The 56,467-nt window shown below is 49.9% G+C and carries 62 protein-coding genes and 1 pseudogene (2 of these 63 only partly in view); 49 read left to right on the forward strand and 14 right to left on the reverse strand.

Annotated features, from left to right (window positions below; translation table 11 throughout):
• On the reverse strand, positions 1–348 hold the start of the coding sequence (locus ACR9FF_RS15660) for an AraC family transcriptional regulator (RefSeq protein ID WP_127496315.1). It extends 543 nt beyond the left edge of the window; only the first 348 of its 891 coding nucleotides appear in the window; the start codon lies at positions 346–348; its stop codon lies off the left edge, out of view.
• A gap of 125 nt (positions 349–473) precedes the next feature.
• Here ACR9FF_RS15660 and ACR9FF_RS15665 point away from each other — a divergent pair, with 125 nt between their 5' ends.
• From ACR9FF_RS15665 to ACR9FF_RS15755, 19 genes and pseudogenes are all read left to right on the forward strand, one after another.
• Positions 474–1,304, forward strand: coding sequence for a phytanoyl-CoA dioxygenase family protein (locus ACR9FF_RS15665; RefSeq protein ID WP_435162827.1), 831 nt, complete (start codon positions 474–476; stop codon positions 1,302–1,304).
• Between the two features lie 308 nt (positions 1,305–1,612).
• Positions 1,613–1,882, forward strand: coding sequence for a CD3324 family protein (locus ACR9FF_RS15670; RefSeq protein WP_435162829.1), 270 nt, complete (start codon positions 1,613–1,615; stop codon positions 1,880–1,882).
• 165 nt (positions 1,883–2,047) lie between these two features.
• Positions 2,048–2,614: an adenylyl-sulfate kinase gene (gene cysC / locus ACR9FF_RS15675; protein ID WP_435162831.1), complete on the forward strand. Its 567-nt coding sequence runs from the start codon at positions 2,048–2,050 to the stop codon at positions 2,612–2,614.
• Between the two features lie 18 nt (positions 2,615–2,632).
• Positions 2,633–3,364 carry a Stf0 family sulfotransferase gene (locus ACR9FF_RS15680; protein ID WP_435162833.1) on the forward strand — a complete coding sequence of 244 codons (732 nt, stop codon included), beginning with the start codon at positions 2,633–2,635 and terminating at the stop codon, positions 3,362–3,364.
• A gap of 126 nt (positions 3,365–3,490) precedes the next feature.
• Entirely contained in the window at positions 3,491–4,156 is a 666-nt protein-coding gene (locus ACR9FF_RS15685) for a GntR family transcriptional regulator (RefSeq protein WP_435162835.1), read from the forward strand.
• A 49-nt stretch (positions 4,157–4,205) separates the two neighbouring features.
• Positions 4,206–4,967 (forward strand): SDR family NAD(P)-dependent oxidoreductase, encoded by a 762-nt coding sequence (locus ACR9FF_RS15690; protein WP_435162837.1) that lies wholly within the window; start codon positions 4,206–4,208, stop codon positions 4,965–4,967.
• Between the two features lie 38 nt (positions 4,968–5,005).
• Positions 5,006–6,103, forward strand: a complete 1,098-nt coding sequence (locus ACR9FF_RS15695) for a mandelate racemase/muconate lactonizing enzyme family protein (RefSeq protein WP_435162839.1) — start codon at positions 5,006–5,008, stop codon at positions 6,101–6,103.
• A gap of 21 nt (positions 6,104–6,124) precedes the next feature.
• Positions 6,125–6,898 carry an SDR family NAD(P)-dependent oxidoreductase gene (locus ACR9FF_RS15700; protein ID WP_435162841.1) on the forward strand — a complete coding sequence of 258 codons (774 nt, stop codon included), beginning with the start codon at positions 6,125–6,127 and terminating at the stop codon, positions 6,896–6,898.
• A 9-nt stretch (positions 6,899–6,907) separates the two neighbouring features.
• Entirely contained in the window at positions 6,908–7,807 is a 900-nt protein-coding gene (locus tag ACR9FF_RS15705) for a fumarylacetoacetate hydrolase family protein (RefSeq protein ID WP_127496323.1), read from the forward strand.
• 107 nt (positions 7,808–7,914) lie between these two features.
• Entirely contained in the window at positions 7,915–8,247 is a 333-nt protein-coding gene (locus tag ACR9FF_RS15710; protein ID WP_127496324.1) for a winged helix-turn-helix transcriptional regulator, read from the forward strand.
• Positions 8,248–8,430: 183 nt separating this feature from the next.
• The gene (locus ACR9FF_RS15715; protein ID WP_435162844.1) at positions 8,431–9,159 is read left to right on the forward strand and encodes an NAD(P)-dependent oxidoreductase; all 729 of its coding nucleotides are present in this window, start codon (positions 8,431–8,433) and stop codon (positions 9,157–9,159) included.
• A 19-nt stretch (positions 9,160–9,178) separates the two neighbouring features.
• A complete protein-coding gene (locus ACR9FF_RS15720) occupies positions 9,179–9,631 on the forward strand; it encodes a DUF2269 family protein (protein WP_317979610.1) in 453 nt (150 codons plus the stop codon).
• Between the two features lie 125 nt (positions 9,632–9,756).
• Positions 9,757–10,422 carry a response regulator transcription factor gene (locus ACR9FF_RS15725; RefSeq protein ID WP_435162847.1) on the forward strand — a complete coding sequence of 222 codons (666 nt, stop codon included), beginning with the start codon at positions 9,757–9,759 and terminating at the stop codon, positions 10,420–10,422.
• A complete protein-coding gene (locus ACR9FF_RS15730) occupies positions 10,419–11,777 on the forward strand; it encodes a HAMP domain-containing sensor histidine kinase (RefSeq protein ID WP_435162849.1) in 1,359 nt (452 codons plus the stop codon). Before ACR9FF_RS15725 ends, ACR9FF_RS15730 begins: the two co-directional genes overlap by 4 nt.
• Positions 11,778–11,788: 11 nt before the next feature.
• On the forward strand, positions 11,789–12,334 hold the full coding sequence (locus tag ACR9FF_RS15735; protein WP_435172130.1) for a VanZ family protein: 546 nt from the start codon (positions 11,789–11,791) through the stop codon (positions 12,332–12,334).
• Between the two features lie 107 nt (positions 12,335–12,441).
• The gene (locus ACR9FF_RS15740; protein WP_435162851.1) at positions 12,442–12,984 is read left to right on the forward strand and encodes an NAD(P)H-dependent oxidoreductase; all 543 of its coding nucleotides are present in this window, start codon (positions 12,442–12,444) and stop codon (positions 12,982–12,984) included.
• A gap of 128 nt (positions 12,985–13,112) precedes the next feature.
• Positions 13,113–13,991: an amino acid ABC transporter substrate-binding protein gene (locus tag ACR9FF_RS15745; RefSeq protein ID WP_201005738.1), complete on the forward strand. Its 879-nt coding sequence runs from the start codon at positions 13,113–13,115 to the stop codon at positions 13,989–13,991.
• Between the two features lie 18 nt (positions 13,992–14,009).
• Positions 14,010–14,681 (forward strand): ABC transporter permease subunit, encoded by a 672-nt coding sequence (locus ACR9FF_RS15750; RefSeq protein WP_127496332.1) that lies wholly within the window; start codon positions 14,010–14,012, stop codon positions 14,679–14,681.
• A gap of 34 nt (positions 14,682–14,715) precedes the next feature.
• A pseudogene (locus ACR9FF_RS15755) lies at positions 14,716–15,471 on the forward strand (amino acid ABC transporter ATP-binding protein).
• A gap of 60 nt (positions 15,472–15,531) precedes the next feature.
• Here the strand turns inward: ACR9FF_RS15755 and ACR9FF_RS15760 are convergent.
• Entirely contained in the window at positions 15,532–16,404 is an 873-nt protein-coding gene (locus tag ACR9FF_RS15760) for an AraC family transcriptional regulator (protein WP_435162854.1), read from the reverse strand.
• Between the two features lie 146 nt (positions 16,405–16,550).
• Here ACR9FF_RS15760 and ACR9FF_RS15765 point away from each other — a divergent pair, with 146 nt between their 5' ends.
• The 11 genes from ACR9FF_RS15765 to ACR9FF_RS15815 all read left to right on the forward strand — a co-directional run bounded on the left by ACR9FF_RS15765 (position 16,551) and on the right by ACR9FF_RS15815 (position 26,505).
• Complete coding sequence (locus ACR9FF_RS15765; RefSeq protein ID WP_435162857.1) at positions 16,551–18,107, forward strand: HEAT repeat domain-containing protein; 1,557 nt, start codon at positions 16,551–16,553, stop codon at positions 18,105–18,107.
• Between the two features lie 165 nt (positions 18,108–18,272).
• Positions 18,273–18,656, forward strand: a complete 384-nt coding sequence (locus ACR9FF_RS15770; protein WP_317979619.1) for a FixH family protein — start codon at positions 18,273–18,275, stop codon at positions 18,654–18,656.
• A 73-nt stretch (positions 18,657–18,729) separates the two neighbouring features.
• Positions 18,730–19,029, forward strand: coding sequence for an ArsR/SmtB family transcription factor (locus tag ACR9FF_RS15775; protein WP_127496337.1), 300 nt, complete (start codon positions 18,730–18,732; stop codon positions 19,027–19,029).
• 232 nt (positions 19,030–19,261) lie between these two features.
• The gene (locus ACR9FF_RS15780; protein ID WP_435162860.1) at positions 19,262–20,428 is read left to right on the forward strand and encodes an iron-containing alcohol dehydrogenase; all 1,167 of its coding nucleotides are present in this window, start codon (positions 19,262–19,264) and stop codon (positions 20,426–20,428) included.
• A 206-nt stretch (positions 20,429–20,634) separates the two neighbouring features.
• Positions 20,635–21,633: a type I glyceraldehyde-3-phosphate dehydrogenase gene (locus ACR9FF_RS15785; protein ID WP_127496339.1), complete on the forward strand. Its 999-nt coding sequence runs from the start codon at positions 20,635–20,637 to the stop codon at positions 21,631–21,633.
• Positions 21,634–21,674: 41 nt separating this feature from the next.
• The gene (locus tag ACR9FF_RS15790; RefSeq protein WP_435162863.1) at positions 21,675–22,502 is read left to right on the forward strand and encodes a GDSL-type esterase/lipase family protein; all 828 of its coding nucleotides are present in this window, start codon (positions 21,675–21,677) and stop codon (positions 22,500–22,502) included.
• 12 nt (positions 22,503–22,514) lie between these two features.
• Complete coding sequence (locus tag ACR9FF_RS15795) at positions 22,515–23,504, forward strand: ABC transporter ATP-binding protein (RefSeq protein ID WP_435162866.1); 990 nt, start codon at positions 22,515–22,517, stop codon at positions 23,502–23,504.
• Entirely contained in the window at positions 23,497–24,483 is a 987-nt protein-coding gene (locus ACR9FF_RS15800; protein WP_435172132.1) for an ABC transporter permease, read from the forward strand. Before ACR9FF_RS15795 ends, ACR9FF_RS15800 begins: the two co-directional genes overlap by 8 nt.
• 61 nt (positions 24,484–24,544) lie before the next feature.
• Complete coding sequence (locus ACR9FF_RS15805) at positions 24,545–25,000, forward strand: hypothetical protein (protein ID WP_201005748.1); 456 nt, start codon at positions 24,545–24,547, stop codon at positions 24,998–25,000.
• 160 nt (positions 25,001–25,160) lie between these two features.
• Positions 25,161–25,988, forward strand: coding sequence for a PPK2 family polyphosphate kinase (locus tag ACR9FF_RS15810; protein WP_435162868.1), 828 nt, complete (start codon positions 25,161–25,163; stop codon positions 25,986–25,988).
• 319 nt (positions 25,989–26,307) lie between these two features.
• Positions 26,308–26,505: a hypothetical protein gene (locus tag ACR9FF_RS15815; protein ID WP_435162870.1), complete on the forward strand. Its 198-nt coding sequence runs from the start codon at positions 26,308–26,310 to the stop codon at positions 26,503–26,505.
• Between the two features lie 82 nt (positions 26,506–26,587).
• On the opposite strand, the gene ACR9FF_RS15820 is transcribed toward ACR9FF_RS15815, so the two are convergent.
• Positions 26,588–26,743 carry a hypothetical protein gene (locus ACR9FF_RS15820; protein ID WP_435162872.1) on the reverse strand — a complete coding sequence of 52 codons (156 nt, stop codon included), beginning with the start codon at positions 26,741–26,743 and terminating at the stop codon, positions 26,588–26,590.
• Positions 26,744–26,983: 240 nt separating this feature from the next.
• Here ACR9FF_RS15820 and ACR9FF_RS15825 point away from each other — a divergent pair, with 240 nt between their 5' ends.
• From ACR9FF_RS15825 to msrA, 7 genes are all read left to right on the forward strand, one after another.
• Positions 26,984–28,636 carry an SWIM zinc finger family protein gene (locus ACR9FF_RS15825; RefSeq protein WP_435162874.1) on the forward strand — a complete coding sequence of 551 codons (1,653 nt, stop codon included), beginning with the start codon at positions 26,984–26,986 and terminating at the stop codon, positions 28,634–28,636.
• A complete protein-coding gene (locus ACR9FF_RS15830; RefSeq protein WP_435162876.1) occupies positions 28,633–31,713 on the forward strand; it encodes a DEAD/DEAH box helicase in 3,081 nt (1,026 codons plus the stop codon). Before ACR9FF_RS15825 ends, ACR9FF_RS15830 begins: the two co-directional genes overlap by 4 nt.
• Before the next feature lie 88 nt (positions 31,714–31,801).
• The gene (locus ACR9FF_RS15835) at positions 31,802–32,254 is read left to right on the forward strand and encodes a VOC family protein (RefSeq protein WP_127495049.1); all 453 of its coding nucleotides are present in this window, start codon (positions 31,802–31,804) and stop codon (positions 32,252–32,254) included.
• A gap of 107 nt (positions 32,255–32,361) precedes the next feature.
• On the forward strand, positions 32,362–32,664 hold the full coding sequence (locus tag ACR9FF_RS15840; protein ID WP_435162878.1) for a Dabb family protein: 303 nt from the start codon (positions 32,362–32,364) through the stop codon (positions 32,662–32,664).
• A gap of 623 nt (positions 32,665–33,287) precedes the next feature.
• Entirely contained in the window at positions 33,288–34,286 is a 999-nt protein-coding gene (locus ACR9FF_RS15845; RefSeq protein WP_435162880.1) for a Gfo/Idh/MocA family protein, read from the forward strand.
• A gap of 3 nt (positions 34,287–34,289) precedes the next feature.
• Positions 34,290–35,363 carry a Gfo/Idh/MocA family protein gene (locus ACR9FF_RS15850; protein ID WP_435162882.1) on the forward strand — a complete coding sequence of 358 codons (1,074 nt, stop codon included), beginning with the start codon at positions 34,290–34,292 and terminating at the stop codon, positions 35,361–35,363.
• 172 nt (positions 35,364–35,535) lie between these two features.
• Complete coding sequence (gene msrA, locus ACR9FF_RS15855; RefSeq protein WP_317979631.1) at positions 35,536–36,492, forward strand: peptide-methionine (S)-S-oxide reductase MsrA; 957 nt, start codon at positions 35,536–35,538, stop codon at positions 36,490–36,492.
• 64 nt (positions 36,493–36,556) lie between these two features.
• Here msrA and ACR9FF_RS15860 read toward each other — a convergent pair whose 3' ends face one another.
• Both ACR9FF_RS15860 and ACR9FF_RS15865 read right to left on the reverse strand, forming a co-directional pair.
• Positions 36,557–37,582: a tRNA dihydrouridine synthase gene (locus ACR9FF_RS15860; RefSeq protein ID WP_435162885.1), complete on the reverse strand. Its 1,026-nt coding sequence runs from the start codon at positions 37,580–37,582 to the stop codon at positions 36,557–36,559.
• Between the two features lie 149 nt (positions 37,583–37,731).
• Positions 37,732–38,640, reverse strand: coding sequence for a LysR family transcriptional regulator (locus tag ACR9FF_RS15865; RefSeq protein ID WP_435162887.1), 909 nt, complete (start codon positions 38,638–38,640; stop codon positions 37,732–37,734).
• 150 nt (positions 38,641–38,790) lie between these two features.
• Here ACR9FF_RS15865 and ACR9FF_RS15870 point away from each other — a divergent pair, with 150 nt between their 5' ends.
• Positions 38,791–40,053: an amidohydrolase gene (locus tag ACR9FF_RS15870; protein WP_435162889.1), complete on the forward strand. Its 1,263-nt coding sequence runs from the start codon at positions 38,791–38,793 to the stop codon at positions 40,051–40,053.
• Between the two features lie 4 nt (positions 40,054–40,057).
• On the forward strand, positions 40,058–41,296 hold the full coding sequence (locus ACR9FF_RS15875) for an amidohydrolase family protein (protein WP_435162891.1): 1,239 nt from the start codon (positions 40,058–40,060) through the stop codon (positions 41,294–41,296).
• A 110-nt stretch (positions 41,297–41,406) separates the two neighbouring features.
• Here the strand turns inward: ACR9FF_RS15875 and ACR9FF_RS15880 are convergent, their stop codons facing one another.
• Positions 41,407–42,606, reverse strand: a complete 1,200-nt coding sequence (locus tag ACR9FF_RS15880; protein ID WP_435162893.1) for an MFS transporter — start codon at positions 42,604–42,606, stop codon at positions 41,407–41,409.
• A 226-nt stretch (positions 42,607–42,832) separates the two neighbouring features.
• Between ACR9FF_RS15880 and ACR9FF_RS15885 the strand changes: the two genes are divergently transcribed.
• Positions 42,833–43,411, forward strand: a complete 579-nt coding sequence (locus ACR9FF_RS15885; protein ID WP_435162895.1) for a TetR/AcrR family transcriptional regulator — start codon at positions 42,833–42,835, stop codon at positions 43,409–43,411.
• 61 nt (positions 43,412–43,472) lie between these two features.
• Here the strand turns inward: ACR9FF_RS15885 and ACR9FF_RS15890 are convergent, their stop codons facing one another.
• Genes ACR9FF_RS15890 through ACR9FF_RS15910 form a run of 5 tightly spaced genes read right to left on the reverse strand, consistent with a single transcriptional unit; the run spans position 43,473 to position 45,792 of the window.
• Complete coding sequence (locus tag ACR9FF_RS15890) at positions 43,473–43,769, reverse strand: spore coat protein (protein WP_435162897.1); 297 nt, start codon at positions 43,767–43,769, stop codon at positions 43,473–43,475.
• Between the two features lie 13 nt (positions 43,770–43,782).
• Positions 43,783–43,986 (reverse strand): hypothetical protein, encoded by a 204-nt coding sequence (locus ACR9FF_RS15895; RefSeq protein WP_127495062.1) that lies wholly within the window; start codon positions 43,984–43,986, stop codon positions 43,783–43,785.
• 31 nt (positions 43,987–44,017) lie between these two features.
• Complete coding sequence (locus ACR9FF_RS15900; RefSeq protein ID WP_435162899.1) at positions 44,018–45,154, reverse strand: zinc-dependent alcohol dehydrogenase; 1,137 nt, start codon at positions 45,152–45,154, stop codon at positions 44,018–44,020.
• Positions 45,151–45,537 carry a spore coat protein gene (locus tag ACR9FF_RS15905; RefSeq protein ID WP_435162901.1) on the reverse strand — a complete coding sequence of 129 codons (387 nt, stop codon included), beginning with the start codon at positions 45,535–45,537 and terminating at the stop codon, positions 45,151–45,153. Before ACR9FF_RS15905 ends, ACR9FF_RS15900 begins: the two co-directional genes overlap by 4 nt.
• 12 nt (positions 45,538–45,549) lie before the next feature.
• The gene (locus ACR9FF_RS15910) at positions 45,550–45,792 is read right to left on the reverse strand and encodes a spore gernimation protein GerQ (RefSeq protein WP_127495065.1); all 243 of its coding nucleotides are present in this window, start codon (positions 45,790–45,792) and stop codon (positions 45,550–45,552) included.
• 157 nt (positions 45,793–45,949) lie between these two features.
• Between ACR9FF_RS15910 and ACR9FF_RS15915 the strand changes: the two genes are divergently transcribed.
• Positions 45,950–46,231, forward strand: coding sequence for a hypothetical protein (locus tag ACR9FF_RS15915; protein ID WP_435162903.1), 282 nt, complete (start codon positions 45,950–45,952; stop codon positions 46,229–46,231).
• Between the two features lie 55 nt (positions 46,232–46,286).
• Here the strand turns inward: ACR9FF_RS15915 and ACR9FF_RS15920 are convergent, their stop codons facing one another.
• A complete protein-coding gene (locus ACR9FF_RS15920; RefSeq protein ID WP_127495067.1) occupies positions 46,287–46,772 on the reverse strand; it encodes a CBO0543 family protein in 486 nt (161 codons plus the stop codon).
• Complete coding sequence (locus ACR9FF_RS15925) at positions 46,769–47,260, reverse strand: CBO0543 family protein (protein ID WP_244935578.1); 492 nt, start codon at positions 47,258–47,260, stop codon at positions 46,769–46,771. The genes ACR9FF_RS15920 and ACR9FF_RS15925 overlap by 4 nt, the downstream gene beginning before the upstream one ends.
• A gap of 142 nt (positions 47,261–47,402) precedes the next feature.
• On the opposite strand from ACR9FF_RS15925, the gene ACR9FF_RS15930 reads away from it, so the two are divergent.
• From ACR9FF_RS15930 to ACR9FF_RS15940, 3 genes are all read left to right on the forward strand, one after another.
• A complete protein-coding gene (locus tag ACR9FF_RS15930) occupies positions 47,403–48,488 on the forward strand; it encodes an L-dopachrome tautomerase-related protein (RefSeq protein WP_174806563.1) in 1,086 nt (361 codons plus the stop codon).
• 238 nt (positions 48,489–48,726) lie between these two features.
• Positions 48,727–49,449, forward strand: a complete 723-nt coding sequence (locus tag ACR9FF_RS15935) for an aspartate/glutamate racemase family protein (protein ID WP_435162906.1) — start codon at positions 48,727–48,729, stop codon at positions 49,447–49,449.
• Between the two features lie 74 nt (positions 49,450–49,523).
• On the forward strand, positions 49,524–50,225 hold the full coding sequence (locus ACR9FF_RS15940; RefSeq protein WP_435162908.1) for a response regulator transcription factor: 702 nt from the start codon (positions 49,524–49,526) through the stop codon (positions 50,223–50,225).
• Position 50,226: 1 nt separating this feature from the next.
• Here ACR9FF_RS15940 and ACR9FF_RS15945 read toward each other — a convergent pair whose 3' ends face one another.
• Positions 50,227–50,973 (reverse strand): aspartate/glutamate racemase family protein, encoded by a 747-nt coding sequence (locus tag ACR9FF_RS15945; RefSeq protein WP_435162910.1) that lies wholly within the window; start codon positions 50,971–50,973, stop codon positions 50,227–50,229.
• 175 nt (positions 50,974–51,148) lie between these two features.
• On the opposite strand from ACR9FF_RS15945, the gene ACR9FF_RS15950 reads away from it, so the two are divergent.
• The 5 genes in view from ACR9FF_RS15950 to ACR9FF_RS15970 are tightly spaced (at most 24 nt apart) and all read left to right on the forward strand, a layout consistent with a single transcriptional unit that may run on beyond the window.
• Positions 51,149–52,072, forward strand: a complete 924-nt coding sequence (locus tag ACR9FF_RS15950; protein WP_435162912.1) for a transglutaminase domain-containing protein — start codon at positions 51,149–51,151, stop codon at positions 52,070–52,072.
• A gap of 18 nt (positions 52,073–52,090) precedes the next feature.
• Positions 52,091–53,608, forward strand: coding sequence for an amino acid adenylation domain-containing protein (locus ACR9FF_RS15955; RefSeq protein ID WP_435162914.1), 1,518 nt, complete (start codon positions 52,091–52,093; stop codon positions 53,606–53,608).
• A gap of 4 nt (positions 53,609–53,612) precedes the next feature.
• Positions 53,613–53,843 carry a phosphopantetheine-binding protein gene (locus ACR9FF_RS15960; RefSeq protein ID WP_127495071.1) on the forward strand — a complete coding sequence of 77 codons (231 nt, stop codon included), beginning with the start codon at positions 53,613–53,615 and terminating at the stop codon, positions 53,841–53,843.
• Positions 53,844–53,852: 9 nt separating this feature from the next.
• Positions 53,853–55,445 (forward strand): MBOAT family O-acyltransferase, encoded by a 1,593-nt coding sequence (locus tag ACR9FF_RS15965; protein WP_435162916.1) that lies wholly within the window; start codon positions 53,853–53,855, stop codon positions 55,443–55,445.
• A 24-nt stretch (positions 55,446–55,469) separates the two neighbouring features.
• Positions 55,470–56,467, forward strand: partial view of an SGNH/GDSL hydrolase family protein gene (locus ACR9FF_RS15970; protein ID WP_435162918.1) — the 5' portion only. 73 nt of this gene lie beyond the right edge of the window; the window shows 998 of its 1,071 coding nt (coding positions 1–998); it begins with the start codon at positions 55,470–55,472; the stop codon falls past the right edge of the window.

Raw genomic sequence — 56,467 nt, forward strand, 5'->3', positions numbered from 1 at the left:
TAAACCAAGCCATGAGGAATCCGCTGAAGGCCGTTTTACAATCATCCACCAGATCGAGCAGGGCTCCATGTAGTCCATACGCGCCCGGTGAGGCTCATTCGGCCGCGTATGAAACATCTCGCCGGCCCTTGTCTCATAATCCTGTCCATTGACCTCCCAAGTTACTTTCCCGCTCTCTACGAACACAAATTCAAAGGCTCCATCATGCTCATGATGAGACAATCTTAGCGCTTCGGTGAAATGATCATAGCCAAGCATAAGAAGCTCCGGAACCTGTACGGCACCGGAATTGCCTTTTTCCTCCCCATCATATACCCAACGTCCCGAACGGTCTTTCCCGGCTGTCATTGGCAAGTCTCCTTGTGTCAAATCATATCTATGTACAAAATCCTATTCGATAGTTTCCGGGAAGTCAAAGTCTAAAAAAGTTGATATCTTAAGGGAGAATCAACAATTATAGACGAAGAGGTGGAATGATGGGTTTTATTCCTTATGAAGTAACTGCGCAAGATAAACGGGATTTCGAACGCGATGGTTATTGGATCAGCCCTAAGCTTATTGATGACGAGATGATTGAAAAGCTTCGACTGGCTCATGAACGGATATGGGCATCCGATTTCGATGGCGACGGTTACCCCATGCATGATGTTCGCATTCCCGAGAATAAGATAGCGTTGCGAAAACACGATAACGGCTGGTGGATTAATGACGAGGTTAAACATGTTGTTACCCATCCGGATTTAGGACGCATGTCCGCTGATTTGATCGGTGAATCCTCGATTAGACTTTGGCATGATCAAGTCATCTACAAGCCTAGTGCAGCAGGTCAGGAAACGATGGCGGGCAATGTTGGATGGCATCAGGACTATGGCTTTTGGAAATGCAGCAGTACATCGAATATGGTAACCGTCTGGATTGCCTTGCAGGATACCGATCTAAGCAATGGGGGAATGAGAACGATATTGGGTTCCCACAAATGGGGAGTCGTTGAAGGGAGCGCTGCTTTTTTCGACCAGGATCTGGACGGACTTAAACAGAAGTTTTCCGGGTTGGGGGAATGGAAGGATGAGCCGTGCATATTGAAAGCCGGCCAGGCTAGCTTCCACCATGGATTAACATTCCACGGTTCCGGACCAAATCTGTCAGAGCAACCGCGGCTTTCCATTGTTGCGCATCTGATGCCCGGAGATACAGTATACAAATCGGGCAGGGGCAGACATGACAATGTTCGATTAATAGGTCCTCGGCCCTATGACGGGCAGCCTTTCAATAATGAATATTTCCCATTGCTTTACAGCAGATAAGCATCGAAGGGGGATAATGGTCAGAGAGCCTCTCGAAAAATAGAGTATCCCTTTACAATATAAGGAATTAACTTTAATATCTCAATCATAAGGAACACGATAAATGGATGCGAATGAGGAGGTACTGCCGATGATCGAAGAAACGCTGCTCTGTGCAAAGTCTACACTATAAACAACGGCGGTTGTTTGTATAGAGCGTAATATCAGTTTTAATTAACCGCCTGTGTGTTAGGCAGCTTGAACGTTTATAGTGATAGGCTTTGCCCCTAGTGTAATGGAATCTATTACGTAGGAGTGGAGCAACTATCATGAAATATGTTAAAGCGGACATGGTCTTGCCGGAGCAGCTGCTGCGGGAAGTTCAGAAATATATGAATGGCGTCATGATGTACGTGCCGAAGGCTGAGGGAGACCGTATAGGCTGGGGCGTCAAATCTGGCGGAAGACAGAGGCTTGAACAGCGTATTGGCGAAATGCGGGAGTTATTCTCGCAAGGAGCGACAATCGAGCAGCTTACGGAACGCTTCTATCTATCATGCGACACGATTAAAAAAATAGTATATGCCAAAACAAAATAGAAGAAGTTTATAACCTTAAGCCGCATAGGACCTGCTCCGATGCGGCTTTCGTATAGGTCAAGAATGGATTGAACGGTTTGTTGCCTATTCTTGAATGAGGAGCGGTTGCTAAAATAGAAAACGTTCCCCATTAATAATCAAGTTATTACCCAGAAAGGAGAGAGTATGATCAAGCAGGATGAATGTAAGCTTGCCGCTAACCACCGTGTCGGGGTTGTATGGTTTACCGGTTTATCCGGCTCTGGCAAAACGACAATCAGTCAGCGGGTGGAGCGGTTATTGCTCGATCGCGGTTATCATTGCGCCGTGCTTGATGGCGATAAGCTGCGGGCAGGGCTAAATTCTGATCTCGGATATACAGAGGCGGATCGAACGGAAAACTTGCGGCGTACAGCTGAGGTAACTGCCATGTTCTTGGATGTTGGCTTTATCGTCCTCGTTCCGATGATTACGCCCACGGAGGCAATGCGAGCGCAGATTCGAAGGCGTTTCGATGCGCATTCGTACACGGAAGTGTATGTGCGATGCTCGCTTGACACATGCGAACAACGAGATCCCAAAGGGCTGTACCGTAAAGCACGAGAAGGTATAATCCGAGAATTTACCGGCATCGATTCACGTTATGAACCGCCTTCGCAGCCGGAACTAATCCTGGATACGGAGCACCTGTCGATCGCTCAATGCGCGCAGCAGCTCGTTGAATTTATTAATCGTAAATATTCAATCCATTAAAAAGGAGCAGGAAATTCAATGAAAAAACCATTGCAAAGCTATACGTTATGGTTCTCCCAACGCACGGGCAGCACGCTTCTCAATAAAGCGCTCGCTTCGACAGGCGTAGCAGGCGACCCATCAGAATGGCTGCATTACGGGTGGAACGATCCTGAAACGTTTCGTTTAGAAAATCTGGAGAATATATGGCAGCATGGTACAACCCCGAATGGAATCTTTGGCATTAAAATCGGTTACGAGCAGCGATGGATCGATGCGTTCCGAGAAATGTTCAATCTGTCATCCGAAATATCGAGCGCGGAGGTGTGGAGTACGGCCTTCCCGAATTGCAGCAAACATATCTTCATGACCCGCCGCAACAAAGTAAGACTAGCCGTATCGTGGTGGAGAGCCATCGTATCGGAAGAATGGCATCGAAGCGCAGGCACACAGCCGAAGGAATGTAACCTTGAAGATCAATACAATTACGATGCGATACATCAGCTCATTCAAGAAAGTGTCATGTTTGAGGCTGCGCTTGAAGATTTCTTCTCGAAAAACGGTATCTCCCCAATGACTGTTGTCTACGAAGACTTCATTGAGGACTATGAAGGTACGGTCCTGAGAGTGCTTCAGTATCTCGGTATTCAGACAGAAGGCGTGAAGATAGCTCCGCCGGCATTCGATAAGCTCGCTGATGAGTATGCGGAGCAGTGGGTTCAACGTTATCGCACCGAAAGCCAGAATAGATGGACAAATGTGAGATGGTAGCGTGACTCGGAATCTTGTTGCAGCTTGGGACATAGAAAAGGGGGGAGAAATACAGTGTTGCAATAAAAGGAAACATTAGCTAGAATGAATCGTGTATGATATATGAAACGGCAAGGCGATGATGTGATGAAAAAAAATTTAAATCGTTACGTACTAACGGAAGAAATCTATACGCTGCTTAAAAGCCATATTCTAAACCACGAGATTGCGCCAGGCGAGAAAATCAATATCGATCAGTTGGCCCGCAATCTCGAGGTCAGCAACATCCCGATTCGCGAAGCGCTGTCCCGATTAGCAGCCGAAGGCTTGGTGGACACGGTGCCATTCAAAGGCATGTTCGTAGCCAAGCTGTCGCTGCAAGAGCTGGACGAAATGTTCGAAATCCGAATGGAGCTGGAGTGTCTCTCTATCCGCAAAGCTGTTCATTCGATTCCGGCTTCCCAATTGGAACAATTGCAAAGAGAGATGGAAGAGTTCCCGCGTTCCAATCTATCGTCGGGCGAGCAGCGCATTCAGGTTATTGCTCAGATGAATGAGAGCTTGCATGGCTTGATTCTGAATCACTGCGGCAACCAATCGTTGAAAAGCTTAATCGAGTCTTATATTGAGAAAATTCAAAGATATTTGGCCTTGTACCAAAAGGATTTGAACGCTCAGCTCATTCAAGACGAGTGGGAAGAACATATGCGGATCGTTGAATTCCTCACGGTAAGGGATCAGCAGTCAGCGGAACAAGCACTCAAGCAGCATCTGGAAAACTCGTACAAACGGACGCGTGCGTTCTTTGTATAAGTTTTTTTATCTCGAATCATGTACGATACATGATAAAGGAGGATTAAAGATGAAGTTATCGGGTAAAACGGCTATTGTCACCGGAGGTTCATCCGGCATCGGGGAAGCCATCGTCCGCTTATTCGCATCGGAAGGAGCAAACGTGGTTATAGCTGACCGAAAAGCGAACGATGCAGCACGCTTAATTGAACAAATCCAGATCAATGGCGGAAGTGTCATCGCCGTTCAGACCGACGTGTCCAAGGACGAAGAGGTTCGGCGGCTTATGCAAGAGACGGTGCTTCAATTCGGACGCATCGATATTGTGGTCAACAACGCAGCAGCCATCATGCCTAAATATCTGGAAGAGGTTGAAGAGGAGGAATGGGATCGAATCTTCAACGTGAATCTGAAAAGCGTCTTTCTGATGATCAAGCATTCCATCGCGGAACTCAAAAAAACGCGGGGATCCATCGTCAATATGTCTTCGCTGAATGGTCTGATCGGGCAAAAAATGAATCCGGTCTATGCCGCAACCAAAGGCGGGATGAACGCCCTGACCAAGGCTTTGGCACTGGATTACGCCCCCTACGGCATTCGCGTTAACTGCATTTGTCCCGCTGGCGTTACGACGCCATTGCTGGAGCAATGGATCAGCCAACAGGCTGATCCGGTTCAAACCGTCCGGAATTTGAACGCCATGCATCCTTTGGGCAGACCTGCGACTTCGGAAGAAGTAGCTCAGACCGCACTTTTTTTGGCCAGCGATGCATCCGGTTTCGTGACGGGCGTTGCTCTTCCCGTCGACGGCGGCGCTTCGCTTGGTTATTAATAGATAACCATAATATACATACGAGGGAGCTTGTGAAGATGAAAATCACAAAAGTAGAAAGCTTTGTTCTGCATGTCCCGATTACACCCCCGATTACCGATGCCATTAACGTAGCCACGCACTGGGGATTATCCGGCGTTCGGATTCATACGGATGAAGGATTTATTGGATACGGTTACACGGGTACCTGCGCGCACGGCGACGATATGATCGTCGATACGATCGACAAATACTATGCTCCGCTTCTCGTCGGTAAAGATCCGTTTATGGTGAAAGAGTTGTGGAATGAGATGCGCTTCGGGAAAATGCATTGGATCGGACGGTCGGGCGTGACTCACATGGCTTTGGCAGCGGTGGATATCGCGCTCTGGGACATCATGTCGAAGGCATCAAACAAGCCATTATGGCAGTATCTCGGCGGGGCGAAATCCAAACCTATCAAAGCCTATAACACCAACGGCGGCTGGCTTAATTGGTCAAAGGAACGTTTGCTTAAAGACGTAACGGAGATTGTCGAATCGGGCTTTACGGGCGTTAAAATCAAAGTCGGCAAGCCGGATCCCCGCGAAGATTATGACCGCTGCAAGGCAGTGCGCAAAGCGATCGGCGACGATGTGATCTTCATGATCGACGTCAACCAGCAATGGAACATCAATACGGCGATGACTTGGGGCAAAAAGCTGGAGGAATTCGATCTGTTCTGGCTGGAGGAACCGCTCAATCCGGACGATATTATAGGACATAAAAAGCTTGCTGACGAACTTAACGTACCGATTGCTTTAGGCGAGCACGTGTACAACAAGTATGCCTTCCGGGATTATATCCACAATGGCGCGTTAGAGTATTGCCAAGTGGACGTAACCCGCGTCGCGGGTATTACCGAATGGCTTCAGGTAGCCGGTTTGGCTGCAGCCTATGACGTGCCGATTTGTCCTCACGTAGGCGATATGGGCCAAATTCACCAGCACCTCGTCGCCTCGACGCCAAGCGCCATCATGCTCGAATATATACCGTGGATCCGGCATATTTTCGAAGAGCCCGCAACGGTGAAGGACGGACGTTACGTGCTGCCGCAAATGCCGGGTGCTTCAACGACCATCTTACCTCGATACTTCGACGAATATCGCATTCGTTAACAATAAGATCGGAGGCACCCCATGAGATTAATCGATAAAGTCACTTTGATAACCGGGTCGGGATCGGGAATTGGCAGAAGTACGGCGCTTCGTTTCGGCGAGGAAGGCGCCTTCGTTATCGTGAACGACCTTGATGCCGTTAACGGAGAGGAAACCGCGCAGCAGATCCGCGACAAAGGAGGAAAGGCGACATTCATTCAAGCGAACGTCGCCGATCCGCAGTCCGTGCAAGAGCTTGTAAAACAATCGCATGAGAAATACGGCCGTATCGACGTGCTCTTCAATAATGCGGGAATCAGCGGTGTCGGCGCCATCCACGAGACCGAGCCGGAGCAATGGGACAAGGTAATTGAAGTAAACGTACGCGGCGTTTTTCTAATGAGCAAATACGTCCTTCCCGGCATGATGGAGCGTAAATCCGGTAACATCATCAATATGTCGTCTTGCATTGCGGAGATTGGACTTGCTCGCCGCGCCTCTTATTCGGCGTCAAAGGGTGCCGTACTGGCCCTTACTAAATCGATGCAAGTTGATTACGCCCCCTACAACATTCGCGTAAACGCCTTGCTGCCAGGAACGATACTAACGCCGTTTGTTGAAGATTTTCTAGCAAGATCGTATGACGATCCCCATATAGCCTACGAATCTCTGCGCAAACGCCAGCTGAGCGGTGACTTGGGCAGGCCGGAAGACGTTGCGCAAGCCGCCGTATTCCTCGCGTCGGATGAGTCTAAATTCATGATGGGATCCCCGTTATATATCGACGGGGGCGTCGTATTCGGAAAAAATGCATAGGAGGAACTTATGAAACTATTAACCTTTATAGAGAACGGCGAATATAAACTTGGAATTAAAACGGACTTAGGAGTACTCGACGTAGCCTCCTCCGCACGGGAGCTCGGTATGGCCGGCAAGGTGCCAACGGATGTTCATTCCGTCATTGCCGAAGGAAAGCCGGCTGTAGAAGCGCTCAGCAGGCTTGCGGAAAAAGCCTCTTCCGCCGCTCGCGCGAGCTCCTATTGGCTCGAAGAGGATTCGCTGAACTACGGACCTTGCGTCACGAACCCGCAAAAAATCATCTGTATCGGCCTCAATTACCGCCGCCACGCGGAGGAGACAAATGCGGCGATTCCGGAATATCCGATTTTGTTTAACAAGTTCAACAACACGCTGACGGGGCACGGACACGATGTACCGCTCCCGCGAGTATCGAGCAAAGTGGATTACGAGGCCGAGCTCGCTATCGTCATCGGTAAGCAAGCAAAGTATCTTTCCGAAGAAAATGCGCTGGACCATGTATTCGGTTATTGCTGCGTCAACGATATTTCCGCGCGCGACCTGCAGATGAGGAGCCAACAATGGCTGCTCGGCAAATCATGCGATGGCTTCTCTCCGCTTGGTCCTTACTTGGTCACGGCGGATGAAGTAGGCGACCCAAACAACCTGGCGATCCAAACGACCGTAAACGGAGAAATTCGCCAAAACTCCAACACGTCCGATATGATTTTCCATTGCAGAGAGATTGTAAACTACGTTTCCCAGCATATGACGCTATTGCCGGGAGACATCATTCTTACAGGAACGCCGGAAGGCGTCGTGCTTGGTTACCCGCCGGAGAAGCAAGTTTATTTGCAGGACGGGGACATGGTCACGATCTCGATTGAGAAACTCGGCAGCATTACGAACCGAATGGTGAAGGAATAAGGTCATTAGGTCTTTCAATGATTGACTTGATTGCCGTGCTAGCATAAAATTTTATTATGTTAATTTCAGGCAATACAGTCCTTCATATGTAAGGGGATGATTCGTCAATGATTCATCAGCGTGAATGTCCGGTCGAGACGCTCCTTCATGTTTTAAGCGGCAAATGGAAGCCTCTTATTTTATGGCATCTGATGGAATCCAAGAAGAGATTCAACGACCTGGAAAAGCTAATACCCGATGTATCCCAAAAAATGCTCTCGCAGCATCTCCGTGATTTGGAACGGGAAGGCATCGTCGACAGAACGGTCTATCCCGACGTCCCTCCAAGGGTAGAATATTCGCTAAGCGAGTATGGCAAAACCTTGATTCCCGTAGCGGAAGCGATGTGTGCTTGGGGAGAAAATCATAATAAGCGGAAATATGAAGAGTCAGCGTCATAGAGCTGGTTCAAACAACAGGCTGCCACATCCCGGGCAGCTTTTTTTTGTCTTCCTGCGGCTTCAATCCTGATACTTACTTTTAAGTTAGTACCCTACTTTAAAGTGGGTTCTTAACAACATTTTGCAGCGGTGCTAAGCTTGAATTAACCAATATTAGGGTTTATTCAAGAGGAGGAACGAGCAATGAAATTGATTGTTTTTGGAGCGACGGGCAATACGGGAAAAAGAGTGTTGGTTCAGGGGATAAAAAGGGGGCATGAAATGACCGCATTCGTGCGAAATGCCGAAAAGCTTTACGAACAGCTAGGCGAGCATTACGCAAAGCTTGTGAAGGTGATCGAAGACGATATTTTGGACCCGGCGAGTGTCGGTGAGGCGCTCGCGCATCAAGACGCCGCTATTCTTGCAGCCGGCCATGCGGGTCAGGGAGAAGAGTTTATTCGTATGGTCGATAACATGATCAGCCAATGCGAATGGCAATCCAGCTTCTCCGGACGGGTATGGATGATGGGAGGAGCCGGCCTGCTGGATATTCCGAATACGGACCTCATCGGCAACCATTTACCCGGCTTTCCGCCCGAGTATAAGAATCACAACCGGAATCTCGAAAGGCTGCAGCAGACGAAGCTTGACTGGTCCATCATGTGTCCGGGTACTATGATCGATTCAAACGAGCTGCCGGCACATGCTCATCTGCATGTTACAACGGATGCTTTGCCCATTCCGATGCCGGAGACGATCAAGGAATATTCCGAGGCTGATATAGCCGGTCACTTGTTCAGCCGGCTTCAAGAGCTCGATGTAACCTATGATGATGTCGTAACCTGCATGTTGGACCATCTTGAGCTCGGAGGAGCTTTTTATAGAAAAAGAGTTGGTTTAGCTTATCAAAGCCCTATCACGGTGCGCTAAGGGGAAAGGAGATAATAATTTGTTTGGATTACTGCTGGTCGTTCATATATTCGCTTCGATCGCCGTCATTGGCCCCGCATTCGTAATGCCTATCATTAGAAGATCCGCTAGAACCGTCGGTCAATTGAACTTTGCTTTAGGTGTGACGGCTAAACTTACCATTATTCTCAAGATCGGCGGAACCGTACTCATTTTAACCGGTATTGGTCTTATGATCATAACCAAGTTGGGGTTATCTCAATTATGGCTGAATACGGCCATTCTGTTATCACTTTCCATGATCGTCATGATTGATGGATGGATTGAGCCGCGTATGAAGAAGATCTTTAAGCTTACTGCCGAAAGCCAGGACCACAGTAAGGAAATACCGGCCGAGTTCAGATTAGGGATAAAAAAGATCGTACCCATTGAGATTGCGGCACAGCTGCTGATGGTTGTTATACTGGTGCTTATGGTCGTTAAGCCATTCTAATCATGCTCATTCGGAAAAAGCCCTTGCATAAGGGCTTATCGTATTTTTGACAGGGGAAGAGAAAAATCTTATAACTACAGTTAAACTACAGATGACCATGCTATCTTGTTTCAGGAGGAATATTTATGGACATACGAATTCTGCTTGTCGAGGATGACGAACATATAGGCAATACCGTCAAAACCTTTTTAATCGAAGCCGGCTATCAAGTAGACGTCTGCCTAGACGGCAACGAAGCGTACAAAAAATTTTATAATCAGATTTACCAGCTTGTCATTCTCGACATCATGCTGCCCGGTATGAATGGCCATGAACTATTACGGGAGTTTCGCAAGCTGAATAATACGCCCATACTGATGTTGACCGCTCTATCGGACGATGAAAACCAGATCAAGGCGTTCGACGCGGAAGCGGACGATTACGTAACAAAGCCATTCAAGATTCAGCTTTTGCTAAAACGCGTGGGAGCGCTGCTCAGGCGAAGCGGCGCGTTGGCAAAAGAAATACGCTGCAGCAACCTGACGCTTCTGCCGGATGATTTCAGAGCGCATTACCGTGGCGTAGAGCTGCCCCTGACGCTCAAAGAATTTGAGATCCTTATGCTATTGGTTCAGAATAGTGGCCGGACGTTATCCCATGAAATCATCTTATCGCGAGTGTGGGGATACGATTATGACGGTGACGGCAGCACCGTGCATACGCATATCAAAAATCTGCGGGCCAAGCTGCCTGAAAATATCATCAAGACGGCACGCGGCGTAGGCTACCGATTGGAGGAAGACACGCTTTGAGAAGAAGCGGAATATTCATCAAAGTATTCATTTACACCATCATTTTCTCGGGGTTGCTGGTCGGCGCGACGGCAGCTCTATTTTCGACGCAAATCATGTCTTATTATTCCGGCCTCCAACTCCAGAAAATCAGCGGGACATACAAGCAGTTAATTGAACGGTCGCAAGGGAATGCCGATATTACGGAGATCGCGGATCAATTCCATGATCGGAACCAATCGTTTCGTTTCTATATTACGGACGAAGGCGGCAGCATTGTTTACGTAACGCCCGCCGCTAATCCAGCCAGCAGTTTGACCAGCATGAAGGCCGAGAGGGAAAGAACTTCGTTCCTCGTTTATCTTGGAAACGGCTATGCGCTCCACGTATTCAACGACGATGTGTTTTCGCTAAAATACGGTCCTTTGATTGCGCGCGTCATGGTAATATTGTCCGGAATGCTTGTCGTCTGCGTACTAGCATCGTTTATCTTTGCCCGCCAGATGACGAAACCGATCAAAGCTTTGGCGGATAATACAACCAAGATGGCGAATCTCGAAGAGGTCCCGCCTCTCCCGGAGCGCAAGGATGAGCTTGGGGTATTGGCACGCGACGTTCATTCCATGTACGACAGGCTGAAGAGAACCATCTCCCAGTTAGAGGACGAAATCTTGAGAGAACGCGAGCTGGAGGAAACGCAGCGTTACTTCTTCTCCGCGGCTTCCCATGAGCTAAAAACGCCTGTCGCGGCTACAAGCGTTTTGCTGGAAGGAATGCTTGAAAATATAGGCGATTACAAAAACCATCCCAAATACCTGCGAGAATGCTTAAAGATGATGGACGCGCAAGGCAAAATGATTTCCGATATCTTGGAGATTGTCAGTCTGAACGACGGGAAAATCGTACCCGCTCCCGAAAAACTGGACATCAGGCGTATCGTTGCCGAGATGCTGCTTCATTTTCATCCCTTGTATGAGGCAAAAGGGCAACGTATCGTTACGGATATTCCTGAAGGACAGACCTGCCTGGCGGATCCTAAAATGTTAAATAAGGTGCTTTCAAACATCGTATTAAACGCGGTGCAAAATACGCCGCACGGCGGGGAGATCCGTGTATGGAGCGCTACCGCCGCCGGTGAATGCCGCCTGTGCGTGTTGAACAAGGGGGTGAGAATTGACGATGCGGCACTGCCGAAGCTGTTCGATCCGTTCTATCGGGTAGATAAAGCGAGGAGCCGGAATAAGGAACGAAGCGGCTTGGGACTTGCCATTGTCCGGAAAACGTTAGAATCCATGCGCGTTGATTTTGCTTTGGAAAACACGACGGAGGGCGTTCTGTTTTGGATGCTCTTGCCCGTAATAACGAAGGATGCATAGAAGGAGATTTTATGAATACGCGACAACGAATAGAAACCGTCATTTTATATGGCGTTTGCATCTGCTACATAATAGTGTTACTAAAAATATTGTTCCTATCGAGAGTTTCGATAGCGGAGATCTTTAATACGGAAAGGACCATAACGAGGTCTATCAATCTCGTACCCTTTCATAGCATAACGGAATTCATTGCCGGCAGCACGGCTAATGCAAAGCGATTTGCTTTTGCGAATGTGATGGGCAATATCCTTATTTTTATCCCCCTTGGCGTCTATCTGCCCTTATCTAAGAACAATTACATAACCAATGTTATGTCTATTATAGCTTTGAGTTTGTTCGTTGAAATCATCCAGGGTCTTTTAGGAATTGGAATCGCGGATATCGACGATATCATTCTGAATTCAATAGGGGGTTGTATTGGCCTTATCGTTTACCGATTTTTACTCATAATGTTGCGAAATAAGAACAGGGTCATGACTGCGATCACCGTCATCTCGGCTATCGTTGGATTTCCGATTACTTACTATTTAATGTTCATGATAAAAATGAGATTTTGAAGATCTGTTAATGCTTGCCTGACTCAAGTCTTCTCGATAATAAGCTGAATTCCGGGGTACTCTAAACAACGGAATGCTTACGCTTTTTATTGAATGGAGGATAAACAATGAAAACGTTGGTCATCATCACTCATCCTAATATGACGGCCTCAAGAGTAAATAAGGCATGGCGCGAAGAATTGCAAAACCATAAAGACATCACGATTCACGAATTATACGCGACGTACCCCGACGAAAAGATCGATATTGCTCGCGAGCAAAAACTTATCGAATCCCACGACCGTATCATTTTCCAATATCCGTTGTATTGGTACAGCACGCCGCCTTTGTTAAAGAAATGGTTTGATGAGGTTCTGCAATACGGATGGGCGTATGGAGCCGATGGCAGTAAAATAGCCGGCAAAGAAATTGGCGTTGCCGTTTCAACCTACGGTACAAATGAGTCGTATCAGCATTCCGGGTTTAATCGATTTACGCTTGAAGAAATTCTGCGCCCAGTCGAAGCATTAGCACATTTCATCAGCTGCAAGTACCTGCCGCATTTCGCCTTAAACGATGTTTCTAATCTGACTGACGAGCGGCTTGCTCAGAGCAAAGCCGATTACATCAACCATATTCGCAGCGTTAAGCCAACCTTGGTTCACAGCTAAGCTTGTTTTTCCTGCGAGGAAACCGTCCCTTAGGGGCGGTTTTTTAATGCGGCAAGCAGAAGCGAATGAAGGGGATAACCAAAGGGAGAGGCTGGAATACTATCCTCAAAGAAAGGGAGGACTCACCTATGAAGACTTGGCGTAAAAACATCTGCTTCATGCTGTTATTCGCGGTCATTCTGCTTGGCGGATCGGCATGCGGCAATAAAAACAACGATAACGGCGCAAATACCGGCACTAATAACGGGAACAACGGGACAGCCGGTACGGGAAACACGACGAATAGCGGTAACGCGGCATCCGATAATTCACTGAAGGCGATTAAGTCAAGCGGCGAGATCACAATCGGCACGGAAGGTACATACGCACCGTTTACGTTCCATGACGCAAGCGGCAAGTTGACGGGGTTTGATGTCGAAATCGCCGAGGAGATCGCTAAGCGTATTGGGGTTAAGGCGAAGTTCGTTGAAACGAAGTGGGACGGTATGCTTGCCGGATTGGATGCGAAGCGCTTCGATATGGTGGCAAACGAAGTCACCATTCGAGACGACAGGAAGGCGAAATACGATTTCTCCGACCCGTATATCCTGTCTAAGGCGGTTCTGATTGTGAAGGAAAGCAATACGAACATCAAGAGCCTGACCGATCTCAAAGGGAAGAAGTCCGGCCAGTCGCTTACCAGCGATCTTGGCGACATTGCCAAAGCGAACGGGGCGCAGCTTGTCGCGGTGGATGGATTCAATCAGGCTATCGATTTGCTCACGTCGGGGCGGATCGATGCGACGATCAATGATAAATTATCCTATCTGGATTTGAAGAAAGCGCGTCCTGACGTTCCAATAAAGGTGGTTGCGGAGACGGACCAGGTGTCGCAGAGCGGCATGCTTTTCCGTAAAGGAAGCAACGAGCTTGTTGCTGCCGTAAATAACGCGATTAAAGAAATGAAGGCGGACGGCCGGTATTTGGAAATTTCCAAAACCTATTTCGGCGAGGACGTTTCGAAATAAAAGGGCGGGTAGGGTATCATGAATGAACGAACTAACCTGGATATTTTCACCGATTCCTTCCTGCCCCTGCTGCATGCAGGAATCGCATTCACGGTTCCTCTTACGTTGATTTCATTCGCGCTGGGACTTGTGCTGGCGCTCTTAACGGCACTCGCGCGGCTGTCGGATTTTTATCCGATTGTTTGGATCGCGAGATTCTACGTCTGGATTATACGCGGGACTCCGCTCTTGGTCCAATTGTTCATTATTTTCTACGGGCTTCCCAGCGTAGGCATTCTAATCGACGCGTTTCCGGCAGCGGTCATTGGGTTTACGCTTAGCGTAGGCGCCTATGGATCGGAGATCATCCGTGCGGCAATCGTATCCATTCCGAAGGGACAATGGGAAGCGGCGTTCTCGCTTGGGGAAACGAGATTGCAGGCGCTGCGCCGCATAATCCTGCCCCAGGCGGCAAGGGTCTCGGTGCCGCCGCTATCCAATTCGTTCATTTCCTTGGTAAAAGACACATCGCTGGCGGCAACGGTGACGGTTACGGAGCTATTCCAAAAAGGGCAGCAAATCACTGCGGCTGTCTATGAGCCGCTGTTGATCTACTGCGAGGTCGCTTTGATCTATTTGATTTTCTGCTCGATACTGGCATTGCTGCAACGGCAGCTGGAAATCTTCTTTAATCGATATTACACGGCTTAACCGGTGCGGTTCATTCTTAGGAGGATTATCCCCAATGATCGAAGTACGCGAATTAACCAAATCATTCGGCGACACTCCTGTGCTTCGCGGTATAAATTTGACGCTGGAGTAGGGGCAGGTGCTTGTGTTGATCGGACCTTCGGGTTCCGGAAAGTCAACCTTGCTGCGCTGTTTAAATGTGCTCGAGATGCCTACATCGGGGACTGTCGCAATCGGGAAGGTTCGGCTCGAATTCCGGCCGAATTCGAAGCCGCGAAAGGCGGATGTGCTGGCGTTGCGCCGCCAGTCAGGCATGGTGTTCCAAGCCTATCACTTATTTCCTCATTTCACTGCGCTTCAGAACGTGATGGAAGGCCAAATAACGGTTCGTCGCAAACCAAAGAACGAAGCACGGACAAAGGCGTTGCAATTGCTTGCGAAGGTCGGGTTGGCTGAGCGTGCCGATTCTTACCCGCATCAACTGTCCGGAGGGCAGCAACAGCGCGTAGGTATTGCCCGGGCGATGTCTACTGACCCGGAGCTGCTGCTGTTCGACGAGCCGACTTCCGCGCTGGACCCGGAGCTCGTCCGCGAGGTGTTGAGGGTCATTCGGGAATTGGCGGAAGAGGGGAGAACGATGATTATCGTTACCCACGAGATGAAGTTCGCCCGCGAAGTGGCGGACCGTATTGTGCTGCTTGATGAAGGCGTCATTGTGGAGGAGGGGCTGCCGGAGCAAATTTTCAGCCAGCCCCGCGAAGCCCGTACCCGGCAGTTTCTTTCTTTGTTGATGGATCAAAGCACCGTGTAAGAGAGGGGAAGTATAGGCAATCTCATAAATATCCGCGTAGATCGCGGTTTTTTTGTTTCGTTAAGATTCCGATTCGCGGAACATTTGAGGCGATTTGCCGGTGTACTTGCGAAACGTTCTGGAGAAGTAATGCACGGAGCTAAAATGATATTTGTCCGCAATTTGCATAATGCTGAGGTTGGACGAGCGCAGATCCTCTTTTGCCCGGCTAACGCGGAACTGATTGATGTACTGGACCGGCGACAGACCGGTTGTTCGCTTGAATAATTCGAAGAAGTAGCCTCTGCTGACGCCAATTTCATTATAGTACCGCTCCAGTTCGATTTCGGCGCCGCCGAGCAGCTCGGCTTCTATTCGCTCCAGCAGCTTGCTGATACGAGGATCAGGGATATGAGAATCTTGCAGCGAGAACGCGAGAAATTGATGGATGAATTCAGCAAAATGGCTCTGCGCCGACATACTGCGCAAAAAAGTCCGTTCATTCGTATGCTCGTTAGAGATAAAGCTCCTCTGCAGCAGATCGGTCCAGTTTAACAGCGATGCTCCTACATTTGAGACTTCAGGCAGCGGATATGGAAATGTCTCGCCAAGAAGATCCGTTCTCAGCATATTCCGGTCATAGCAGATAGGGGCTGCCTCATCCTTAAACGATTCCGTGCGGTCGACGTAATGCCAATCGAAATAGCAGCATACATGCGTCATAGGCTCGTCCGCATCCGCAATCCAGTCATGGGCTTGACCGGGTTCCATATAGACCATCATGCCGGGTGAAGCTTCATATTCGGTGCCCCCCTGACGAAAAATGCCTTTTCCCTCCGTAACGAAATAAATAGAGCTCGCGTAAACGTATCGGTTAAGGCTTGTCTGTCCCCGGTAGAACGGATACTTCGTAGCGTAATAAACATACGGGTGGAATTTGGAAAAATCCATCATGCGATGCTCCTTTCCGTATCAATCCATAATCATTCAAATTCACCTGACTATTGTGCAACAAGCTGACTGTAAGCTAAATACAAATCGGGCGGCCCCAGGTACATTAAATATATCACAAATACTTGTTAATGAAGGGGCTGCCAACCATGTCGAATGCGTTAACTTTGTTGAATGACGAGCAAATGATTCAGTTTATTACGAACGGATATCTTGTCCTTCAGAACGATTTACCGGAAGAGCTGCATCGAAGCGTGATGAATCAAATTGACTTTGTGCTGCAAAATGAAGGAAATCCCGGCAATAATATTTTGCCTCGCGTACCGGACATCCAGAAGTTCTTTGAGACGCCGGTAACGAAAGGCGCGTTGACTAGCGTCCTGGGACCTGACTATTATATGCACCCGCATCGCCATATGCATTTCAATCAGCCGGGTAACGGAAAGCCGGGAGGCGGAGAGTGGCATAAAGACGGCTTTTGGTCCTCCATGCGCAGTCATCGTCCATGGTGGGTCATGATGTTCTACTACACGCAGGATATTACGGAAGAAATGGGCCCGACGGCGATTATGCCCGGCTCCCAATACAATGAGAAATTCCCGAACCAAACTACGCTGCTGCCGACAGGAAAGGCCGGTACGATCGCTCTCGTGCACTTTGATCTATGGCATAAGGCATCCCTGAACACGTCCCATTTAGACCGTTATATGCTTAAGTTCCAATTTGTCCGTTTATCCGAGCCCAAGTCGCCAAGCTGGAATCATACCAACGCTGAACCTGTTTTTCCTTCTAACGCGGCGGATGCGCACTTGAATTTATGGAACGATGTTTGGCATTGGCTTAAGGGAGAAGGGAACAAGGCGAAGGCCGCTGCCCGCGACGATAAAGAGGTGCCGACTTTAATCGAAGCCTTGTCCAGCGGGGATGAAGTCGTTCGCAGCCGGGCAGCCGACAAGCTTGGCATCGCTGGCAAAGCCGCGGCGGCTGCCGTTCCGAGGTTGAAGCAGCTTATAAGCGATTCTTCGGAAAATGCGGCACTAAATGCCGTCTATGCGCTTGGTCATATAGGGGAATCAGGCACAGCGGCGTTATTGAAGGAAGTTGGGGAAGGATCTAAGTTAACGGCACAGCGGGCAGCTTATGGGCTTCAAGCTTCCGGCGAGGAGGCCATTCCCGGTCTGGTTCAACTGCTTGCTCATCAAGACGAGAATAAAAGGGCTCTGGCCGCATTCGTGCTGGGGATGCTGGGATCTACAGCTGCCTCCGCGGTTCCCTCTTTAATTATCGCGTTGAATGACGCAAGCGAATGGGTGAGACGCAATGCCGTCGAAGCGCTCGGAATGATCGCCGAGCCGGCAGAAGAGACGGTACCCGCATTGGTTCGGACCCTCGAGGACGCGGTTGCCCGGGAATCTGCCGGTAAGGGGGACATCAGCACAAGCGCTTACGTGCACAATCAAGAATATATAACGAACAAAATAGCCTATACAGCGGCATTATCCTTACTGCGAATCGGAAAATACGGGGACGCGGATCTCGTTATCAATGGGCTTGAATCCGGCCTGCAAAGCCATGACCGGTATACGAGAGCTTACTCTTTCGAAGCGCTGACGGCTATACGCACCGATAGGGCGGTAGACGTATTGATTAAGCAATACCGTGCCGCGCGCTGGTGCCCGGACACGCATAAAGAAAGCACGTTTTAATTCAGGCATCCGTTCAAATTATCGACATGGCTTTCATTCCTAATGCCCTTTATTGAAGAGGGTCACCGTGCTAGACTAATGTCATCACGAGAAGTAAGGGGTTAACTTAAATGATTCATGCTGACATGATTAGCCAACGGTACAATGACGATGAAGAATAAACGAATGAAATGGACGACAACGGCAATCATCGCTATGATGATGATCCTGCTGGCAGGTTGCAGTCTTGGATCAAAGCCATCTTCAAGCCCATTCCTGGATGATCTGACTATTTCGATGGAGGACACTCCAAACACCGGCGACACCACAGCCCATGCATACAAGTTGACGATTAAAGATTCAACCGGCAGCCTGGTAGATGTCGACCTTGTTCGAATAAATATGTCCATGTCGATGCAAGGAATGAATCATAAAATGAAAGCGCAAATGGAGAGAAGCGCATTGGGAGAATATAAAACCAAGGTTTATCTTCCAATGAACGGTGACTGGAGAGCGATTGTTTCGCTGAAGAAAGACAAGCATGAGAGAAAAATCAGTTTACGTCTCTAGGTATGAATTGCCATGAAAGCTCACGCGACAAACAGTTTGACATATTGCAAAACTGTAATATATAATAGGCGACATGACCAACCCAATTGAAATTTTCAAGGCACTTTCCAATGAAGCGCGGATTCAAATTTTAGAATGGCTGAAAGATCCAACAACCCATTTTCACCCCCAGGAAGGGATTGATCTTGTTAAGGTTGGGGTATGCGTTAGTCAAATTACCGAAAAATTAAACATGAATCAATCCACTGCTTCGCAATATCTCTCCATGCTTCAGCGAGCAGGACTGGTCCATGCTACACGTTCAGGAAAGTGGACCTACTACAGAAGGAATGAAGATGCGATTAATGATATCGGCCGGTTCCTTCAAAAATAATCATAGTAACCTTACGGAAAACTGAATTCACTTCCGAATTCAGTTTTTCTAAAAGTCATCATATTGACAGTTTGCAAACTGTTAATTTTTTTGGTTTATCGAATCGATAATTTGCAATATGTAGATATCATTTTGAGGAGGTGGTTTATTCACAACCGTTATCTATGAAAAAAACTGCTGAAAAACGAATTAGTACGAAACAAAAAATATAAATCGAGAGAGGTAAAATAAAATGGACAACTTTGAATTTCATAATCAGACGAAGATTTTGTTTGGAAAAGGTCAGGTAAGCAGCTTAAAAAATGAACTTCCGGCATACGGCAACCGCGTATTGCTGGTTTACGGCGGCGGCAGCATTAAAAAAAGCGGTTTATACGATAAAGTGATCCGTGAATTGAAAGAAATCGATTCTACTGTCATTGAGCTAGCCGGCGTTGAACCAAATCCACGGCTCACGACGGTCAATAAAGGGATTAATCTCATTAGAGAAAATCAACTTGATTTTATTCTTGCGGTCGGCGGCGGCAGCGTTATCGATAGTGCGAAAGCCATCGCGGCAGGCGTGCCTTACGATGGGGACGTATGGGATATCATAACCAGCAAAGCAAAAGCACCGTCTAACTCAGTACCGATCGGTACGGTTCTAACTATTGCGGGAACGGGATCGGAGATGAACGGAAATTCCGTTATTACGGATTGGGATACGAATACGAAAGCCTTTTTCAATTCCAATCACGTGCTTCCAAGATTCAGTATCCTGGATCCGGAGCTTACGTTCTCCGTGCCTCGGGACCAAACGGTATACGGCAGCGTTGATATTATGGCCCATGTCTTCGAACAGTATTTCCATGCTTCGAGCAATGCGCCTCTTCAGGAAAGAATCGGCGAAGCGATTCTTAGCACGGTCATCGAGACGGCGCCTAAGCTCGTGAACGACTTGAACAACTACGAGTATCGCGAAGTCATGTTATTAAACGGAACATTGGCCTTAAACGGACTAACTGGCATGGGCGTCAATCCGGACTGGGCGACGCATCTTATCGAACATGCCGTATCTGCTGTCCATGACATTCCTCACGGCGGCGGAATCGCGATCATTGCTCCGCATTGGATGGAACATGTCGCATCGGTACGACCGGAGAAAGTCGCGCAGCTGGGTGTTCGCGTATTCGGTTTGGACCGGGCAGGAAAAACAGATGCCGAGCTCGCGGCTGAAACGATCCAATCTCTCCGGGAATTCTGGAAATCGATTGGAGCGCCGACAAAGCTGTCGGACTATGGAATTGATGACAAGGAGATTGAGCTGATGACGGAAAGAGCTATGCTCGCCGAGCAAATTGGCAATTATGTTCCTCTCACAAAAGAGGATGTAAGAAAGATTCTGAGAAATTCTTTATAACGCATGAATAAGGACAGGGCTGCCTCAAATAGAGGCAGCCCTGTTTGTGTCCTGTCGAGCAAATGAACAAAAGACTTTTACATGAGCTGTTTTACAAAATGGCATTTAGTTAAATAATACAAAAGAGATATTTCTTATAGTGGACAAACTGCGTACACTATGCCCGTTAAACAAACAATAGATGAGGTAAATGGAGGCTGTGAAAAATGGGTAAGATTGCGATTTTCGGATTTGGCCGCATCGGTAGACAATTGCTGCGCGTCGCGCTTGGGGACAAGCTCTTCGTTCCGGTCTCGATATCCGATATCAAGGACGAAGGCACGCTAGCCGCTCTGTTTGAAGTGGATTCCAACTATAAGCGATGGCACGAGGACGTGTCCGCAAAAGAAGGCGCGATGGTTATTGGCGGGCGGGAAATTCTATATATTAATTCCTCTAAGGAAGTGCCGGACTGGAAGTCGCTCGGCGTGGATCTTGTCGTGGATTGCACGGGCCGCGCAGTCGTTCGATCCGTAGCGCAAGTACATCTGGACCGCGGTGCGAAGCGCGTTCTGATTAGCGGTCCGAGCAAATCACTCGACGATTGCGACGCGGTGCTGCTCAAAGGTATAAACCTCGACAGCTTCGATCCCGACAAACACCGGATTATCAGCATGGCCAGCTGCACGACTAACGCCTTGGCTGCCGTCGTCAAGCTGGTCAAAGAAAACTACGGGATCAAATTCGGTCTGTTCTCTACGGTGCATTCCTATACCAACACGCAATCGCTGACCGATCAGCCGATGCGAGACCGCCGTGACTCCTGGGCGGCGGCCGAGAACATCATCCCTTCTTCGTCCGGCGCGGCAAAGGCGCTCAAGTTCATCTGGCCCGACTTGCAGATCACGGGGAAAGCGTACCGCGTTCCGACCCGCACGGGAAGCATCGCCGAGCTCAATTTGATCACGGAGAAGCCTTGTTCGGTGCAGGAAGTGAATGACATGTTCCGCCGGGCCTCGCGAGAAGGTGCCTTGAAGGGCGTTATGGACGTCCTCGAAGGAGAATGGGCATCGTCGCGCATCGTTGGAGATCCGCATACGTCAATCATCGATCTGCCGCTCACGCATGTGGAAGGAGAGCTATTGTCCGTCGCAGCATGGTACGACAACGAATGGGGCTTCGCTACGCGTCTGGCCGAGGTTGCTGAGTTCTTGTCGAATAAATAGCTAGTGTTCTATGAGCAAAAAAGCGAGGGGAGACTACCGAGATGAGACCGTTATCCTCCGGAAACTTATGGAAAATTATCGGCATTTCCGCGATTTTGTCGACCCTGCTGTTAGTCGCGGGGTTTGGATTCGCCGTCAAGGACATGCTTTATCCGAAGGGTGAGTCGTTCGAAGGAAGAGCAAACGAACCGGCGCTGCCGGCAGGAGGAAAGCTGAGCGAAGGCAAGGGCATTGCCATTACGGCCATCGGTGACTCGTTGACGAAAGGAACCGGCGACGCCTCTGGCGAAGGCTACGTCAAGCAGCTCGTCGAGCTGATGAAGCAGAAATACCCGGACACGTCCGTCCGCCTCAACAACAATTTGGCTGTCAACGGACTGAAGACCAATCGGCTCGCACAACTGCTTGAAACCGATAAAGGCTACAGCTTTGCGCTTAAGCAAGCAAATATTATCGTCTTCACGATCGGCGGGAACGATCTGTTCCAGATCGCCTCGGGCACGAGTAGGGGGAAGACGGTGGGCGAATTAAACCTGGATAAACTGAAGGCCGAGCTGCCACAGGGCTTAAACCGGCTGGCGCGGATCGTGAAACGGCTCCATGCGATCAATCCCAATGCGCAGGTTGTCTACGTCGGCTTGTACAACCCGTTTTACGATATACCGGAATATCGAGGCGGCTCGCTCCAGATCCAGCAGTGGAACGACCGGGCGTACGCGCTGCTTCACCAATACCCCAATATGACGATGGTCCCGACATTTGATCTGTTCGAGAATGCAATCGGCCGGTACCTGTCGTCGGATCATTTTCATCCCAATCACGACGGGTACGCGCAAATCGCAGCCCGCATCTCGCAGTCTATGGAATAGGAGGTAACGCGCATGCAACTAGCAAAACAGGAGGCCGGACAGTCCGCTCCTCAAGACGCCGTGCTGCTTGTCCGCAACGTCAAGAAGCAAATCGGCCGCAAGCCGATTATCAAGGACGTCACGTTCGAAGTCCGCGCCGGGGAAATCTTCGGGTTTCTCGGGCCTAACGGCGCCGGGAAAACGACGATGATCCGCATGCTCGTCGATTTGATCAAGCCGTCTTCCGGCGAGATACGGATCTGCGGCGAAGACATCAGCCGCCATCCCGAAGCCGCGCTGCGCCAAGTCGGCTGCATTGTCGAAAATCCCGAAGCCTATTCCTACCTGACCGGCTGGGAAAATCTCGAGCATTTCGCGCGCATGCAGCGCGGCATTGATAACGAACGCATTCGTGAGGTCGCTGAAATCGTCGGCCTCGACGATCGAATTCATGATAAAGTAAAAACCTACTCGCTGGGAATGCGCCAACGGCTTGGCATCGCGCAGGCGCTCCTCGGCCGGCCGAAGCTGCTCATCCTGGACGAACCGACTAACGGGCTTGATCCGAAAGGCATCAAGGAGCTGCGTGAATTCGTCCGCATGCTGGCCAATCAAGGCTTGAGCCTGTTTATATCGAGCCATCTGCTGAGCGAGATTCAGCTGATGTGCGACCGCGTGGCAATCATCAGCCACGGCAAGGTGCTTGCCGTTGGAACGGTAGAGGAGTTAATCCACGACGCTGACAATTACGTCGTCTGGCAATTCGAACAGCCGGAGGAAGGGCGGCGCCTGCTCGCGGGCGAGGGCGGCGTCGAGCTCGTGCAAGAGCACGAGCACCGGATTGACGAAAGCTTGCTCGCGGGGATGAAGGAAGCACTCATCACGGCGATGAGCCCGGACCGGATCTCGTCTCTGGTCGAGAAGGCGGTAAGAGCCGGCATCGGCATCGTGTCGGTACATAGCATCGCGCCAACGCTGGAGCAATTATTTTTACGGATGACGGAAGGTGAAAGCATTGGATAGACTGCTCCCGCTCATTCAAAACGAGACGCTCAAGATCTGGAAGAAAAAGCGGTTTTTCGTCATCGTGCTCGTACTGCTGATTCTCATTCCGATCTTTACTTACGCCCAGTTTCGCATCAACGAAACGAATAAGAAGAATTTCAAAGATTGGCGCAATCAACTCGTGCAGCAAATCAGCGAATACCAAAACATACTTTCCAGCGACAGGATACCTGAAGAATGGAAACGCTCGCGGCGGATCGCCGTGCAGCAGCTTCAGTATTACCTGGATCACGACGTCAATCCGAACTCGCCGGACGGCGTCACGTTCACTCGAAGCTTTCTGTCGAACGCGGTTACGCTCTTCTTCCCGCTGCTCGTGCTTGCCCTCGCTTCCGACCTCGTATCGGGCGAACGTACGGCTGGAACGATCAAGATGCTGCTGACACGGCCCGTGCGCAGATGGAAGATCCTGCTTAGCAAACTCGTGGCGCTCAGCCTCTACGTATCCTTAATCATTGTGGTCAGCGCCGTCCTTTGTTATCTTATTTCTGGCGCGGTCTTCGGCTACACAGGATGGGATATGCCTGTATTTACGGGATTCGTCATCAAAGGTTCTTCGGTCGAGAGCAACTTCGTGCACGCGATTCCGCAATGGCTTTATCTGCTGATGGAAGCCGGGCTGATCTGGGTGTCGGCCATGTCGGTGGCCTTGCTCTCGCTGATGGTGTCCGTGCTCGTGCGCAGCACGGCCGCGAGCATCGTAACGATGATGGCGGCCGTTATTTCCGGAACTCTCTTATCCAATATGACTTCTTCCTGGCACAGCGCGAAGTTTATTTTCTCCGTCAATCTGCGGCTGACCGATTATTTGGAGGGTTCTCCACCGCCGATCACGGGCATGACGCTTGGCTTCTCGCTTGTCATTTTAGCCTGCTGGGGAATTGCTTCCCTGGCCGTTTCGTTCTTCGTCTTTACGAAACAGGATATCTTGAATTAAAATAGCTGGAAGTTCGTCATTCATCGGTTTGCGGAATAGATTAAGATAAGGAGGTGTTCTTATGGATTTGCTGAAAGGCATCGGAAAGCTGGCGGGCGATTTCACGGGCAGAGTTCTTGGTGGTACCGTGCGCGTTGCCGGGGAACTTGTTCATAGCGATTACGTGAAAGAAATCGGCAATGACGTGGAAAGAGTGACGGCGAAAACAGGCGAACTGGCCGGTCAAGCGGCAAGCGGCGTATGGGATGTTGGCGCTGGCCTGATAACGTCGGATAAGCAGCAGGCGAAGAGCGGACTCCATGATCTTGGAGATGCGGTTGCGACTACTGTCAGAGGAGCTGGCCAAGGGATCGAATACGTCGTCGAAAGCGGAAAAGAAGTTGTGACAGGCATTAAGGAAAATGATAAGCAGCTGATTAAAGAGGGCGCCAAGAAACTGGGTAAAGCGGCAGCAGTCTCCGTAATCGCTGTCGGTGTAATCGACATCGTTGACGGTCCGGATGGAATGGACACATAAGAGACAGTCTAATAACCATAAAAGCATCAAAACGACAGCTGATGGCTGCCGTTTTTTTATTATTAGCGTTATGGGGAAAGTTTGTCGAATTGAAGGGTTTTGATACGGCCGTCTCGAATAGTTGACGAGACTTAAAGAAATGCCTGAGGAGGGGTTTCCCATGTTGAAAAACTATCGGCTGACTAAAGCAGACAAGCGTGGTCTGAGCCGTTTCGATCCGAACGATACGGGCGGCTTTGCAAGTAAAGAAGACATTCAAGATGAGTTTGAACATATGGAACGGAAGCTCCGCAATCTGCAGGACAAGTTGTTTGCCTCCAAGACCAATGGCGTGCTCGTTTTGTTCCAGGGGATGGATTGCAGCGGGAAGGACGGCGTCATCAAGAAAGTACTTTCCAACCTGAATCCTCAAGGTTTCCGAGCGGAAAGCTTTAAGAAGCCGACTACAGAAGAGTCTGCTCATGACTTCTTATGGAGAACGCATAAGGTTGTCCCTGCCAAAGGCTATATTACCGCATTTAACCGTTCTTATTACGAGGATGTGCTCATAACCCGGGTGCATGGCATGATACAGGATGAGGAAGCAGCAACCCGGATGAAGCATATCCGGCATTTCGAGAAGCTTCTAACAAACAATGGCGTGCTGCTGATCAAAATTTTCTTGCATATTTCCCCTGAATTTCAACTGGAGAAAATCCGCGAACGACTGAGCAACCCGGAGAAGCTATGGAAATTCGATGCAAGTGATCTGAGCGAGCGGCATTACTGGGATTCCTACATTGACGCGTACGAGGATGCCTTCCGGCATACGGCAACCAGTCACGCTCCATGGCATATCGTTCCGGCCAATGAACGATGGTTCCGCGACTACTTGGTGCTCCGGATTATTTTGAACGCCATGGAGAAGTTGGACCTTTCTTATCCCGAACCGGACATTGATACGCAGAAGCTTCTGGAGCAGCTTCAATCAGGCGAACCTAAGGAATAAAAATAATAGCGTTCAGCCGCCGCCGCAATCCATCCTTTAGCCATTACCGGCAGCAAGAACGCCGTCATGAGGGTTATTGGTGATTCAAACTTCGTAATAGAGGGTATATCTTGAAAAAGAAGCAGCCTTCAACGCAGCACTAGCTATTCATTTTGCATTTTGAGAAGAAGAGAACCAATCTGAACTGTCAGAATCGTTTCATTCTTTTGATGCCAGCCTGAATCCAGGTCTTGTTGAACACTTGCTCCTTTTTGGTAGTCCATGGAGCAAGTGTTTATTTTGTTTGGGATATTCTATTAAATAAACGGGGGGATTTTCGATGAACAAACAATCGTTGGATTTCATTAAGCAAACGCTTGAAGGGTTAAAGCAAAGGACGGCTTCTGTACTGGAGGAGGGATTGATTGAGCATGTTATTCTGATGCTGGATAGGAAATACCCTTCGTACCTGTTAGAGGAAGCCACCATGAATGAACACTCTGCTCGAACACTGACTCGTCATGGAGGTAAACGATAAATTTTCGATTTTTGAAGAATACCATAACAAGCATAAAAGACCTCCGAAAAGGAGGTCTTTTATGCTTGTTGTATATTTACGATTAGTAGTACCCTTTACCTGTGCTTACGCCGCCAACTTGTGGGCCGTAACCGCCGCCCCAGCCGCCAACAAAGCCACATCCGCAGACGATAATCACCAGCAAGATGAACAGTACAAGAATTCCACCAACATGATTGCCATGGCCAAATCCTGACATGATTCACAACACCTCCTTACGTCTGGAGTATACATTACAATATGTGCGGGGAGAGATGATGCTTGGGTATTTGCCTCAGAGGCATTCATCCAATTCCATTTGCCTATATAGGCATAGACCAGGGGTGCAGACATTTGAAGTAATGTCGGAGTTGTTAGAGCCCCGCGGGCGGAATAGCTGATATAATAGAAAACGAAGTTTTTTAAAATACATGACGGCGTAACCGGGAGTCAACGGATTATGGATATGGACTACATGCTGGATGACGGCGCGTGGAGGCAGCTGCTGGATGGCGTTGCCGCGCGCTTCGACGAATTAACGATTATACGGGGATTTCAATATTATAAACAAGGACGTGTCGAGGAGCTGGCGCTCCGCGATGACGGCGTGCACGTGGATGCGCGCGTCAAGGATAACCGGATGTACGACGTTGCCATGGATCTGGACGATCTTGCGGCAAGCGAATGCGCCTGCTCCGCGAACGGCGCATGCACGCACATGGCCGCAACGCTGATGCGCTACGCGGAGTTGTGCGGCCGGCCGATCCAGGCGCTCGCCAACGCGCGCAGCGCCTTGAAAAACTTAGCGGCTAGCGGCAAGCAAGACGGCGGAAGCGGCGGACCTCGAGCAGGTTCCGAAAAGGCTTCACCTCAGCCTGACAGGCCGACCGTGACGGAAAAGGAGCTGACCGAGCTCCCCGTTAATAAGTGGCACGAACGGTTCCAGGAACGCCGCGGAGCGGTGCACTTGCACGTACGTACAGCACAGGAAGCCAGCGATCTGCTCGCTGACCTGCAGGCCATGCGGCCGATGCTGCCCTTGGCGCTGGAGCAGTTGTTCACGCTTCATGCTCTGCTGTTCGTGCTGGAACGGATGGTCAAGCCGGCTCAGACGGACTCGCGTCCATCGGGCCTATTTATCGGCTACCATACGAAGCTCGCGCTGGAGGGACTGTGCAGCCAGGCGCGAACCCTGCTCGGGGACAAGCTAGCGCTTGCTGACGACAGCTCCGCATACTGGGACCGGTTGATGGAGACGGCGGATTTTCTCCGGGAGCGAATGCTGACCGAGGATAAGAAGCTCGGCTGCTTCGCGCCGCTTTACACTTCACTATGGCTGCACTGGCTGGGCCCGGGCTCTGCCGGAAGCGCGGCGCTCTATGAGAAGGAGCTATTGCAGCTTCGGTCGGCGGAAGCTGAGCTGGGTTTGACCTTGTCTCGGCTGCCTTGGACAATTGGGCAGTGCCTGCTTCTGCTTTACCTGGCGCGCGACGCGGAGGCACTTGCGATGCTCACCAGGGAAGGAATCAAGCTGATGCTGAAGCCTGAACATCTCGCGCCGCTGTTCGGTGTCCTTGAGGGCGCCGAGCAATGGACTCGGCTGCGCGACTGGCTCGCGGAGACCGGAACACTGCTCGTCGGCTCCCGTAGTGAGGACCTGGCGTCTTATGGCGACTATTGGGCAAATGTCGTAGCGCGGCTTCCCGAAGCGGAGCCGTTGATGTGGCGAACGCTTCAGGAGATGATGCCGTTCTCGCGAACCATCTATGAGGAAGCTCTGACGGCGCATGGGAGATGGGAACGGTGGATCGACCTTCAGATGTGCATGGGCGAGGAGCCGCTGTCGTTCCGCGTGACCGCACTGAAACCGATCGAGAAGGAAGCGCCGGAACTGCTGCTGCCCTTCTACCATCAGGCGGTGGAACGATACGTGCTGCAGAAGAACCGCGACGGCTACAAAGCGGCGGCGAAGCTGCTGAAGCGGCTAGCCAAGCTGTACTTGCGGCTGAAGAAGGACGAGAGGTGGGAACAGTTCATCTCTTCGTTCGCAAGCCGGAATAGTCGGCTTCGGGCGCTGCAGGAAGAACTACGCAAAGGAGGTCTGCTATCATGAACGCGTATGCCGATACGTTAACGATTCAAGCGAGTCTGACCGAACAGGGCGATGCGCTGATCTACGGCGCGGACTCGTCCGGCTACGCGCCGGGTTTACTCGTCAAGCAGAGGCTGTTTGCGTGGCACGAGCCGTCTTTCTACGGCACGGAGCTTGAGATCGAGAAGCTGCGGGACGAGCTGGAGCTCGTCGTGCTGCCGGCGGAAATGGTCATACCGTTTTTCGCTAATTCCGAATTACTGCCGAAGCATGTGGCCTGGCGGCTCGAAGGAGATGCCGCGCTGCTTGCCTCGCTCGCGCCGGCGCTGGAGCGAGGCGTCGCAGAGCGGAAATTCATCCCGAGCTTCGAGGCTTATAAGGCCGGCAAGCTGCGGTGGACATGGGACGCGGCGGAGCTCGACGCAAAGTCGCGCCGGGCGCTGCGCGCCCTCGAGATCGGCGGCCAGTATGGCGGACCGGACGATGAAGGAGATAGGGACTTGCCCGACGGCCGAAGTGATGAATACCCAAGCGCGGAACGTGCAGACGCCGCCTTTTTAGCCGGCCTTGGCGCCGCGTTCTCCGCGTCGGTATTTCATCGCCATTACGGCACGGAGGAAGCCGCCGGCGACCTGCGCCGCGACTTCCCGCTGCTATTCTCCCGAGACCGCGATGCGGCGGTCGCGGGCCTCGACGAGCGAGGATGGCTTGTCGCTACAGGCTGGAAGGCGGACACGTTGCCGTTCCGGCCGCTCCTGCAGCTGCTGGAGCCGGAGGAAGCTGAAGCCGCCAGCTGGCGCCTCGCGCTTCTGCTGCAGGACAAGCTCGAACCGGCGAAGCTTGTGCCGGTTCGGCTGACGACGGACGGGGAAGCCTTAGGGACGTGGCCTTTCGGGTGGACGCCTCACGTGCACGAGCGCTCCGCGACTTGGCTCTCGCATCTGCGTGCGAGCCTGCCGGCGGACCGACTGGCCGGCAGCCCCTCTGATGTATTGAGCGCACCGCTGTCGGGCGATGACGCTTGGCGGTTCCTAACAGCGGATAGCCAGCGACTTCTGGCCGCAGGCTGGCAGGTGCTGCTGCCCGCCTGGTGGGAGGAGGCGAGCCGCAAGAAGCCGCGTCTGCGCGCGAAGGTGCGCCCAGGCGAAGGACAAGCCGAGCGCGCTGGCGGCAGCCGGTCCTTCTTCGGTCTCGACGCGCTGATCGAATTCGATTGGCGCGTGTCCATTGGCGATACGGACCTCAGCGAAGCGGAGTTTCGGGAGCTGGTCGCCCGCGGCGAGCGGCTCGTGCAGTTTCGCGGCCAATGGGTGCCGCTCGATCCGGCCCTGCTGGCGCAGATCCGTAAAGCGATGGCGGGCGTCGATCCAAGGCGGGGGCTGTCCTTCCAAGACGTTCTGCAGCTGCATCTACGCCGCAATCGCGGCTTATTCATGCAGGCGGCAACGGGCAAAGACAGTGAGAGTGTCGCCGAGGAAGACGACAAGAACGCAGGCGAACTGGAGATGGACCTTGAGCTTAACGAGCACCTGACGAATGTTATCGGTCAGCTGACGCAACAGGCCGACTGGCCGTCAGTCCCGGTGCCGACGACGCTGCATGCGGAGCTGCGCAGCTACCAGCAGGGCGGCTTCTCTTGGCTCGCTTTCCTGCGGAAGTATGGGATCGGCGCCGTTCTTGCCGATGACATGGGCCTTGGAAAGACCATACAGTTCATCACGTACCTGCTGCACGTCGCCGAGGAGGAATCCGCGAACGAAAGACGCCGTCCCGCCCTGCTGATCTGTCCAACCTCGGTACTTGGCAACTGGCAGAAGGAAGTGCGTCGATTCGCGCCATCGCTGCGAATCCTGCTTCATTATGGCAGCAAACGGCTGGGCGGCGAAGCATTCTACGAGGAAGCGGCTGAGGCGGACCTTGTGCTGACCTCATACGCGACATCGACATTGGATCAGGAGCTGCTCGGCGGCTATACCTGGTCGGCGATCTGCCTCGATGAAGCGCAGAACATCAAGAACGCCAACACGAAGCAGGCCATGGCGGTGAAGAGCTTCCCCGCGAGGCATCGCATTGCGCTGACGGGCACGCCGATCGAGAACCGGCTCGCGGAGCTGTGGTCGATCTACGATTTTACTAATCCGGGCTATCTTGGCACTGCCCGAGTCTTCGCAGAGCGGTTCGGCCAAGCGATCGAGCGCGAGCGCGACGAGAAGCGGACGCAGGAGCTGCAGCGGCTTGTGAAGCCGTTTATGCTCAGGCGCAAGAAGAAGGATCCGAACATTATGCTGGACCTGCCGGAGAAGAACGAAATGAAGACCTATATCCATCTCACGGGAGAGCAAACCGCGCTCTATGAGCAGACCGTCAAGGAGCTGATGGACGAGGTCAAAAAGCTGGAAGGTATTCAGCGCAAGGGAGCGATCCTCTCCGCGCTGACCCGGCTGAAGCAGCTGTGCAACCACCCCGTACTCTTTACGAAGGAAGTCGTGCCTGTGCCGGAGGACGAGCAGGAGGAAGCCGCCGAATCGGCTATGCTCATCAGCCGCTCCGCCAAGCTCGAACGGCTGCTCGACCTCGTGAAGGAGCTGCGAGAAGAGGGCGAGCGATGCCTGATTTTTACGCAGTACATCGGCATGGGCGAAATGCTGCAGCGAGTGCTCGCGCGGGAGCTTGGCGAGCCCGTCCTATACTTGCACGGCGGCTCGTCCAAAACGGCCCGCGACAGGATGATCGAGCAGTTCCAGTCCCGTGAGCTGCCAGCCGCGGAGCAGCCGAACGTGTTCATCTTGTCGATCAAAGCCGGCGGCGTAGGGCTCAATCTGACCGCGGCGAACCACGTATTCCATTTCGACCGCTGGTGGAACCCCGCCGTGGAGAACCAGGCTACGGATCGCGCCTACCGGATGGGCCAGACGCGCGAGGTGCAGGTGCACAAGTTTATATCGCTCGGCACGCTGGAGGAGCGGATCGACGAGATGCTCGAGAGCAAGCAGCAGCTAAGCGACGATGTCATCACAAGCTCGGAAAACTGGATCACGGAGCTGTCGACGGACGCGCTGCGCGACCTGTTCACATTGCGGAGCGACTGGTCGGAATAGCGCGACCGGCTCTGGTATTCGCGTCTATGGATAGAATAAATATGAAGATGATCAGCTCATAAATTTGCGCGCATAAGGAGATAAAACGATGGCAAAAAGCAAATTGCTAAGAATGGACAATGTTGGCATTGTTGTAGAATCCCTCGATGACGCCATCTCCTTCTTCGAGGAGATTGGCTTGAAGCTCGAAGGGAGAGCCACTGTCGAAGGCGAATGGGCTGGCCGCGTAACCGGGCTCGGTTCTCAGTGCGTAGAGATTGCAATGATGGTTACCCCGGATGGACACAGCCGGCTTGAGCTTTCGCGATTTCTCGCCCCGGCCACAATATCGGATCACCGGACTGCTCCTGTAAATGCCCTCGGTTATCTTCGCGTCATGTTCACCGTTGAAGACATTGACGAATTGTTGTCTAGACTCGTTAAGCATGGTGCTCAGCTCGTTGGCGAGGTTGTTCAGTACGAAAACTCGTATCGGCTCTGCTACATTCGCGGAAAAGAAGGACATCTAATCGGTTTGGCGGAACAACTCGGTAATAAATAAGCAACGTTTAATAGACAACATAACCGAATGGCGGACGGTCTGAAGGTGCTGACAAAATATACCCATTAGAAAATCCGCCAATTCATAATATACGGAGGTAATAAGTTATGTACGAACATCTCGTTATTTTCAAGTTCAATATGAATATCACACCTGCCAAGCACCAGGAACTGCTGGGTCAATTGCTCGGGTTTAAGGAACGTATCCCGGGAATTGTCGATATAAGTGCTGGCCTCAACGTAACCGAAGAAACGGAAAATGTACACGGCTACACGCTTGGATTACGGGTTACATTTGATAGCCTTGAATCCCTTCGTTCCTATGGACCTCATCCCGTCCATCAGGAATTTGTAAAATCACTAGATGGTGTCCTAGAAAATGTTGTAGTTGTTGATTATCCAAAGGTCTAGTTCATGCCTACAAGTGTTCGGAAAAGATGGCCGGCGATTATTCGACGAACAGATTGCCATTCATATATATAGCCAAAATGAGGAAGGGGAATTTAGTGTGGGACTGAAGCTTCGTTCCACGAACGAATCTGTCATAACCCTCACCGATAGCTATTTCTAAGCCGCGTTTCACGCGGTTTTTTTTATTTGTATAAAATAGGTTCCAATTATTCGTCGCAATCTCGTTGTTTTTCTGTCCTTATGTAATATTGTTTCATATTTAATATATATGATATATTTTAGTTACGCTTGACAGGTTGGAGGTGATTCCGCCGCACAAAGAGAGGTGCTTCATTTCGAGTACTTAGTGCCGTTTCCGAGCGAGCCTTACCGAGCTTGATTTTCATAGTTGAAAGCACCGCACCTAACCGCATGATGGCGATTGCGACCGTTATACCATGCATAATATATAGTCCGCCTTTAGGTACATTTCTTCAACCTCGGACGGCCGTCCGCCACTACTCCCATTCATTTACCACTCCACTGTAACTGCTCGCATAACTCACCTATGCAAGACGCATGCACCTAAAATCGAATAAGCAACGAGCCGCCTTTTTATTATATGAACTTGGAGGGATTCTCGAATGCTAAATGTTGCCATGCTCAGCAAGTGGCATGTTCATGCCGACGGGTACGCCAAACACCTGCAATCGCTTGAGAACGCTACCATTACGGCCGTATGGGATGAGAACAAGGAACGGGGTAGCGCCTGGGCAAAAGAGCTCGGAGCCGGGTTCGAATCCGACCTTGATGCACTCCTCCGCAGGGAGGACGTGGACGCCGTAGTCGTCGATGCTCCGACAAGCATGCATGCCGATGTGATGATCGCCGCAGCGAACGCGGGCAAGCATATTTTCACCGAGAAAGCGATGGCGCTTACCGTCGCGGAATGCGACCTTATCTCGGCTGCTGTCCAGCAGGCGGGCGTCAAGTTCTGCATTTCGTTCCCCGCCCGGACCAGACCGCATCATCTGTTCGCCAAGCAGCTGCTGGACGAAGGCCTACTCGGCGAAATCACACTATTGCGCATTCGAAACGGCCATGACGGCGCGCTCCGCAATTGGCTGCCCGACTATTGGTACGACGAGAAACTAGCAGGCGGAGGCGCCATGATGGATCTCGGCTGCCACCCGATGTACCTGGCCAGCTGGCTGCTCGGCCAGCCGAAGCGCATCACGTCGATGTTCAGCCATTTCACGGGCCGAGCAGTCGAAGATAATGCGCAATGCTCGATCGAGTTCGCGAACAATGCGGTCGCGCTGCTGGAAACCAGCCTGGTCACTTACCGGACGCCGCCGGCGTTCGAGCTTTACGGTACGGAAGGAACGCTTATCATCTCCGGTGACAGCGTGCAAGTTGCATCCAAGCATGCCGATTCACCGCTTCAGGGCTGGATTTCTCCTTACCGGCTGCCCGAAGCGCAGCCGCTGCCATTGACGCAATGGGTGAACGGCGTCCTGAACGACGTGCCGATGCCCTTCGGGCTGGAGGATGGCACAAAGCTGACGGAGCTGCTAGAAACGGCCTATATTGCGCATCGAGAGCGAAGAACGGTCGAATTCAATTCAGCCGGGAGGATGTAAGCAATGCGTACAGTCAAGATAGGGATTATCGGATGCGGCATGATCGCGAACGGCAAGCATATGCCAAGCCTGGCCAAGGTTGAACAAGTAGAGATGGTTGCATTCTGCGATCTGATCGAGGAACGCGCGCGCGAAGCCGCCGAGAAGTACGGCGTTCCAGGCGCCTTGGTGTTCACGGATTACAAAGAACTTCTAGCCATGGAAGAAATCGAAGTCATTCATGTTCTGACGCCGAATATCTCGCATGCTGAGATCTCGATCGCGGCACTGGAGGCCGGGAAGCATGTCATGTGCGAGAAGCCGATGGCAAAGACCGGAGCCGAAGCGAAAGCCATGTATGACGCTCATGTCCGGACCGGGAAGAAGCTGACGGTCGGCTACCAAAACCGGAGCAAAGCGCAGTCCCAACTGCTGAAGAAAATGATCGAGAACGGCGAGCTTGGCGAAATCTATTATGCCAAAGCGGTTGCGACCAGACGGAGGGGAGTCCCCACATGGGGCGTGTTTCTGGATAAAGAGAAGCAGGGCGGAGGCCCGATGATCGATATCGGCACTCATTCTCTGGATCTCATCCTCTGGCTGATGAACAATTACGAGCCGGAAAGCGTCGTGGGCAGCGTCTTCCACAAATTAAAGCATACGGAGAACGCGGCGAACGAGTGGGGTTCCTGGAACCCGAAGGAGTTCGAAGTGGAGGATTCGGCCTTTGGCTATGTGAAATTTAAGAACGGCGCCGTCGTTTCGATCGAAACCAGCTGGGCACTTAATGTCGCCAAGACGGAAGGGTCGTATTTGTGCGGCACGAAAGGCGGGGCGGACTTCAACGGAGGCCTGCGAATCAACGGCGAGAGGGACGGCAGCCTGTTCCTGAACGTCATCGACGTAGATCCGAAGGCGAGAGAACGCTTCAGAGGCGAGAATCTAACCGATTTCGAGTACGAAGCAAAGCAGTGGATCGAATGCATTGTAAACGATGAGGAGCCGCTTGTGAAGCCCGAAGAAGCGATGGTTGTTTCGGCGATTCTCGAGGCGGTCTATATTTCCGCCGATACCGGGAAGCCGGTCTTCTTCGACTGATTAGACGGACCGGGCAGGACAATAGGATCTTTAGTTCTAAGATATATCAGAGCAGCCGGCGTATAACGTTCGGTTGCTTTTTTATTTGATAAGAACTTGATCCCATACCCGACAAGACATACAATGTGACTAACAAGAACGGCAGAAACGGAAGTCTGGTGGTGTATAAGTAATGCTTAATTCAAATCAGAGGACAGAGATCGCTACATTTGCAGGAGGCTGTTTCTGGTGCATGGTACAGCCGTTCGACAAACTTCCCGGGATTGATTCGGTCGTTTCCGGTTATACGGGCGGCCATACCATAAATCCGACCTACGAAGAAGTCGGTACGGAAACGACAGGTCATGTCGAAGCTGTTCAAATTACATTTCGGCCGGAGTTGTTTCCTTATGAGCGACTCCTTGATATCTACTGGCAGCTCATTGATCCCACCGATCATGGCGGACAATTCGGGGATCGAGGCTCATCATACCGAACCGCGATATTTGTACATAATGAGGAACAGCGCAAGAAGGCAGAATCCTCTAAGCAAGCGTTGAAGAAGAGCAAACGATTCAAGAAGCCTATCTTGACCGAAATCTTACCCGCGATGCCATTCTATCCTGCTGAGGATGAGCATCAGGATTATTACAATACGCACCGAAGATCCTACAATTTGTATCATGAAGGCAGCGGACGAAAAGAATTCTTCGAACGAAGCTGGAATACGAAAAAAGACAAAGATCAGCTTCGTCAGCAATTAACGGAGCTGCAATATAACGTTACACAGAATAGGGATACGGAACCTGCGTTTCAGAACGCATATTGGAATAACGAACGCGAGGGGCTTTATGTCGATGTCATAAACGGCGATCCGTTGTTCAGCTCCAGGGACAAGTACGATGCCGGAACCGGCTGGCCGACCTTCTCAAAGCCAATTGAAGAGGGCTGGATTCGGAAAGAATCCGATCTAAGCAACGGTCAGGTGCGAACGGCGCTTCGCAGCCGAATATCCAAGTCGCATTTGGGTCACTTAGTTCAAGATCGTAACCAGCCTCAGTACCGCATCAATTCCGCTTCTTTACGCTTTATTCCGGCAGAGCAATTAGAGACGGAAGGGTACGGCCGCTATATCCCGTTTTTCACATAAATAAGAGACCTTTCAAGAGTTCATTGAACTTTTGAATGGTCTCTTATTTTTTGATGTACTCGTATTAATTTCGCAAACCATCCGGCGTTAACTCTAAATTTTTGGATTCCGGAAGGGATGCGTCAATCTGATCTAAAACAGCATTCACTAAACGACGAACTTCATCGGTTGATTTCGTTTCCATTAATTGAATTCTTAATTCGTTGGCGCCTCTAAATCCACGAACATAGATTTTGAAAAAGCGAAGAAGCGGTTTAAATGAACGCGGCAGGACTTCTGATGAATATTTATCGTGAAGATCCAACTGTAAAAGAAGCAATTGGAGAAAGTCCTTCGCACTATGTTCTTTAGGTTCTTTTTCAAAAGCGAATGGGTTGGTGAAGATACCGCGGCCAATCATGACACCATCAACGCCGTATTGTTCCACTAATTTCAATCCGGTTGCGCGGTCGGGAATATCTCCATTAATGGTTAATAGCGTATTTGGAGCAATTTCATCGCGTAATTTTTTTATTTCAGGGATGAGTTCCCAGTGCGCATCTACTTTGCTCATTTCTTTTTTCGTACGAAGATGAATCGACAGATTGGCAATATCTTGTTTCAATATATGCGTTAACCAACCTCGCCACTCGTCAACCTCAGAGTAACCCAATCTTGTTTTGACACTAACTGGCAGACCGCCTGCTTTGGCTGCTTGAATAATGGCTGCCGCAACTTCAGGATGCCGTATTAATCCCGCACCTTTTCCATTGGAAGCGACGTTTTGTACAGGGCATCCCATGTTTATATCGATACCGCGAAAACCAAGCTTTTTCATATCTATACTCATCTGCTCAAAAAATGCCGGCTTATTGCCCCAAAGATGAGCAACGATCGGTTGCTCATCTTCCGTAAACGTTAACCGACCGCGGGTGCTTTCTATTCCTGCAGGGTTGCAATAACTATCGGTACTAGTGAATTCTGTGAAAAATACGTCTGGTTTTGCAGCTGTACTAACAACGTGACGAAATACAACATCTGTGACATCTTCCATTGGTGCTAATATAAAAAATGGCTTGGGTAAATCAAGCCAAAAATTTTCGTTACTCATATAATCTCCTTCTTTTGCAGCAATTAAAATGATTAGGCTATTGTAAACTCGTTAACCCATCATACATAGTATCATTTTTTTTCGTTTCATGCACAAAAACAACTGTGATTGTTTATCAGCGATGATTATAGGTCAGCCGAATACTCGTACTACGTATCGATAGGTATGGTCATAGCATCGTTCCGTTCCTTTTGCATAAACTCGATAAAGTTTTGTGCCGTCTTGGATAGAAGGTGATTCTTCAGCCATATTAATCCGACCGGGGCCGCCATTAGAGGCTCGCCGGTAATTTTATGCGCATGTATGGCATATCCTTTGTATCTTTTAAGCAGCGTTTCCGGAACGATCGACGCGCTGAAGCCGGATGAAACCAAATCCATTAAGAGCGCAATGTCGGAACACTCGCCAACAAGGTTGGGACGCAAATGAAGGCGGGAGAATGCCTCCAAAATCAAATAATGCACGCCTAATCCCTGCGTGCTTGGCAGCAGGAGCGGTTGGTTTTGAACGTCTGCAAGCGATACTTCATCTTCGAACCGTTTCTGTTTCTTAGACGTGATCAAATAGAACGGTTCAGCGTAGAGATGCAGCACCGAAAATTCATCCAACCCGAGCGGTAATCGAATGAAAGCTAATTCGACTTCGCGTTCTCTGACTAATTGACAGAGATACGCGGATTCGTTTTGCTGTATTTTATAAGTGACCTTCGGGTACTGCCTCTGAAAATGGAGAAGGATTTCGGGCAATTCGGCAACCGAAAACGTATTGACGCCTATCGCCAGGTTGCCGTTAACCCCGTTTCCGACTTGCTTTACTTCCGTTTTCGCTTCTTCCATTAACTGATCCATTTGCAACGCATATTTATACAAGGCTTTTCCGGCTTCGGTAACTTCTAAATACTTCCCGCTTCTTTCCACTAGCGTTGTCCCGAGTTCACTTTCCATTGCTTTCAAAAGTTGGCTTATTGGCGGTTGAGAGAGAAAAAGTCTTCGCGCGGCAGCTGAAATGCTTCTTTCCTCCACAATCGCTATAAAATACCGAAGTTGTCTGATGTCCAAGGACGAAACAGCTCCTCTCCCTATATGAAAAAGTTAAGTGAAACTAATTATATATATATTTTTCGTTTGGTTTTACTCATGGTAGCATATTTACATCAGAAAGCGGAACAGACTCAGGTAGTATGAATACGCACGGAGAGGTGAGGAACCATGCATGAAACGTATTGGTTGAAGAATGTCCGTCTGGAAAACGGTCATTCGAAAGAAAATGGCGCCGTTACGGGGACGACCACGGGTTTATATGATCTGCTGATCGAGAACGGCATGATTGCCGAAATCAATACTGCAAGCAGCGAGATGCCGCACGGAACAATACAAGACGGAACGGAATCGACCAAAGCGTTGCCCGTCCTTGACGCGCGCGGGCTGCTTGCATTGCCGTCCTTCATCGAAAAGCATTGCCATCTGGACAAGACGCTGCTCGGCGACCGTTGGCGGCCGGTTCGTCCGGTGCCGACGATATTCGAACGTTTCGAAATCGAGAAGAACACGCTGCCCAAGCTGGCGACATCGATGAAGCATCGAGCCGAGACGCTGCTTGGGACGTTGCTTCAGGCGGGTTCGACGCATGTGCGCACGCATGTCGACATCTACCCCGAGGCCGGGCTTCGTCATTTGGAGGCCATTCAGGAAGCGATTGCGGCCTTCGAGGACAAGCTGTCCGTCGAAATCGTCGCCTTTCCGCAGCATGGGCTTATCCGAACGCAATCCGCCGGGCTTGTGAAGGAGGCGCTAGCCCGAGGCTGCGGCTTGATTGGCGGCGTGGATCCGGCGACCGTGGACGGCGACATCGAAAGATCGCTGCAGCAGATGATGGAACTGGCCGTGGAAGCGGACGCGGATGTCGATTTGCATCTGCATGACGGGGGAAGCATCGGTCTTCAGACGATCAAACGGTTGGCGCAATTGACGGAGGAAGCCGGCTGGCAAGGCCGCGTATCGATCAGCCATGCATTCGCGCTGGGTGATATGGAAGGCCGGGAAGCGGACGAGACCGCGCAGCGGTTGGCTGAGCTCGGCATCACGATCATCACGAGCGTGCCGATAGGGCGAACGATCCCGCCGGTTCCGTTCCTTCGCGCAAAGGGAGTGCCGGTAGCGGTCGGATGCGACAATATTTTCGATTCGTGGTCGCCGTTCGGCAACGGAGATATTCTCGAACGGGCAGGCCGCTTGGCGGAACGGTTTGGCTATAACACGGAGCAAGCGCTGGCCGATACGATCCGTTTGATAACGGGAGGTCGCACGCCGCTTGATTCGGATGGAAGACAAGTATGGCCGAAGCCGGGGGACGAAGCAAGCATCGTTTTCGCGGAAGCGAGCTGCTCGGCGGAAGCGATCGCCAGAAGAGCGAAACGTCCGGCAGTCATGTATAAAGGAACGGTCGTTTCGGGATCGTTGGAGAGGGGGTAACGACATGAAACATTCGGCTTACTGGCTGGTCAACGTTCGCTTGGAAAGCGGCTACCGTTATGAAGGCGATGCCATCGTCGGAACCGATACGGACATCTGTCATATCCGTGTGGAGGATGGCCAAATCGCGGCGATCATAGACTCCGACAATCGGCCAAGCGACGGGCTTCCGGAGCTTGATGCGGCCGGGCTCCTCATGCTGCCTGCTTTCAAGGAAATGCACATCCATATCGATAAAACCTATTACAGCGGACCGTGGAAAGCGGTGCGGCCCGTATCCAGCATTTTCGGAAGGTTCGAAGAAGAACGCGAGCTGCTGCCAAAACTGCTGCCGACAGCTAGGCAGCGAGCGGAAAGCATGCTCGGCATGCTGCTTGGATTCGGATCTACCCATGTCCGGACACACTGCAACATCGACCCGGTTGTCGGCCTGAAAAACTTGGAAGCAACGATGGGGGCGTTTGAGACGTTCTCGTGCAAAATGACGCATGAGATCGTTGCGTTTCCTCAGCATGGACTACTTCGCTCCCATGCTATCGAGCTGGTGAAGGAAGCGATGATGCAAGGTGCGACCCATGTCGGAGGAGTCGACCCGGCAACCGTCGACGAGAATATCGAGAAATCGCTGCATACGATCATGGACATCGCCGTTCAAACGAATGCGGGCGTCGACATCCATATTCACGACCGAGGCGAGCCCGGCTTGACGACGATGCATAGGCTTGCCGATCTTACGGAGCAGGCGGGGTGGCAAGGCAAAGTAACGGTAAGCCATGCGTTTGGCTTTGCGGGCGAGAGCGAAGCCGCCGCTGAATTGGCCAAAAGGTTTGCGGGATTAGGCATTTCCGTCACCTCGACGGTACCGTTCGGCAACTTGATCATGCCGATTCCAATGCTGAAAGCTAAGGGAGTCAAAGTAGAATTAGGCAATGACAGCATCACCGATCATTGGTCGCCTTTCGGCACCGGAGATTGCCTGGAGAAGGCAGGCCTGCTCGCCGAATTGTACCGGTTTGTCGACGAACGTTTGCTCGCGGAATCACTCGGCTTTATCACCGGGGGCACGATTCCGCTTGACGCCAATGGCAAGCGAGTATGGCCTGCGGTTGGCGATAAAGCCGACGCGGTTTTCGTGCAAGCCAGCTGCTCCTCGGAAGCGGTAGCGCGGCGGGCACAGCGCAAGGCGGTATTATTCGGAGGCGCCGTCGTTTCCGGCTCGTTGAAGAGTCTGCTTGAACAGTAAACACCAGTATCACTTGAAGAAGGCAGCCGGTCAGAACGACGGTTGCCTTCATTAATTACGTGATGCCAAACGACAAGCAGTTCTATTCAAAGCCGTTTTTTGTCCATTTATTACTTTGGGCGACTCGTAACAACCCACAGCAATAAGGCGATTGCACTTACCCCCGCTCCAAGCCAACATACCCCGGCCCAACCGGCATGAGCGTATAGACTTGTAGAAGCAATCGAACCAATGGCACTGCCAATGGAATAGAAAATCATGTACGCTGCGGTAAGCCTGCTGCGAGCCTCAGGACGGACTTTCAAAATCATGCTTTGGTTCGTAACGTGCACGGCTTGAACCGCAAGATCAAGAAGGATTATGCCAACGACAAGAGCGGCAAGCGATTGTTTCGTATAGCTGATTGGCAGCCACGATACCATTAATATAACGAGTGCTATTCCTGTTGTATGTTGTCCCTGCCCACGGTCGGCCAAACGTCCAGCTCTAGCTGCCCCCAATGCCCCGGCAACGCCAACAAGACCGAAAGCTCCGATCACCGTATGCGACAGCGATAGCGGAGGCATGCTGAGCGGCAATACTAGCGCGGTCCAAAAGATACTGAAAGCTGTAAAGATCAGCAATCCGAATAAGGAGCGAATACGCAAGACGCGTTCCTCTCTATACAACGCAAATACCGATTGAAGCAGCTGGATATAGGTCAGCGATGCTTTATGTTGTTCTTGCGGTAAAAACTTAAGAAGCGTCAATGCAATAATAAACAGGCAACCTGCGGAGAAAAGATAAACGGAACGCCAGCCGGCAAGATCGGTTAATATTCCTGCAGTAGATCTCGCAAGTAAGATGCCGATTACGATGCCGCTAGTCACTAGGCCGATAATACGTCCCCGAGCAGAAGGAGGAGCTAAGGCGGCCGCATAAGCGACAAGCGTTTGCGTGACAACGGCCAGCAATCCTACGACCGCCAAACCCGAGAACAATACTCCCGCTCCCGGGGCGAGAGCGATGGTGACCAAGGCGATCACGGACAAGAACATTTGCCCCGGAATCAACCAGCGTCTGTTAATCAAATCACCAAGCGGTACAAGCAACAGAAGGCCTAACGCATAGAAACCTTGCGTGACCGTAATAACGATACCAACGGACGAACGCCCCATATCAAATTCACTTGAGATAGCGTCAAGCAGGGGTTGTGCGTAATAAACATTCGCGACAGCCAGCCCGCATGCTACGGCAAACAATAACGCTAACCCCCTCGACATTACAACAGGCTGGCGATTGGAATAAGCTTGCTCAGTTATTGCCTCCATTTCTTCCTTCCCGGAACTAACCTTTACCATCTTCTCATCACGCTCCTCATAAACATGTATTGTACTGGGTAGTATATTATACCGAACAGTAAAATAAGGGCATGAAATAAAAATAGCTCCAGAGATTCCTGAAGTCAAGACATATTTAACGGACATTTGACAAACTGGATGGCTTAACAATATGATTTATATCATACCGATCAGTATAATATAGGGAGGAAAAGCGATGGTTCGACTTCGGGAGTTCGATAAGGAGGAAGCGCTTCATGCCGCGATGCGAGTGTTTTGGGAAAAAGGCTTTGAGGCTGCATCATTAAACGATTTGACGTCGGCAATGGCCATTCAACGACCTAGCCTTTATTTAGCTTTTGGCGATAAAGAACAACTGTTTGAGCAAGCCTTACGCAAGTACACGCTATGGCATGCTTCAAATGTTAGGGAGAAACTTAACAGTAAATCGTCTGTCAAGGATACTATTCATTCGTATTTTACAGGTTTGGCCGATGAAGCGTACCAAGGGGAAGACAGCCTGGGATGCTTTTGCATCAATACGATGGTAGAACTTGCGTCCAAGGATGAGAAATTCGCGATTATTACAAGAGAACATCAAATGTATTTAGCTGTCTTATTTCAAGAAGCGATTGAAAAGGGGACTCAAACCGGAGAACTTCCTGCAGATATAAATACCAAAGCTTTAGCTCAAAGTTTAGTCGTTTCATTAATCGGAATCACGGTTATGTTAAAGGCGCGACCGGATCGATTGTTTATCGATAATGCGATTAATGCAGCTATATCGCTGCTCTAAGAGAAAAAAACGCGCCTGAACCATAGCGGTTTTGCGCGTTTTGCCGGGGACGAATATGGTGTCAGGACGGAATGTTCATAGCGGTCTGTATATTATTGAGATCAAGCTCAATTTGCTCCGGAATATGGTAGGGATGGTACAGGCCCCGCTGTATCATGTAGTTTGTTATCTTTTCATGGGAGTCTATAGCATCGCCCAGCTGCTTCATCAAAATTTGCTTAATTTCGGGGGTGACGCATTCGGTTACGGCCATGGCGTAGTTTCTGACTCCGCTCTTCGCGTTCATCAAAAAATCCATTGCGATCACGTCATCGGTCAGCGTATGAAGCCCTGTCAAGTGTTCGATTAGGGTGTTCATGTTCTTATCTCCTTTAGGTTAGAGTCGCTTTAGACAGTACTCCACTGAGCTCCTGAAGGTGCTGCTGTGATAATTGTACGTCTTGTTGCAAAATTTGATTAAGCTCCGGGTCGGTTACCAGAGCTTGCATGGTTTTGGATTTGGTCATGCAAACGGTCTTGAACGCAGTGATTTCATGAACCTCCAGCATCTCATGCAAAGCGTAATTGGAATTCATTCGGATTGTCCTCCCTGTAGTACACCTTAAATCATGGTTTTAAGATGACTTTGATGCAATTGTCCGTTTTCGTATCGAACACTTCATACCCATGCTTGGCTTCGCTAAGCGGAATGACGTGCGTAACAATATCTCCCGGGTCTACTTTGCCCGACGTAACCAGCTCGTACATATACGGCATATAGTGAATGACCGGGGCTTGTCCGGACCGGATATTCACGTTGCGTTGCATGATGTCTCCGAGCGGGAATCCGTTATAACGTCCGCCGTATACGCCGGTGACTTGGATGGTTCCGCCTTTGCGTACAGCCTGGGACGCAATGATAAATGCGCTCATGGTGCCGCCTTGCAGTTTCAAACCGCTGGCTAGAAATTCGAGATCGCTCATCTTGCCGTCCATTCCAACCGCATCAATCACGACATCGGCGCCGCCTTTGGTCATTTCCTTAAGCGTGTTGCCAATATTCTTATCCTGTTCGAAGTTTACGATTTCCACATGGTTCGTTCGCTTCGCATGCTGTAAGCGGTAATCGACATAATCAACGGCGATGACCCGCTTTGCTCCCTTAAGCCAGCAGAATTTTTGGGCAAGAAGTCCGACCGGACCGCAGCCGAGCACGATGACCGTATCGCCATTCTTGACGCCGGCGTTATCCACGCTCCAGAATGCCGTCGTCATGGCATCGGCGATCAAGCTCAGCTTTTCGTCCGGCTGCTCGCAGCTTTCGGGAATCTTGAAGTGGGTGAAGTTAGCATACGGAACCCGCAGATATTCGGCTTGCCCGCCAGGGTAACCGCCGGTCGTTCCGGAGTAGCCGAAATAGGCGCCCATATCCCCGTGTTCGTTTGAATTGTTGCATTGGCTTTCCAGCTGATTCTTACAAAAAAAGCATTCTCCGCATGCGATGTTGAAAGGGATGATTACCCGGTCGCCTTTCTTTACCTTGGTCACACCAGGGCCTACTTCTTCTACAATCCCCATCGGTTCATGCCCGATGACATAGTTTTCCTGAAGGTTAGGGATCATCCCGTGAATTAGGTGAAGGTCCGATCCACATATGGCGGAACTGGTGATTTTTACAATCATATCGTCCGGTTTTACAATCTTCGGATCCGGCACCTCTTTGACCACGACATTTTTAATCCCTTGATACGTTACCGCCTTCATGCATTATGTCCTCCAATATGTTCATCTGGGGTCCGATCAAACATTCCTTTACGCGACGTATCACCCGGGAACAAATTCATCTGCCCGATCATCACCGTATTTTGGGCTGAAAGCTGGTCGAGCTGGTATTGTTCGTTCAGTTCGTAAGGATGGAACCATTTTTTGCGAATCATAAGCTCCGTGATTTCTTGGTGCAGAGCAATTCCCTGCATAAGATGATTGCGCAACAGCGCTCTTACATCGGGAGAAGCCGTTTCCGTCAGGGCGATGGACAAATTTCTTACGCCTTCTTTGGCACGGATAAGGAAATCCGTTGCAAATGTCATATCTGCCATCTCTGGCATATTTAACGAATTTATCGGGTCTAAATAATCGGTATTCATTGGCGTTCCCCTTTAATGAGTGATAGGTGTCGGGCTATTCGGAACGGGCGCTTGAAATGGGGCTCTTGCGTAGATGGCCTGGAGCTCGGCGATCTGCTGCGTGGATAGAATGACGTCCTTCTGCATTAACGCTTTCAGCTCTTGGTCAAAGACCAAGCCTTGCATAAGTTTTGACTTAGCCAGGCAGAGTGTTTTGAAGTTTAGCGCTTCATGCAGTTCCATTGATTCGTGTGGTGCTAGCGTTGGCATATCCATTGAGAAAGTATCCTCTCCTTCCTTTAATCCGAATTAGCTTATCCTGCGCATTGAATCCTATACTAAAAATGGATGGCCCGAATATAAACAAAATCACAACCGCATACTTACTTCTGTTTAAGTCATTTGATCTTCGCTCAAGGAAGGAGGACTCATCTTGCCCAATGAAAACAAAATTGATCTAGCTACCGAAAATGCAAGAAAACCAGCACAAGATTCGCTTCATTCGAGCAGCAATACGCTGGAGCAGCATGCATCTAACGCGATCTCTGAAGTGCAAACGGCTTTAAATCAGGCGCTAAGCTCGATCAGTGAATCTAATGCGGCAACAAATTCACAAGCCTTGGAGACAGCCCGGCAGCAATTGACCCAAGCAGAGGAATTTTTAGATCAAGCGCAAACTTCAGCAAACGCATTACGACTGCCGGACCAACAGTAAAACGATAGCAAAGAGCCTTCAATTCCACTTCTAATAGTGGTTTTGAAGGCTTCTTTTATATATATCTGGCACCTCTCATTGTCCCAAAGTAGATCACGCAGAAAGCCCGAGTCATCAGGAACGTGAGGAAAATCGTAGCCCACGACCAAAACCAGTTCCAATGAACATACCGAATCAGATCGGTATATTGTTGGAGCAGCACCTCACCAATTATCAGTACAGTAGTGAATAGCACGTAATAGCCGAATTGAACCCAGCCGCTCCGTGAGCTCGGATAATACGCGTTAAACACCGCGCATGTCATCGGAAAGGCCATATATTCGTAGGTGAAACTAGTCCGGTTAACTTCGGCAAACTCCCTTACGGGATAGGCGAGAAGTTGGAGTTCGACTACGACATGACCGAAAATACACGTTAAATACTGTTTGAATAAAAAAGCAACCATCGCCAATCGACGTTTCTCCCTTGGGATGACGAGAATCATTAATAATGAAAGGATCCACGCTGAAACGATAATGCCGTACTGCGCCAGCAAACTCATCCCTCGCTCAATTCCTTTCTGAAAACTTTCCGGTCTTTAAAAAACCAGCTCACTAGAACGTGAACGGAGAGAAATATAATCGATAACACGATTGCCATCAGACTCCAGTGAAAATGAACATATTCCACCAATTCGGTTTTTGCGGCCAGCATCCCGTCGATTAAGGTGAGCAGTGAAATCCAGACACCAAAGTAAAAACACGTTATCCATTTATTCGCCCGAGGTCTATGAATGTAATACAGACCGCTGGCAACAGGCGTCCACACCACTTTGAACGTGATATTTAAATCCGATGCTTTGGGAAATTCACGTAATGGGTAGGCCACCAAATCAAATTGAACGAGCAGAATTTCTACTATCCATCCAACAGCCTGACACACAAGAAAGCACAACACAAATTCATGAGCTTTTGCTTTTGGAACAAAAAAATAGATGGTGGTTACACACACAAACCAGACTAGCAGCAATAAATTTCGTTCCATGTCCATGGCCATAGCTTGTACAGGAGAGGAGACTCCTATGTATGATGTACTTCTTATACTCATCATCTTGTGTTATAGACACTCACATGCAGTCATATAAATAGGTGATGGCAGTTCGAGCGTGTTGGGGGAGGCTTTCATACAAGTGATGTTACCGAGTGAAACGTATTTTGGTAAGCTTGAGGCGGTTTTTTTATTTTACGGAGCCATGCCTACAGGCGTAACGGTTTCAGAAACCGGGCGTATCTTCATTTGCTTTCCGAAATGGGGAGACGACGTTAAATTTACGGTGGCTGAAATCGTTAACGATACCATTCAGCCTTATCCTAGTATAGAAGCGAATGTGGTAAACCCATCGAATATCGCAACATCCTTCATTAGTGTTCAAAGTGTCGTTACGGATGGCAGGGGAACGCTTTGGGTACTGGATACGGGGGCTCCAAATTTCTCTGAACCCATCAAAGGCGGGGCAAAGCTAGTCGCTGTCGATTTAAATTCAAATACCATAAAAAGCGTTTATACCTTTACGGATGATGTTGTCCTGCCAACCACTTATCTGAATGATGTCCGATTTGATTTTCGTGTCGGGAGAGCAGGTTACGCCTATATAACGGATTCGTCTTCCCGAGGGCCAGGAGCCATTATTGTCGTTGATTTAGAAACGGGCTATGCCTGGAGACGGTTAAACGGAGCAAATTCAACTTCGCCCGATCTCTTTTTCTTACCCAAAGTGGAAGGTAGAATCCTGATGAATCGCAACAAAGACGGATCTACTTCACCCTTTAGATTGGCATCCGATGGTATAGCGATTTCCCCGGACGGCAAGACGTTGTATTTTTGTCCTCTCACCAGCCGTCAGCTCTACTCGATTTCAACGGAAGTCCTTAGAGACCGAACGATACCGGATAGGAATTTACAACATTACGTGAAGTATTGGGGAGAAAAAGGGGCATCCGATGGAATGATCACCGATGCAAAAGGAAACGTTTACGCCGGAGACTATGAAAATAATAGTATTCGAAAGATATTGCCGAATGGAATTATGGAAACCATTGCGCATGATCCGAGAATGCTATGGCCGGATACTTTTTCTATTGGTCCAGATCAATACTTATATTTCATCGTGAACCAATTACATCGGCAGTCAAGATTTCATTATGGCAATGACCTGCGGGAGAAGCCTTATAGTTTACTCCGTATGAAAATAGAAGAACCGCCGGCTCCTACCTTTTAATGAATTTCGGATTACTGAACCGTTTCGCGGCAATTACCGCGAAACGGTTTTTTTGTATCCGCAGAATTTTTGTCATTTGTGTATTTTGAGAGCATGGATTCTATTCATTTAAATGTTACAACTACGTTACATCTTGTATATATTTTTGAGATATGTTTTTTGCATGATTAGTTTAGCGCTATGAACGGAACAAAGTGAATGGCGTGAAGATTGAATGCGGCTAAGTGGGTGAACGAAGATGGAACATGGGAGTTTAGGCATTATTGGCGGAATGGGTCCCAAAGCTACCTCGGTTTTTTTTGAAAGAATCATAAACAGAACAAATGCGGATATGGATCAGAATCACATTAATATCATTATTCTTAATCATACGAGTCTTCCTGACAGGACCGATGTTCTTCGAAAGAAGGAAGGGGATCTATTCTTAGATCAAATTTCTAAAGATATGGCTATCCTTCATCATGCCGGCGTGTCCAATATTGCAATACCCTGTAACACGGCACACTGCTTTTATAATGAGATGCAGGAAATGACCACCATCCCGATTATAAATATGGTTAACGAGACGCTTAAGCTTGTGGCGGATAAGTTTGGATCGGGCAGTAAAGTGGGGATTTTGGCGACGGATGGAACCTTGCATAACGGGCTATATAGCGAAGAATGTGAAAAATTGAAACTTAAACTATACAAGCCGAATGAAGAAATACAGAAACGTATCATGAGTATCATTTATAAGAAACTAAAGAAAAATCAACAGGTTAACCCGGCAGAAATCGAGGACATCATAGAGAAGCTGCTGAGCGACTTCGATTGCGACTGTGTCGTAATTGCTTGCACGGAATTATCAAGTATACCATTGCGGCAAAATATCAAAAGATATTGCATTGATGCTTTGGATGTACTCGTAGAGCAATCCATTGTTCGTTCGGGTAAAAGCGTTAAAGCTGCTGATTTCGCATAATACCCGCATCACGGAAAGATATAACTCCTTCAATCATTTCATAGAGTCAAGAGTTTGTTCAAAAGGGGGTTATTATGTTGAAAGTACTTGTTGTAGAAGACGACTTCAGCATTTCCAGTGCCATATCTTACGCGCTTGAGCGAGAAGGATACACGGTCAGAACCGCTTCTGACGGGGAGAAAGCTCTAGAAAAAGCAGAAGTATTTAAACCCGACGTCATTATTCTTGATATTATGATGCCTAAAATGAACGGATACGAGGTTTTCCGTAAGCTTAATCAGAAAGAACGGCCAAGAGTGCTTTTGCTGACCGTGAAAAACGATATCGTTGACAAGGTACTTGGCTTGGAATTAGGTGCGGATGATTATATGACCAAGCCATTTGATATTCGGGAGGTGCTGGCCCGAGTAAAGGTACTGTACCGCAGGAGTCATTTTACAAATTCCAATAATAGTGAAAATGAGAAAGTAACTATTGAGATGGGTGGTTTATCGATTGAACTGCATAGTCGGACGGTTAGGATGGATGTTCAAGAACTAGACTTGACGCTAAAAGAATTTGATCTTCTTGTTGAGCTTGCGTGTAATCCTGATCGGGTGTATTCCAGAAAGGTGCTGCTGAAGAAGGTATGGGATATTCATTATGCCGGGGGAACCAGAACGGTTGATATACATATCCAAAGGCTCCGCAAGAAGCTTGGAAGATGGCAAGGGCTCATTCAAACGATTAACGGAATTGGTTATAAGTTTATTACAAAGCCACTGGATAATGAATGAATTATTTTCTCGATAGATGCGTCTTTATCTTTAGGCCGGGCTTGATCGTACCACCGGATAACGTAATGGACCGATTCACGAGAACGTCCAAGGCGTCGATATAGTAAGGCCGCACGGATTCGCCTAATTCTATGCAAGATAATTCCGTGCACGCGAGAACGACGCCGTCGCATTTCTCCCGCTGGAGCATTTCCGTCATAATACCTTCAAGCACACGAGAATCCGAATGACCGGTTTTTTTAATATCTTCATAGATGATGCTCATAATGCTTTGTTGCATGCTTGGGCTCGGGATGAACGGCTCAAGGCCGTATTGCCGCAGGACATCCGAATAAATATCGGTTTGAAGGGTGGCGTCGGTCGCGAGAATGCCGATTTTACGATTGGCTTTATGTTTCGCGAGCAGTTCTTCGACCGTTTCTCTTACCATGTTGACGATCGGAATAGCCGTCATCGCTTGAATGTCGTCGAAGAAACGATGCGCCGTATTGCAAGGAATAACGATGTTCGACACTTCCGCATGCTCAAGCAGCGCGATGTCCGATTGAATCAACCGAAGGAATTGCTGATCTTTCCGCTCAAGGATTGAGCTCGTTCGGTCCGGCAATGACGCATGATTCAAAATAATCATGTCGATATGGTCCTGATCCGCTTCCGCTTCGGTGAATTTAATAACTCTCTCGAAAAAAACCGATGTCGCCTTTGGTCCCATCCCGCCGATCACGCCTAATAGGGATCGTCTCATCATCTCCACCTTATTTTGCATCATCATCTTTTTCATGTATTTATACTATGAGAATTCGGTCATAAATTTTCATTTAAATGAAAATTTTTGAATCCCGAAATCCGGTTTTGGCTATAGTAAAGTGAACTGAATTGAAATGAAATTATTCGCAAAGTTTCAACAGAAATGGGGTTGCCGCATGCGCACAAAACGAAATAGACGCGCTAGACGTAACAAGGCCATCTTAGTATTTTCCTTCATTTTTATTGCCGCATTGGTTATATGGACCTCGATCGACAACATATCGGCGGATACCAATCCCGCAGCCACGCCGACTGCCGCACCGACTGCCGCGTCTGCCGCAACGCCGGACACCAAGGCTGATACGGAGCCGCCCAAAATCACGGGAGTCAAAAATTTAACCGTCTTTATCGGAGACCGCGTTTCTTACAAAACCGGCGTAACCGTTAAGGATAATATCGATACGAACGTCGCTTTGGCCGTAGACACGGGAGGCGTCAACCTAAAGAAAGCCGGCGTTTACAACCTTACGTATATGGCTAAGGATGCCGCAGGCAACATAGCCCAAGCGGAGGCTACCGTAACGGTTAAGGTAAAACCTGCGAGCCCCCTCAACGAAGACGAACTGAATAAACTGGCGGATACCGTACTCGCCAAGATCGTGACGGAAGACATGACGGATGTCGATAAATTATGGGCAATCTTCAAATGGACGAAGTACAACATCGGCTATGTCGACAGCTCCAGCCACACCGATTGGCGAAAAGGCGCGCTTCAAGGGTTTAAACAAGGTACGGGCGACTGCTTCGTCTACTATGCCACCGCAAGGATGCTGATGGAGAGAAGCGGCTTCGAAACGCAAACCGTGATCCGGGACAAAGGCAGAAAAACGAAACATTTCTGGAGCTTAGTCAAAGTCGATGGCGCCTGGTATCACCTCGATACCACTCCCACGATCAAAAAGAATACGACTTTCCTGCTTACAGACGCAGAGCTGGCCGAATTTAATAAGCAATTTAAGAACTACTACCTATTCGATAAGTCCAAGCATCCGGCAACGCCGACCAAACCGCTCAAGGAAAGAAGCAAGTATCTTAAATAAGGAGGGGAGGTTTGCCTTATGCAGTTCAACGTCATGGAGTATTTAGAGCATACGGTACGAAGAGTACCGGACAAAATAGCTTACGCGAACGACGAATTCAGCCTTACGTTCCAAGAAGTGTACGGGCAGTCCAGAGCGATCGGCACGTTTCTGAACAGGCACCATTTGCAAAAGCAGCCGATCGTCGTATTCATGAACAGGAGTCCGAAAGCGATCGCGGCTTATTACGGCGTCATCTACAGCGGCAATTTTTACGTACCGCTCGACGACGAGATGCCCCGCACCCGCATCGAGACGATCGTTCGGAAGATAAATCCCAGCGTAATCATCTGCGACGAGTCGACGATGGAAACCGCCGATGCCATCGACTTTCAAGGGAATGTTTATCTGTTCGACGACTTGATTCAAGGTCCTGTCGACGACGAGGCATTAACCCGAATACGCCTTTCCGCCTTGGACACGGATCCTTTGTACGTCGTCTTCACGTCCGGCTCAACGGGCGTACCGAAGGGCGTCATCGCCAACCACAGATCGGTCATCGATTATATCGAGAACTTATCCGACGTGCTTTCGCTGAGCGAAGACACGATATTCGGGAACCAGACGCCACTGTATCTCGATGCTTGCTTTAAAGAACTATTTCCGACCCTGAAGTTCGGAGCGACGACGTATATCATCCCGAAGAGCCTGTTTATGTTCCCGCTCAAATTGGTGGAGTTCCTGAACGAGTATCGCATAAACACCGTATGCTGGGTTGTATCGGCGTTAACGATGATCTCTTCCTTCAAAGTGCTGGACAAGCTGGTTCCGCAATATCTGCATACCGTCGCGTTCGGCAGCGAAGTATTCCCTGTGAAACAATTCAATCTGTGGAGAATAGCGTTGCCTAACGCGAAGTTCGTTAACTTATACGGCCCAACCGAAGCGACCGGCATGTCGTGTTACTACAAGGTGGAACGGGCGTTCGAGGAACACGAGATTTTGCCGATCGGCAGGCCGTTTCGGAATACCGAAATCCTCTTGCTCGGTGCAGGCGATCGCGAGGCCGCTCCCGGGGAAGCCGGAGAAATATGCATTCGGGGCACTTGCCTGACAATGGGCTATTACGGAGATTTCGCTAAAACGAACGAAGTCTTCGTACAAAATCCGTTGAACGACCAGTATCCCGAACTGATCTACCGGACGGGGGATTTAGGCAAATACAACGAGCATGGCGAGCTGATGTTCGTCTCGCGCAAAGATTACCAGATCAAGCATATGGGGTATCGCATAGAGCTTGGAGAAATCGAAGCGAATGTCAATCGGCTGGAAGGCATCAAAAGCGCTTGCTGCGTTTACGACAAAACTACGGAGAAGATTGTCTTATTCTTCGTAGGCGAAACGGACGCCAGATCGATCGTCAAGGAACTGAAGCTGCTGCTGCCGAAGTATATGATTCCCAATCGGATTGAGCGGTTAGACGTGATGCCGCTCACGACGAACGGAAAAATCGATCGCGTTTACCTCAAAGAAAATTGCGTCAAGAAGGAGAGTTAAGCAAATGGATGAGTTGTTGAAAATATTAGAAGATATGCATCCTGACATCGATTTTCGTCAATGCGATACGTTAATCAAGGATAAAGTGTTGGATTCGTTCGACATCGTCACGCTGCTTGCGGAAATCGACGGCGAATTCGGCGTGACGATTCCCGTAGAGGAAATTACGCCGGATAACTTCAATTCCGCCCAGGCGTTGTATGCGTTAATCAAAAGACTATCTGACGATTTATAGGGGGAGACCATGCTTTTCACCTCATACGGTTTCATTCTCTTTCTCGCTTCCTTGTTCGTCTTTTATTATCTCATTCCGAGAAGATACCAGTGGGTATTGCTTCTCATCGCCAGCTATTTGTTCTATGCGTTCTCCGGGCTTCAATTTCTTGCTTATATCGCGGCAACGACGGTTTGCGTTTATTATGCCGGACGCCGAATCGGCAACTTGGCGCAGACCGAATCCGCGTATCTACGGGAACATAAGCACGAATTGGCCAAATCCGAGATCAACGAATACAAATCCAAGATGAAAGCTAGAAAACGGATTCCGATGCTGCTCGCCTTGTTCGTGGCCTTGGGCATACTTGCTTTCGTCAAATACACCGATTTCGCGATCGCGAACATCAATCACATCGCCCGGGCTTTCGGAAGCGAAGGCGGCATTTCCTTCTGGACGATCGCCGTTCCGCTCGGCATTTCTTTCTATACGTTTAAGAGCGCGGCTTACCTGATCGACGTCTACAGGGGCAAATTTTCGCCGGAGCGCAATCTGTTCAAGTTCGCGTTATTCGTTTCCTTCTTCCCCGAAGTCATACAAGGACCGATTAGCCGATTCGATCAGTTGGGCAAGACGTTATACGGCCCGCACGACTTCGACGGCCGCAACGTAAAGTTCGGCTTGCAGCGAATCGCATGGGGATTTTTCAAAAAGCTGGTCATCGCCGATCAACTGATGGTCGCCGTTCGGACGATTTTCGACGATCCCGGTCACTATCATGGAGCGTTCGTGTTGGTTGGCATGTTGCTATACGCGTTTCAACTGTTGGCCGACTTTTCCGGCGGTATCGATATTACGATCGGGATTGCCCAAGTGCTAGGCGTCAAGGTTCAGGAAAATTTCCTAAGACCGTATTTCGCCAAGTCGATCACGGATTACTGGCGCAGATGGCATATTTCGATGGGCGCTTGGTTCCGGGATTACGTCTTTTTCCCGATGTCCGTCTCGAAGCCGATGCTAGCCCTGTCGAAGTTCTCCCGCCGGCGGTTCGGCAATGCGATAGGCAAGCGCGCGCCCGTGTATCTAGCGACTTTAACGACCTGGTTCGCCACCGGCATCTGGCACGGCTCCAGCTGGAACTTCATCGCATGGGGACTGGCGAACGGTATCATCATTCTTATCTCGCAAGAACTGGAACCGTTCTACGATTGGTTCCATGGAAAGTTCAACCTCAAGCATAAGTTCGGATTCCGCTCTTTCCAAGTCGTGCGGACGCTGCTGCTGATGAGCTCGATCCGGCTGTTCGACTGTTACATGGACGTGCCGCTGACGTTCAGGATGTTCGGGTCCATGTTCACGACCTTCAATTATCGAGTCTTATTCGACGGTTCGTTGCTTCATCTGGGCATCTCCTTTAGTCACTATGTCTTAATCCTGTTGAGCCTAGCGGTCGTCGGAATCGTCAGCTTGCTTCAAAGAAGCGGGAGCGTGAGGGAGAAGATAGAGGCGCAGCCGATTGGCGTAAGGTATTCGCTTTACGCAATGCTGATCCTCTCGATCCTGGTCTTCGGGGCTTACGGCGTCGGTTATGACGCGAAGCAATTTATCTATAATCAGTTCTGATTTCAAAGGAGGGATGAGGGGACATTGGTACGGAAGAAGCTTATAATCGGAGCCGTCGCGATCGTTCTGCTACTCGGCTCGCTCTATGTGCTGCAACGCCTGCTTATGCCCAAATACGTATCCGGCATCGTCGAGGGTTCGCTTATCGGCGAATATTACAAAGAGAAACGCAAGGATTTCGACGTTATATTCCTCGGTGACTGCGAAGTGTACGAGAATTTCTCGCCGGTAACGCTGTGGGAGAAATACGGGATTACGAGCTATATCCGCGGCAGCGCGCAACAATTGATCTGGCAGTCGTACTATTTGCTGGAAGAGACGCTGAAATACGAGAAGCCGAAAGTCGTCGTCTTTAACGTTCTCGCCATGCAGTACAACGAACCGCAAAAAGAAGAATATAACCGCATGACGCTCGATGGGATGCAACTCTCGGCAACCAAGCTGAAGAGCATTCAAGCGTCCATGATGAACAGCGAGCATCTCGTCGATTACCTTGCGCCCTTATTGCGTTTTCATTCCAGATGGGATCAATTAAGCAAAGACGACTTCACGAACTTGTTCGGCAAGGAGAAGTTATTCCACAATGGGTATTATATGAGAGTAGACGTGAAGCCGGCGGGGAGAGTTCCGAGAGCTCCGAGGCTGCCCGATTACCGATTCGGTTCCAACGCCTATAGCTACTTGGATCGATTGACGGAGTTGTGCAAAGAAAATGGTATCCAACTCGTATTGGTCAAAGCGCCGACGATCTACCCGCATTGGTACGACGAGTGGGATACCCAGATGGAGCAGTACGCTGCGGCCCACGATTTAACCTACATCAATTTTCTGAAGCACATGGACGATGCCGGAATCGACCTGCAGACGGATACCTATGACGCGGGCCTACATCTGAACGTATACGGAGCGGAAAAGCTGGCTGCGTACTTCGGAGCATTCCTGGCGGATACGTACCATCTGCAAGATCATCGTTCTGACGAGACGTGGAGCGGGATCTGGCAAAAGAAAATCGATTTTTACGA

The sequence above is a fragment of the Paenibacillus glycanilyticus genome (assembly GCF_051200795.1).
Classification (GTDB): domain Bacteria; phylum Bacillota; class Bacilli; order Paenibacillales; family Paenibacillaceae; genus Pristimantibacillus; species Pristimantibacillus glycanilyticus.

Excerpts from the sequence above, each read along its gene's own strand:
- ACR9FF_RS15950 (WP_435162912.1), top strand. The coding sequence starts at position 51,149 with ATGCGCACAAAACGAAATAGACGCGCTAGACGTAACAAGGCCATCTTA.
- ACR9FF_RS15795 (WP_435162866.1), top strand. The coding sequence starts at position 22,515 with ATGCAACTAGCAAAACAGGAGGCCGGACAGTCCGCTCCTCAAGACGCC.
- ACR9FF_RS15695 (WP_435162839.1), top strand. The coding sequence starts at position 5,006 with ATGAAAATCACAAAAGTAGAAAGCTTTGTTCTGCATGTCCCGATTACA.
- ACR9FF_RS15965 (WP_435162916.1), top strand. The coding sequence starts at position 53,853 with ATGCTTTTCACCTCATACGGTTTCATTCTCTTTCTCGCTTCCTTGTTC.
- ACR9FF_RS15670 (WP_435162829.1), top strand. The coding sequence starts at position 1,613 with ATGAAATATGTTAAAGCGGACATGGTCTTGCCGGAGCAGCTGCTGCGG.
- ACR9FF_RS15930 (WP_174806563.1), top strand. The coding sequence starts at position 47,403 with ATGTTACCGAGTGAAACGTATTTTGGTAAGCTTGAGGCGGTTTTTTTA.
- ACR9FF_RS15820 (WP_435162872.1), bottom strand. The coding sequence starts at position 26,743 with ATGTCAGGATTTGGCCATGGCAATCATGTTGGTGGAATTCTTGTACTG.
- ACR9FF_RS15945 (WP_435162910.1), bottom strand. The coding sequence starts at position 50,973 with ATGATGAGACGATCCCTATTAGGCGTGATCGGCGGGATGGGACCAAAG.
- ACR9FF_RS15725 (WP_435162847.1), top strand. The coding sequence starts at position 9,757 with ATGGACATACGAATTCTGCTTGTCGAGGATGACGAACATATAGGCAAT.
- ACR9FF_RS15750 (WP_127496332.1), top strand. The coding sequence starts at position 14,010 with ATGAATGAACGAACTAACCTGGATATTTTCACCGATTCCTTCCTGCCC.
- ACR9FF_RS15700 (WP_435162841.1), top strand. The coding sequence starts at position 6,125 with ATGAGATTAATCGATAAAGTCACTTTGATAACCGGGTCGGGATCGGGA.
- ACR9FF_RS15955 (WP_435162914.1), top strand. The coding sequence starts at position 52,091 with ATGCAGTTCAACGTCATGGAGTATTTAGAGCATACGGTACGAAGAGTA.
- ACR9FF_RS15850 (WP_435162882.1), top strand. The coding sequence starts at position 34,290 with ATGCGTACAGTCAAGATAGGGATTATCGGATGCGGCATGATCGCGAAC.
- ACR9FF_RS15690 (WP_435162837.1), top strand. The coding sequence starts at position 4,206 with ATGAAGTTATCGGGTAAAACGGCTATTGTCACCGGAGGTTCATCCGGC.
- ACR9FF_RS15815 (WP_435162870.1), top strand. The coding sequence starts at position 26,308 with ATGAACAAACAATCGTTGGATTTCATTAAGCAAACGCTTGAAGGGTTA.
- ACR9FF_RS15935 (WP_435162906.1), top strand. The coding sequence starts at position 48,727 with ATGGAACATGGGAGTTTAGGCATTATTGGCGGAATGGGTCCCAAAGCT.
- ACR9FF_RS15685 (WP_435162835.1), top strand. The coding sequence starts at position 3,491 with ATGAAAAAAAATTTAAATCGTTACGTACTAACGGAAGAAATCTATACG.
- ACR9FF_RS15875 (WP_435162891.1), top strand. The coding sequence starts at position 40,058 with ATGAAACATTCGGCTTACTGGCTGGTCAACGTTCGCTTGGAAAGCGGC.
- ACR9FF_RS15905 (WP_435162901.1), bottom strand. The coding sequence starts at position 45,537 with ATGAATACCGATTATTTAGACCCGATAAATTCGTTAAATATGCCAGAG.
- ACR9FF_RS15830 (WP_435162876.1), top strand. The coding sequence starts at position 28,633 with ATGAACGCGTATGCCGATACGTTAACGATTCAAGCGAGTCTGACCGAA.
- ACR9FF_RS15900 (WP_435162899.1), bottom strand. The coding sequence starts at position 45,154 with ATGAAGGCGGTAACGTATCAAGGGATTAAAAATGTCGTGGTCAAAGAG.
- ACR9FF_RS15835 (WP_127495049.1), top strand. The coding sequence starts at position 31,802 with ATGGCAAAAAGCAAATTGCTAAGAATGGACAATGTTGGCATTGTTGTA.
- ACR9FF_RS15785 (WP_127496339.1), top strand. The coding sequence starts at position 20,635 with ATGGGTAAGATTGCGATTTTCGGATTTGGCCGCATCGGTAGACAATTG.
- ACR9FF_RS15825 (WP_435162874.1), top strand. The coding sequence starts at position 26,984 with ATGGATATGGACTACATGCTGGATGACGGCGCGTGGAGGCAGCTGCTG.
- ACR9FF_RS15710 (WP_127496324.1), top strand. The coding sequence starts at position 7,915 with ATGATTCATCAGCGTGAATGTCCGGTCGAGACGCTCCTTCATGTTTTA.
- ACR9FF_RS15705 (WP_127496323.1), top strand. The coding sequence starts at position 6,908 with ATGAAACTATTAACCTTTATAGAGAACGGCGAATATAAACTTGGAATT.
- ACR9FF_RS15885 (WP_435162895.1), top strand. The coding sequence starts at position 42,833 with ATGGTTCGACTTCGGGAGTTCGATAAGGAGGAAGCGCTTCATGCCGCG.
- ACR9FF_RS15745 (WP_201005738.1), top strand. The coding sequence starts at position 13,113 with ATGAAGACTTGGCGTAAAAACATCTGCTTCATGCTGTTATTCGCGGTC.
- ACR9FF_RS15860 (WP_435162885.1), bottom strand. The coding sequence starts at position 37,582 with ATGAGTAACGAAAATTTTTGGCTTGATTTACCCAAGCCATTTTTTATA.
- ACR9FF_RS15895 (WP_127495062.1), bottom strand. The coding sequence starts at position 43,986 with ATGAATTCCAATTACGCTTTGCATGAGATGCTGGAGGTTCATGAAATC.
- ACR9FF_RS15870 (WP_435162889.1), top strand. The coding sequence starts at position 38,791 with ATGCATGAAACGTATTGGTTGAAGAATGTCCGTCTGGAAAACGGTCAT.
- ACR9FF_RS15845 (WP_435162880.1), top strand. The coding sequence starts at position 33,288 with ATGCTAAATGTTGCCATGCTCAGCAAGTGGCATGTTCATGCCGACGGG.
- ACR9FF_RS15880 (WP_435162893.1), bottom strand. The coding sequence starts at position 42,606 with ATGGAGGCAATAACTGAGCAAGCTTATTCCAATCGCCAGCCTGTTGTA.
- ACR9FF_RS15765 (WP_435162857.1), top strand. The coding sequence starts at position 16,551 with ATGTCGAATGCGTTAACTTTGTTGAATGACGAGCAAATGATTCAGTTT.
- ACR9FF_RS15810 (WP_435162868.1), top strand. The coding sequence starts at position 25,161 with ATGTTGAAAAACTATCGGCTGACTAAAGCAGACAAGCGTGGTCTGAGC.
- ACR9FF_RS15925 (WP_244935578.1), bottom strand. The coding sequence starts at position 47,260 with ATGGACATGGAACGAAATTTATTGCTGCTAGTCTGGTTTGTGTGTGTA.
- ACR9FF_RS15960 (WP_127495071.1), top strand. The coding sequence starts at position 53,613 with ATGGATGAGTTGTTGAAAATATTAGAAGATATGCATCCTGACATCGAT.
- ACR9FF_RS15940 (WP_435162908.1), top strand. The coding sequence starts at position 49,524 with ATGTTGAAAGTACTTGTTGTAGAAGACGACTTCAGCATTTCCAGTGCC.
- ACR9FF_RS15715 (WP_435162844.1), top strand. The coding sequence starts at position 8,431 with ATGAAATTGATTGTTTTTGGAGCGACGGGCAATACGGGAAAAAGAGTG.
- cysC (WP_435162831.1), top strand. The coding sequence starts at position 2,048 with ATGATCAAGCAGGATGAATGTAAGCTTGCCGCTAACCACCGTGTCGGG.
- msrA (WP_317979631.1), top strand. The coding sequence starts at position 35,536 with ATGCTTAATTCAAATCAGAGGACAGAGATCGCTACATTTGCAGGAGGC.
- ACR9FF_RS15760 (WP_435162854.1), bottom strand. The coding sequence starts at position 16,404 with ATGATGGATTTTTCCAAATTCCACCCGTATGTTTATTACGCTACGAAG.
- ACR9FF_RS15780 (WP_435162860.1), top strand. The coding sequence starts at position 19,262 with ATGGACAACTTTGAATTTCATAATCAGACGAAGATTTTGTTTGGAAAA.
- ACR9FF_RS15890 (WP_435162897.1), bottom strand. The coding sequence starts at position 43,769 with ATGAACACCCTAATCGAACACTTGACAGGGCTTCATACGCTGACCGAT.
- ACR9FF_RS15665 (WP_435162827.1), top strand. The coding sequence starts at position 474 with ATGATGGGTTTTATTCCTTATGAAGTAACTGCGCAAGATAAACGGGAT.
- ACR9FF_RS15770 (WP_317979619.1), top strand. The coding sequence starts at position 18,273 with ATGAAATGGACGACAACGGCAATCATCGCTATGATGATGATCCTGCTG.
- ACR9FF_RS15920 (WP_127495067.1), bottom strand. The coding sequence starts at position 46,772 with ATGAGTTTGCTGGCGCAGTACGGCATTATCGTTTCAGCGTGGATCCTT.
- ACR9FF_RS15790 (WP_435162863.1), top strand. The coding sequence starts at position 21,675 with ATGAGACCGTTATCCTCCGGAAACTTATGGAAAATTATCGGCATTTCC.
- ACR9FF_RS15910 (WP_127495065.1), bottom strand. The coding sequence starts at position 45,792 with ATGGATATGCCAACGCTAGCACCACACGAATCAATGGAACTGCATGAA.
- ACR9FF_RS15840 (WP_435162878.1), top strand. The coding sequence starts at position 32,362 with ATGTACGAACATCTCGTTATTTTCAAGTTCAATATGAATATCACACCT.
- ACR9FF_RS15775 (WP_127496337.1), top strand. The coding sequence starts at position 18,730 with ATGACCAACCCAATTGAAATTTTCAAGGCACTTTCCAATGAAGCGCGG.
- ACR9FF_RS15735 (WP_435172130.1), top strand. The coding sequence starts at position 11,789 with ATGAATACGCGACAACGAATAGAAACCGTCATTTTATATGGCGTTTGC.
- ACR9FF_RS15680 (WP_435162833.1), top strand. The coding sequence starts at position 2,633 with ATGAAAAAACCATTGCAAAGCTATACGTTATGGTTCTCCCAACGCACG.
- ACR9FF_RS15740 (WP_435162851.1), top strand. The coding sequence starts at position 12,442 with ATGAAAACGTTGGTCATCATCACTCATCCTAATATGACGGCCTCAAGA.
- ACR9FF_RS15805 (WP_201005748.1), top strand. The coding sequence starts at position 24,545 with ATGGATTTGCTGAAAGGCATCGGAAAGCTGGCGGGCGATTTCACGGGC.